Here is a 46,010-nt window from a genome sequence, read left to right as displayed (position 1 = left end):
CCACGACCGCGCCTGCGGCCGCCTTGACGATTGTTGATCAAATGCTCGTCCTTAGCAGTAGTCGCTAGCCCCTTGGTCTCAGTCGGAGGCAGGGCCGAGCCAGCAAAGCTGGCGCCAGCTCCTGACCCTCTCGTTCCGGTCTGCGCCCTAAAAGCGCGAGATGAACGGCCGATTGCGTCGGGGGTAGGGAAGGGATGCGCTCATCATCTTTCGTGGTGGAGCGGGCCCGGCCCTGACCTATGATGTAGTGCGCTCGATACGTTCTGCCAAGCGCTTTTCTATCAAATCCAGGTTAACAATAGGACACGGGCGCGATCGGCGAGGTCTTTTGCGACGTTGGCTTGCAGCCCGTCCCGGGCCAGTAGCGCAGTCACGGCCTTGGCTTGATCATGTCCAATTTCGACTGCTGCGAGGCCTCCCGGATTGAGCAATAACGGAAGCTGCGGCGCGAGCACGCGATAGGCGTCCAGCCCTTCCTTGCCTGCAAACAGCGCCTCGTCCGGCTCGAATTCACGTACCCCCGCGCCGACCTCCGCGTCGTCCGGCACGTAGGGCGGATTGCACAGGACGAGATCGAACTTCTCAACCAACCCCTTGGCCCAATCGCCCTGCATCAGCTTTGCGCGCTGATCGACGCCGATCCGCCGCGCGTTCGCCGAGGCGTAGGACAGAGCCTGGCGCGACACGTCTATCCCGAGCCCGGTCGCTTCGGGGAAAACATCCAGCGCTGCCAGCAACAGCGTGCCCGGCCCCGTGCCCAGGTCGAGGATCCGGCTCGGCCCCTTCGTCCCCTCGAAATGCTCGATGGCCGACGCGATCAGCACCTCCGAATCCGGTCGCGGGACCAGCACGCCGGGGCCTACGTGAAGCTCGATGTTCCAAAAGGCGCGACGTCCAGTGATGTAAGCGACGGGCTCCCCGTCCTTCCTGCGGTCGACCATCTGCCAAAAGCGGTCGGGCACACCCCGGTCCGGTGGCGACAGCAGCAGCCGGTCGCGATCGATGTGGAGCGCCTCGGCCATCAGCAATTCCGAATCGAGCCGGGCGGTGTCGCTCGTGTCCTCCAACTGGCGCGCGGCGTCGGCCAGCGCGCGGAAAATAGGCTTCACGCCTCCTCCAGGCCCGCGAGCCGCTCTGCTTCGTCCTCGGAGACAAGCGCGTTGATAATCTCGTTGAGCCCCGGCCCCTCGAGCACCTCTTCCAGCTTGTGAAGCGTGAGGTTGATGCGGTGATCAGTGACTCGTCCCTGAGGGAAATTGTAGGTGCGAATTCGCTCCGACCGATCGCCGGAGCCGACCATCGACTTTCGCGCACCGGCGCGTTCGCTAGCAAGCCGCTCGCGCTCCATTTCGAACAGGCGCGTGCGCAGCACCTTCAGCGCTTTCGCCTTATTCTTGTGCTGCGACTTTTCGTCCTGCTGGATGACGACGAGGCCGGTCGGAAGGTGGGTGATGCGCACGGCGCTGTCGGTCGTGTTCACCGACTGACCGCCAGGACCGGAAGAGCGATAGACGTCGATCCGCAAGTCCTTGTCGTCAATCTGCACGTCGACGTCTTCGGCCTCCGGAAGCACCGCGACCGTCGCTGCGGAAGTATGTATACGTCCGCCGCTTTCCGTGGCCGGCACACGCTGCACGCGGTGGACGCCGCTTTCGAACTTGAGCTTGGCGAACACGCCCGTCCCGTTGATCGACGCGATCGCCTCCTTGTACCCACCAAGCTCCGACTGCGAGGCGGAGATAAGTTCGAACCGCCAGCCCTGCTCCTCGGCGAAGCGCTGGTACATTCGGAGGAGATCGCCGGCGAATAGCGCCGCCTCGTCGCCGCCCGTACCGGCGCGGACTTCCAGCATCGCAGCACGCTCATCGGCGGCGTCGCGCGGCAAGAGCCTGATCGCGAGAGCGCGCTCGGCAAGCGGAAGCTTGTGCTTGATCTCGTCGGCTTCGGCCGCCGCCATCTCCTTGAGCTCCGGCTCGGCAGCCGGATCGTGGAGCATGCCGGTCAGTACTTCGAGCTCGGCGCGGAGACGGCGAACTTCGCGAGCCGCCGCGGCCACCGGCTCGATCGCCGCATAGTCCTTCGACAGGCGCACGAACTCTTCAGGCACCAAGTCGCCACGCGCCATCGCGTCCGACAGCTCCTGCTTGCGCGCCTCGATCGACGCGATGCGTTCGGAAGAAATCTGGGTCACGAACGAATGGCTTCCGAAATCAGGTCGAGCGATACCGAGCGCTGTTCCCCGGACGCGAGGTCTTTGAGCTGCGCTTCGCCACGGTCCAATTCATCGTCGCCGATGATTAGCGCGTAAGCCGCACCGGCCGAGTTCGCGCGGCTGAGCCGCTTCTTCATATTGCCCCGATAAGCCATGTCTGTGGCGACGCCCTCGCGCCGAAGTCCGGCGACGATCCGCTGCGCCTCCGCCTCGGCTCTCGGCCCGAGCGGGATGACTGTCACGGACGGCTTTTCCGCTTCGGGCTCCCCGATCATCATTGCCAGACGCTCTACGCCTGCGGCCCATCCAACCGCAGGAGTATGCGGGCCGCCCAACGCCTCGATCAAACCGTCGTACCGGCCGCCGGCAAGGACAGTGCCCTGCGCTCCCAGGCGGTCGGTGACGAATTCGAATGCGGTGTGGCGATAATAATCGAGGCCGCGCACGAGCCTCGGCGCACGCTCCCACTGAACGCCTGCCGCCGTCAAACCTTCGCTCACTTGAGCGAAGAAATCGGCCGCTTCCGGCGTCAGGAAGTCGTCAATCGTCGGCGCACTGTCCACGATCGGCCAATCCTCGTGCGCCTTGCTATCGAGAATGCGAAGCGGATTGCGCTCCAGCCGTGCCTTGCTGTCCTCGCTGAGCGCCGCCGCATGGCCCCGGAAGTGCTCGTAGAGCGCATCGCGCCATGCCGACCGCGTCTCGGGGTCGCCCAGCGTATTGAGCTGCAGGATCGCCCCCTCGATTCCAAGTTCCTTGAGCAGCTGGTCGGCAAGGCACAGGATCTCGATGTCCGCCTGCGATTCCCCAGCGCCGATGATCTCTGCGTCTAGTTGATGGAACTCGCGGAAACGGCCCTTTTGCGGCCGCTCGTACCGAAATGCCGAGCCGGACGCCGCCAGCTTCAGCGGCGCGAACTGTTGCCATCCCTCGCTGAGGTAAGCGCGGCAAATCCCCGCCGTAAATTCGGGCCGAAGCGTGATCGACTCCCCGCCGCGATCCTCGAAGGAATACATCTCCTTCGACACGACGTCGGTCGTTTCCCCGATCGTCCGGGCGAAGACGGCGGTTTGTTCGATTGTCGGGACCTCGACGCGCTTGAAGCCGTACAGGCGACGAACGCGATCGAAGGTCGCGACCACCTTCGCCAGGCGGTCGGCCTCATCTCCAAGCAAGCTTTGCGTGCCACGAACGGGCTGAACGGACGTCATTGCGGCGGCGCTAAAGCACAATTTGCGGAAAGGACAAAAACTTCCTCAGCGCGTGGGTGTCGATGATTGCTGCTGTTGCCGATCGCGTTGGAACTGTTGCCGGAACCAGGCCGGCGACGGAAGGAAGAGCTTGCGGAAGCTGATCATCACTGTCCGTCCAATCGGATTAAGCAGATCCGGCTGATAATTTATGGGTACGGCGCCTGAGGCGTCGTGGACCTTGGGCTTGCTGTTCAGGACATTGTTCAATTCCAGCCTGACCTGCGTTCCCCGCAGCCACGGGTGCTTCACCGCAAGCTCCGGAATGTCTCCGGGATTGGCGAACAGCCTGAGGTCGAACGTCGCAAGTGGCGAGAAGCGCAAATCATCTCCCGTCAACGTATTCACGTTCGTCCCACTGCGCCAGTTTGCGCCGATGCGAGCGCCGAGCCCGTTATTGGAATAGCCTGCCTGTGCTTCGACCGTGTGGCGCGGCGTACCGCCGGTCTGGCTGGACGCATCGCCATGCAGATAGTCGAGGTCCAATCCGGGCGCGATCTCGACCTTGTCGACGAATGCGATCGTATCGGTCAGCGAAAAGGTCAGCCTGCCTCGGCTCCCGCCGCCGCGGCCGCCGAAACCGCCTCCGCCGCCCCGGCCTCCCCCGAACCCGCCGAAACCGCCGCCTTCCGTGCCCGAGGGCCGGCCTGATGAAGGGCCGCTATCCGCGGGTGACCGGCCGCCGCCTTCGCCCTGCCCACCGCCGCGAGGACCAAAGCCGAATTGCTGGCGCATCTGGTCGATGACGGCCTGCGACGGACGCCGGGACTTGAGCGACTGCGAGAAATCAAAGCCGAGCCGAAGCGTATCCCGCCGCGAATTCTCAAAATTGATCGGCCTAAAGTCGACCGCGACCAACTGGCCCGACGAGTTCCGGACGAAACGATCGGGGAACGCCGCCTCGATCTGCGGCGTGACACTGATCGCGGAGATTGGGTCCTCAATCCTCTGATGCACGTAATCGGCGCGCAGAGTGAGATCGACCTTGTCCGTCGGCTTCCAGAAGCCACCGAGCTTCAATACGGTTCTGCGGTCGGCTTGCAGGTCTGGGTTGCCGCCGGTGATTGCGGTGACCTGCACGGTTTGCCCGGTGGTGAAATCGAAGATGCGCGTGTTCGGCGTGCTCAGCAGGGGATTGCCAAGCTGGGTAATGGTTGGAGCGCCTTCTTCCCGAGTCCAACTGGTGACGAAGTTCAGGCGGTTCACCGGCGACCAATTCGCGCCGGCGCCGATCTTGGTCAGCGTTCCGAAATCGGAAAGCTGAATCACTTCACCATTGGCGCTGAAGGTCAGATTACCGAGGGCGCTGAAATCGCGCCCGCGGCGGGAGACGGGCAGGTCGAGGTTTGCCGCCGCATTGCCGGTCGTACGCCCTAATGAATTCGCGTTGGAAAGACCGGCGACAACATGTTCGCTGTCGAGATGCGTGGTCGTTCCGCCAACCCGGAACGTCGCCCCCGCATTGCCGGCGGGTAACTTGAACAAGGTTCCGTTCGCTACGGCTGTGACGTCGGCGGAGGTCACCGTCTCGCGAGCGCGGTCGACGGGAAAGTTCGGATTGTCCCGCTCGGTATTGGTGCGGTCATGTTCCCAGTCGGCGTTGCTGGTGACGTTCCAGTGCCACTTGGCCTTGTCCCAGTTGAGCGTCAGGCCGGCATGCGCGGTGTCGGTCGCAGTGTCTCGCGACAGCCTGTCCAAGGTGATGTCGCCGAGGCCGAGCAACGAACGGCCCTCGACATGCTCGACTTCGGTGTTCAGCGTCGCACCCACATTGCCGAGTACCTGGCGGTTAAAAATCGCCGATCCGCGGATGTCCCGCTTCGACCCGACGAGCGATCGCGCCGACGTCCCCGGTGGTGTCAGGTTGCGTTCGTTCTCGGTCAGCAGGGAATTGCCTTCGGCGTGCAGGTTGAACTGCGTCCGCCCGTTCTTCTGGATCATCAGACGGGTGAGGTCCGTGTTCGCCGAACCGTAGCCGCCCTCGGTGGCGAGCGCTCCGCCCAACTGGGCAACCGTGGAGCGGAAGCGCCGGCGGAGGACGATGTTCACAACCTTCTGGTTGGCGCTGTAGCCGTATTTGAGCGCTACCTCCTCCGGCAGGATTTCCACCCGCTGGATGGCCTCGGTCGGAATATCGCGCATCTCGCGAAAGCTTGAGATTCGCTGGCCGTTGAGCAGCAGCACGGGTCGCTCTCCGCCGCGACCCTGCGCGCTGCCGACCTGCGGCGCGATGGCGTCCAGCAATTCATTGATATTGGTCGCGCCCGTCGCGCGGACGTCGCGGGCGTCGAGAGTATCCACGGGCTGGATGTCGCCAACTATCGACCCCCGCGGCTTTGCCCCGACGACCACGATTTCTTCCTCTTCAGCTGTGTCGTCAGCGCCAGCGGGCGCGCTGCCTGATGTGGCCGCCGGCGCATTCGGGTCGGCCGCTGGAACAGGCGTCGCCGTGGCAGCCCCCGAGGGACTTGGCTGGTCCGGTGTGATCGTTTGTTGGGCAGTTGCGGGACTGGCGAACGGCAAAAGCACGGCGGCGCTGGCGAGCAGCGTGATTTTCATAGTCATGTGGAGCGCAGCTAATCCCGGCCAATGAACTTGGACTGACAACGTCGTTATGTTCGACAAAGCGCCCAAACTCATCTGCGAACGCCGCTCGCAGGCTGATTGCACGCTCTATTAAAGGCGCTAGAGCCTTAAGAACACCCGATTTTATGTTACCCGAGGAGTTTGTGTTGTTGCGTAGCGTCCTAGTCGCGTCCCTCCTGCTTTCGTCCGCCAGCTCCGCCCTCGCCCAGATCGTTCCGCCACAGAATAGCCGACCGGCACCGACAGCGAAGACCGACACGATCCCGGCGGCACGCGACATCCCGTACCCAGGCACGATCCAGCTCACGGTGGATGCTTCCGACGTCACTCGCGCGATCTTCCGCATTCATGAGCGCGTGCCCGTCACCGCGGCCGGAGATCTCGTGCTTCTCTACCCCGAGTGGCTCCCCGGTACACACTCGGACGAAGGACAAATCAACAAGGTTGCTGGCTTCCGGGCCACTGCGAACGGGCGGGAGCTCAAATGGGTGCGCGACAATCTGGACGTCTACGCCTTCCACGTCGCCGTGCCGGCAGGCGTCCGCGCAGTCGATGTGGAGTTCCAGTACGTGTCACCCACCGGCGAAAATCAGGGCCGCGTGGTCGCGACGCCCGACATGGCGAGCATCGAGTGGATTGCCAACTCGCTTTACCCGGCCGGCTACTTCGTTCGGAACATACCGATCCAGGCGTCAGTCATCCTGCCGACCGGCTGGAAGGCGGCGACGGCGCTGCGACCGAGCGCACAATCCGGCAACCGCATCGATTATCCGGTAACGACCTACGAGATCCTGATGGATTCGCCGCTCATCGCTGGTGCGCACCACCGGGCTATTCCGCTCAGCCCGGACGTCACGCTGGACGTCATTGGCGACACGGAGGCGGAGCTTGCGGCGACGCCGGCGCAGATTGCGGCACATAGGCGCTTGGTTGACCAGGCGGTGAAGGCGTTCGGTTCGCAGCATTACGATCATTACAACTTCCTGCTCACCATCTCCGACTTGCTCGGCGGGGAAGGCCTCGAGCACCATCGCAGTTCGGAAGACGGAGTCGGCCGCGGCTACTTTACCGACTGGGAAAACAAGCTTCGCGACCGCAACCTGTTGCCTCACGAATTCTCGCACAGCTGGGACGGCAAGTTCCGCCGCGGCGCCGACTTGTGGACGCCCGATTACCGAACCCCGATGCAGGGCACGTACCTGTGGGTCTATGAAGGGCAGACGCAGTTCTGGGGCTATGTGCTCGGCGCCCGCTCGGGAATGCTGTCGAAGCAGGATACGCTCGACGCGATCGCGGCCACGGCGGCGAATTACGGCCCCGGCACGCCCGGGCGAGCCTGGCGCCCGCTGGTCGACACCACCAACGATCCGGTCATTGCGCAGCGCAGGCCGCAGCCGTGGCGGAGCTGGCAGCGAAGCGAGGATTATTACAGCGAAGGCCAGTTGATCTGGATCGACGTCGACCGGATCCTGCGCCAGCAGTCCGGCGGCAAACGCTCGATCGACGACTTCGCCAAGGCATTCTTCGGCGTCCGCGACCGTGACTTTGGTGAGCTGACCTATACCTTCGACGACGTGGTAGCGACGCTTAACAAGGTGCAGCCCTACGATTGGCGGAGCTACCTTCAGCGCAAGGTCTACGACATCGCCCCTCAGGCGCCGCTCGAAGGTATAACTCAGGGCGGCTACCGCCTGATCTTCACCGACACGCCCACCAACTGGTGGAAGAGTGCCGAGAAGAGCCGCAAAAACACAGACCTCACTTATTCGGGAGGCTTTGTGATCGGCGCGGAGGGCAAGGTAACGAGCGTGCTGTGGGACAGCCCGGCGTTCAACGCCGGTATTGCCGTCGGCAGTCAGATCGTTGCGGTCAACAACCGCAGCTACGATCCGGACGCACTGAAGCAGGCGATCAAAGCTGCCGCGGGCAAGGGCCCAGGCGTGCAGCTTCTGGTGAAGGGCGGCGATTTATACCGGACCATCAGTCTCGATTGGCACGACGGCCTGCGCTACCCGCGTCTTGAGAAAATCGGGAAAGGCCAGGGCACACTCGACGCGCTGCTCGCGCCGCGCTGACGCGAAGGAAACCTGATCGGCTAATTGCCTGGGTAATCTGACGACTTGCCTGCGTCATAATAGTCGATCCGGATCCTGACCCAGGAGCCGATCAAGGATTTGCCGCCCTTGCGCGGGGGCCGGACGTGAAATTGCCAGGCAGCCTGACGAAGCGCTGAAGCAAGGCGCGTTCCCGGCGTTTGTCCCAGCTCGACGCAATCTTCCACACGATTTCCCGCGATCGTCTTGCAGGCAACCAGCCCGTAGCCTTCGTTGCTGTTCTTCGGCACGTATCCGGCGAGCTCAGCGTCGGTCGGCTCGCGGGCCCATTCGGCTGCATACATCGCCTCTCCGTTTGGCCCGCGGCCGACGACCTCGCTGTCGCCTCCGCCACCAGATCCGGACTGAGCCAGCTTCGAAATGTCCGACGACGCCATCTCTTCCTTGCTCATTTCGAGCCAGGGCGAGGGTTTATGCGCTTCCTTCGGCGGACTGATCGTCGGCTTCACCGGCAACACGACCGGGGGGGGCTTCGGCACGGGACGGTCGCTCGCCGCTTGTTGCTTTTGTTCTTGCTGCTTCTCGGATTTCTGCTCCGCCGTGCTCTTACTAAGCGGCGCCAGATCGATGATCGTACCGCGCAGACTTTTTTGCGCCTGCGGAAGGGGGATGACGCCAAGGGTCAGAAGAATCGCAAAAAGCCCTGCGTTTACGGCCAGCGCGAGCGCGACACCTGACAGCCGCCGGCGTAGTGGCGGACGCGCATAAGGTGCGGCAAGGCGATAGGCTGGCAAGTCTTCGAATTTTCAGGATCTGGTCGCGTGCGGCCAAGCCTAGCCGACGCACGAGTGAATGGGGAATGAAAAGCTCGCTTCGATCAGGCCGTCAGCCGCAGGGCTGCGATAGCCGTGACGATCGCCAAGATGAGCAAGATCCGAACGGTACTCGACGGCTCATGAAACCACAGGATGCCGACGACTACGGTACCGACGGCGCCGATGCCTCCCCACACCGCATAGGCCGTTCCCATCGGAATTGACCGTGAGGCGACCTCAAGCAAGCCCATGCTGATCGATACCGAAACGAGGAAGGCCAGCGTCCAAGGCACGTTTCTGAACCCGTCGACGAAGCGCAGCGAAGTCGTAAATCCCACTTCGAAAAATCCGCCGACGATGAGCCAGACCCAGGGCATGACAATCCTTTCACTGGACGCGCAGGCTGCGCCTTCGTTACGCTGGTCTAATGGCGACCCGGCGAAGCATCGGCAACATGATCGCGCCTGTGCGCTTCCTGACCTTCCTTGCCGTGCTGGCCGTCGGTTTCCCGGTGGCGCAGGGATATCTTCACCGTTGGGCGTTGTCCGCCATGAGCGCGTTCGACGTCGCTGCCATTATCTTCCTCGTCATTTGCCTGCCGCTACTCGGAACGCGCGAGGCACGGATCATTCGCGAGCACGCGAAAGCGAATGACGCCAATCGCGTCCTGTTGCTGACCATAACGGGGATCGTCATGGCGGTGCTGTTGATCGCCATTCGCGCAGAATCCGTTGTCGACAATCCTCAGCCGATGACCAAAGCAATGATCATTGCGACGCTGGCGCTGGCATGGCTGTTTGCGAACACAGTTTATGCCTTCCACTACGCGCATTTGGTCTACAACCATCCGGATCTTGGCTGCGTCGGCTTAGATTTTCCGCGGACCGCAAACCCGGTTTATTGGGATTTCGTCTATTTCAGCTTCACCTGCGGCATGGCATTTGCGACTTCCGACGTCGTTGTCACCGAAACGCACATGCGAAAGGTCGTGACGATTCACTGTCTCGCAGCCTTCGCGTTCAACATCGGCGTCATTGCCTTCACCATCAACGTGCTCGGCAGCGGCTAGACCGCCACGTCGATCTCCGGAGGCTCGGTCACCTTGCGCCGTGCCGCGACCAGGCAACCCGCGACGATCAGCGTCGCGCCAGCAATCGTGTAGCCCGACACCCGCTCCTGGAAGACGATCCAGCCGAGCGCTGCCGCCCACAAGAAGGCGCTATATTCGGTGACGGAAAGGTAGCCGGCTTCCCCTCGCGCGTAGGCCCACGCGAAGATTAGCGTGCCCGCCGTCGAAAGGACGCAGGCGACCGCGACCCAGATCCATTGCCCGGTCGGCCATACCGGCATTCCCACGATCGGGATGGTGAGCAGCCACAAGGCCATGACCGTTACCGCCTGGAAGAAGGTTATCTCCAGCGGCTTCGCGGACAGCGCCTGATGCCGCATCAGCACGATATTGACTGCGTAGCAGAGTGCAGAGCCGAGGATGGCAATCGACCCGACCAACGCCTCGCGTCCAAGCTGCGCCTTGGCTTGACCCAGCACGATGATGACCACTCCGCCGAACGCCGCAATCGATCCGACAATCGACATCCTTCCGATCTTTTCGTGCAGGAACGCGGAGGCGAGCAGTAGTGCGATCAGTGGTGCGATGAACGTCAGGGCGATCGCTTGCGCCAGTGGGATGCGGCCGATCCCCCAGAAAAAGAGGAAGGCCATTACCGTCACGATAATTCCGCGAAAGACGTGCACCCGCATGACCGCATTGCTCGGCCAGCTTCCGCGCCTCGGCAGGTACAACGCACTCCCAACAATGAGGTTGGCCATGGCGCGCCAGACGCTGACGGCAAAGATACCGATGGCCAGCACAAGGTGCTTCATCACCGCATCCATGATCGACAGCGTACCGACCGCAGCGAGCGCCGCGAGGAAGGCCTGGACTGGATGCTGAGTGACGCGGTTCACGGCCCGCGCTTAGCGGCGCTTAGCGGCCGGCGTCGAGTGAGCTGGGGGCGGGATCGATGAGCAGCGGTGGATCCTCGTGCGTGCGAGCCAGCCCGTTGGCGAGCGCTCCGCTGACAAGCAAGATGATCAATAGCTTGGTCACGGCGCGACTGTGCGCCGGACAGGTTGAAATTTGGCTAAAGGCCTATTCGGCGGCGTCGAGGGCTGGCTGCAACTCGGCCGCGGCAGCCTCGAGCTCGGCGGCTTTCGCTTCGACCAGGCGGACGATGTGCTCGATCATGTCGGCGTCTTGCACATGATGGTCGGTGACGCCCGACAGATAGACCATGTGCTTGCCGTTGCCGCCGCCGGTAATGCCGATGTCGGTCTCGCGCGCTTCGCCGGGTCCGTTCACGACACAGCCCAGCACCGACAAGGACATCGGCGTCTTGATATGTTGAAGACGGCTTTCGAGCGCCTCGACGGTTCGGATCACGTCGAATCCCTGCCGTGCGCAGGACGGGCAAGACACCACCCGTACCCCGCGGCTGCGAATGCCGAGCGCCTTCAGAATCTCATAGCCGACCCGGACTTCTTCCTCTGGCTCCGCCGATAGCGACACGCGGATCGTGTCACCGATGCCTGCCCAAAGAAGGTTGCCCATCCCGATCGACGATTTGACGGTGCCGCCGATCAAGCCGCCCGCCTCGGTGATACCGAGGTGCAGCGGGCAATCGACCTGGCTCGCCAGCTGCTGATAGGCGGCGACGGCGAGGAACACATCGCTGGCTTTCACCGCGACCTTGTACTCGCGGAAGCCGTGGTCTTCGAGAATGCGGATATGGTCGAGCGCGCTTTCGACCAACGCTTCGGGACAAGGCTCGCCGTACTTTTCGAGCAGGTCCTTTTCGAGGCTGCCGGCATTGACGCCGATCCGGATAGCGCAGCCGTTGGCGCGCGCCGCCGAAATGACTTCGCGGACCCGCTCTTCCGAGCCGATATTCCCTGGATTGATGCGCAGGCACGCCGCACCGGCATCGGCCGCTTCCAGTGCGCGCTTGTAGTGAAAATGGATGTCCGCGACGATCGGCACGCGGGCCGCACGCACGATCTCCCGAAGCGAAGCCGTCGCATCCTGCGTCGGGCACGACACGCGAATGATGTCGGCACCCGCCTCTTCGCAGCGCCGAATCTGATCGATGGTCGCCGCCGCATCTTCCGTTGGCGTATTGGTCATCGTCTGCACGCTGATCGGCGCGTCTCCGCCAACAGGGACGGAGCCCACCATGATCTGCCGCGACTGACGCCGCTCGATATCTCGCCAGGGACGAAGGGACATGGGAGCCATATAAGGCCTGCCGGGCGCGGGGGAAACCGCCTGCCGAAATTGGCGCGCCTTATTCCGCTGTGTTAACAGGCTTAACGGGACTCGCTCGGGGGGCCGGCGTTTGACCAAATATGCGCGATTGCAGGCAGACGCGGCGCCCGACCCTGCCAGCGCGCCGGCGAAGCACACACGCACGCATTCCCGCTATTATGCCTTCCTAAGCTACAGCCACCGCGACCGGGAACTCGCCGACTGGCTGTTCCGCGAGCTCGAGAAGTTTCGGGTGCCGAAATCCATCGCCGGACGCCTTACCGAAAACGGCGTTGTCCCCAGACGCCTGACGCCCATTTTTCGCGACGAGCAGGAGCTCGCGGCAGCCCACGATCTCGGTGAGGAGATCCGATCGGCACTGAGCTCGTCGCACTTTCTGATCGTCCTATGCTCTCCCAATTCGGCAAAGTCTCATTGGACCAATGCGGAGATCGAGACATTCAAGCGGACACATTCCGAGGCCAATGTGCTCGCCGCCATCGCTTCGGGCGAGCCATTCGCAAGCGAGATGCCGGAACGGCACGAGGAAGAATGCTTTCCGCCCGCGCTTCGGCAGAAGTTCGACCGGCGAGGCCGCCCGACGGGCAAGCGCGCAGAGCCTCTCGCCGCCGACCTGCGCGGTAACGACGAGGTGCGCCGGCTGGGCTTTCTCAAGCTGGTGGCCGGCATGCTCGGTGTTGGGCTCGACGACCTTGTCCAGCGCGCCACGACACGACGTCATCGCCAGATGGCCTGGCTGGCCGCCGCGTCGCTCGGCGGCATGGCCGTGACGAGCACCCTTGCCGTCACCGCTATCCAAGGCCGTGATGCAGCGCGCGACCAACGACGGGAGGCCGAGGGGCTGGTCGCTTACATGGTCGGAGATCTCAAGGATAAGCTCGAACCGATCGGCAAGCTCGACGCCCTCGACGGCGTCGCTTCGCGGGTGCTGGCTTACTATAGCAAGCAGGACGCGTCGGAGCTGTCCGATGCCGCCCTGATCCAGCGCTCCCGAGCGCTAAGCATTACCGCGCAAGTCGCTTATTTGCGGGGTCGATACGAACAGGCACGGGCGCTGTATCGACAAGCGCTAGCGGGCACCGAGGAAGCCGTGCGCCGGACGCCGGACGATCCACAACCCATCTTCGAGCAGGCGCAAAACGCGTTTTGGCTGGGTGAGATTGCGCGAATGGACGGCCAGGCTGACGCAGCAATCGAATATTACAGGCAGTATAAGCAACTCGCCGACCGCCTGGTTCAACTTGCGCCGGATAACCTCAAGTGGCGGATGGAAGCGCTTTATGGAGCAGAGGACCTCGGGATCTCGCTCTATAACAAGCGCCGATACGATCAAGCGCTGGCGCAGTTTCAAGGCGCGCTCAGCCCAATGCAGAACCTGATGGCGCTCGATCCCGCAAATGGGACTTACCGCGTCGAAATGGCGAAGTTGATGGGATGGTTGGCGGATTCGAATCGCGCGCTTGGCCGTCTTAATGAGGCCATTGCAACCCGAACCCGTGAAATCGCTTTTCTCAACGAGGCGCTGGCGCGATCCCCCTCTGACGTCGGATTGCTGGAGCAGGTGATTTACGCGCACCAAGGCCTAGGGAATCTGCTTGTCCTCCACGGGCAGGCCGCTGAGGGGATCGCGGAGTTTCGTCTGGCGGTGGCGAATGCAGACCACCTCCTTCCGGTCGAGCCGACAAACGCGCTTTGGAAGGGGGCCGCAGCTACTGCTCACCTCGAACTGGCAAAGGCGCTACTCGCAACGCACGATCGTGCCGCCGCCGAGCATGAAACCGGCGCCGCATGCGCGCTGGTCGCTGCTTTGGGAGGCGCTTCCGACCGGCGGCAAAGCGGCTGTCTCGCAATGCAGGCCCGCCTGGCCCTCGACGCGGGGGACGGCGCTGAAGCGGCGGCTTTGGCGCGGCAGGCTCTCTCGGCGGCACGGCACTTTCATGCCGAAGATCCGAATAAGGACAAATTCTACCTCGCGGGGCTTTATCGGCTGACGGGCGACGCGTTGCAGCGTTCCGGCGATCGCGGCGGCGCCATGTCTGCGTGGGCGAGCGCGCTCGCAATTCTTCCAGCCGACGTGCCGGAATTGTCTACCGAGATCGACGAGCATGCCTTGATTCTGGAACGGCTTGGCCGGGCGGAGGAAGCGCGCCCGCTAAAGTCCGCGCTCAAGAATATGGGATACACGCGTCCCGCCTAGCGGGCGAACAAAGGGAGAGATTTGTGGCCAGAGCTAGAGGCGAGATGCATGCCGTGACGCTGCATGTGACGAAGGACAAGGACGGCGGATACCACTTCCAGCCAGAGTCCGACATTTGGGACGAAAGCCGGGACGAGTTCGTCTTCAGCAAGGACCGCCACGACATGGGCAAGCACGACTACCACCTTCTTGAGTTCGTTCTCGACGATCAGACCGGCGACGGGCTGCGGTTTCCGAAGGTGCCGCACGATGCAATGTGGGTTGTCGAAGGCCATGAAGAGCCGGGTCAGCGCACGTGTCCTGACATGCACAGTGTCTGCAATTACGACGTTATGGAACCGATCAGCGTTTCACCGCACCAGCGGCGGCTGTTCGTGCGCAATGACAATGCGAGCCAGGAGCATTGGGCTTTTACGATCAACGTCGTGAAGCGGGGCGAAGACAGCGCTGACAAGAACCGCTTCGTCAGCTGGGATCCGGGCGGCAATAACCAGAACGGCGGGAGCACTCGTAAGTAGGACGAGGAATATTCGACCCAGATCAACCGAAAGGGATTTTGCCATGGCTAGCCCAAAGAAAGTCACTGTCGAGGTTCACATCGTCAAGGACAGCACAAAGCCCCCGCCGGAGAAGCCCTACTCATTCTGGCTCGAACCCAAAGACAAAAAGCTGGGAGGAAAGGGCAACGACCTGATTTTTAACGGCGAAAATCTTTACGACGGCTTCGAAATCGATTTCGACTTGGTCGACGAAACGGGCGAAGGCTTTTACTTCATGGATATTGGGAAGAAGCCTAACGGCGAGCCGGACCCTGACCTCGCACCAATGTGGGTGAAGACCGTCAAGGACCTGAGCGAACCGTGCCCAGATCGCGAATTTTGGGATGGGTTCGTGGCGACGAAGCTGGTCGGAAATAACACGACGTTGAAGGTCCGCAATGCCAACTCGACCGTTCAGAAATTCAAATTCGCGTTCATGTTCTCAACGACCCCGCATCAGGGTCCATACCAGATCATGTACGACCCCGGTGGCCTGAACCAGAACAGCAACGCGACAACGAAGAGCCCGCTGGTTGCGGTCGCGGTCGTCATCGGCGTGGTCGCTCTCGCCGGGTTCGTCGCTTACGAGTTGGGAGTGTTCAACAACTGAACAGCGAACCGCGCCGCGATGAGATGAAGGGATTGGTCGCGGCACCGGATAACGTGTCGCGTCCTCCGCAGCTTCCGTTTGTACTCTCCGTCGGGGTGACCGGGCATCGCGCGGAAGTGCTTCCCGAAGGCAGCATTGATGCGCTTCGGGGCCGCATTCGTGAGGTGCTGTTGCTCGTTGCCGAAGCCGGTCGGAAACTGCTCGCCAAGGAAACCGACTGTTTCTCGCCCGACCCGCCGCGGCTTCGGTTCGTCTCGCCCGTCGCGGATGGCGCCGACCAGATCTCGGCAGAGGTGGCGCTCGAGCTCGGCTGGGAGCTTCAGGTCGTGCTTCCGTTCGAGCGAGCGCGCTATCGCGAAAGCCTTGCCAACCATGGCGCGCGCGAACGGTTCGATGCCTTGCTCGAACGAGCCGTGTGCGTGCTCGAGCTTCCGGGCAACGAGGACCGGCAACTCGATGCATATGTGATGACGGGCCGAGCGACCGTGTCGCACTGCGACATGCTGATCGCGGTTTGGGACGGCCTTCCCCCACGCGGACGAGGCGGAACCGGCGAGGTTGTCCAGCTGGCGATCACCAATGGAACGGCCGTCATCCACCTGCCGCTCGATCCTGCGGCGGAGCCTCGACTGTTGTGGAGCGCGTTCGACCCGACGGTGCTCACCTTCTTCGACGATCCGACGGCCGAGCGCCCGCTCAATCATTCAGGCATGGATCTCCTGCTAAGGGGCCTGCTGATGCCGCCTCCGGACGAGCAGGAACAGGATTTCCTCAAGCGCTTCACGCGCGAGCGGATGCGCAACATCCGTGCCCGGATCGAGTACCCGCTACTGCTCACGGCAGCCGGCGTGCGACGGATCAAGGCCGGTGACCTAAACGCGAAAGCCGGCGAGCAGCAGATCCGCGACGAATGGCGCCAATACCGCGCCGGCTGCGCGGAGGCGCACAATATAAGCGCGCCGATCGACCTCCTTGAGCGGGCATATAGCTGGGCGGACAGGCTCGCGACGCACTTCGCGCAAACCTATCGCAGCGGACATATCTTCAACTTCGTCCTTGGCGCTTTCGCGGTTTGCATCGGCCTCAGCGCATTCATGGCCCCGCACCTCAAGTTCGAGTTCGCAGCGCTCGAATTGGTGATTACCTTCGCGATCATTCTCAATGCGCACGTCGGATCGCGTCAAGAGTGGCATCGCCGCTGGCTCGACTACCGCCAGCTCGCAGAACGGCTGCGGCCGATGCGCAGCCTCAAGTTGCTCGGCATCGCGTCGCCTGACCCGCCGGGCACCGAGACCAATCCCGTGCCGAAACGCTGGATCGATTGGTATGCGAGCGGGATCTGGCGTGCGATCGGTTGTCCATCGGGCTCGATCGATCCGCAATGCGCATCCCGCCTCGCGCGGTCGATCGCGGACTTCGAGGTGGCGCCGCAAGTCGATTATCATGAGCGTCACGCAGCCCAGATCGACGCGCTCGACGAGCGGCTGGCCTCGATCGCGACGACCCTATTCGCGGCAACGCTGATCGTGTCCGTGGCGACGCTGGTCGGTCTGGGTATCGGCGCGAATTTTGTTACTACTTACGGCAATTGGTTCACGCTGGTTTCGGCCGGCTTTCCGGCCCTCGGCACGGCGGTTTTCGGCATCCGCTTCCAGGCCGATTTCGGCGGAGATGCGCTGCGGTCGTTGTCCACCGCGAACACGCTGCGCCAGATTGAAGAGGAACTGCGCAAGGACGTGACGCTGTCACGTGCCGCGGACCTGACTGAGCAAGCCGCCCGCATCATGCTGTCCGACCTCGATGAGTGGCGGCTCGTCAACCAGCAGCGCGACCTCTCGGTCGGCTGATCGTTCTCGCCCCGCGGTTCGGTCAACTGGCGTCGCTGCAACGGCCTCGCTAAGGGCCGGCCATGACGGAACGGAAGTGGCGTTTGGTGGTGCACGGCGGCGCGGGCTCGATGCGCCCGGGCCTCCTCGATCCAGCACAGGAAAAGTGCGCGCGCGAGGGCCTGGACAGAGCGCTCGCGGTCGGTTCGGCGGTACTCGATGGTGGCGGATCGTCGATCGATGCGGTCGAGGCGGCTGTGCGCGTCCTCGAGGAAGATCCGTGCTTCAACGCCGGGCGCGGCAGCGTGCTGACGGCGGATGGCTGCATCGAGCTCGACGCCGCTATCATGGACGGCCGCGACCGCCGGGCGGGAGCGGTTGCGGGCCTTCGTACCACACGCGCGCCAATCAGCCTTGCGCGCCTGCTCCTCAAGGAAGGTCCCCACGTCTTCCTGTCCGGCAAGGGCGCCGACCGGTTCGCCCAGGAGCATGGGCTGGAGCAGGTCGCGAACAGCTGGTTCGAGATTCCGGAGCGCCGCCGGCAGCTCGACGAGTTACTCGCCAGCGACGGCTTCGACGATGAGGTGAAGTATGGCACGGTCGGCGCGGTTGGCGTCGATCTCGACGGTCATGTCGCGGTGGCCACTTCGACCGGCGGACTCACTGCCAAGCGATGGGGCCGGGTAGGCGATTCGCCGCTTATTGGCGCCGGGACCTATGCCGACGACCGCTCCGCGGCGGTGTCGGCCACCGGCTCCGGGGAGTATTTCATCCGCTCGGTCGCAGCGCACCAGCTCTCTGAACGCGTTCGGATCGGCGGCCAGTCACTGCAATCGGCCCTCGACGCCACTCTCGCTGATATTCGGTCGCTCGGTGGGAAGGGCGGCCTGATTGCTGTCGGCCCGAACGGTGAAGCGGCTTGGGGCTTCACCACCCCGGCCATGTATCGCGGCATGGCCGATGCGAGCGGCCGGACCGTGAGGATCTATGCGGAGTACGCCGACCGGTAGGGCAAGTCCTGCCGCAACCATTCGACCTCAGCGGCGACCCCCTCGCGCTCAGCCTCGAGAAAATCTGACACCGCGTCGCGGAAACTTCGGTTCGGGATGAAATGGGCCGAGCGGGTGACGACCGGCTCATAACCACGGGTGATCTTGTGCTCGCCCTGCGCACCAGCTTGCACCGTCGCGAGGCCATGATCGATCGCCCACTCGATCGCCTGGTAATAGGATAATTCGAAGTGGAGGAACGGCACCTCGTCGACGGTGCCCCAGTAGCGTCCGTAGAGCGCCTTCGGCCCGATGAAATTGAGCGCGCCGGCAATAGGTCTTTCGTCACGGTCGGCAAGGAACAGCAGTGCGCGGTCGCCCATCCGCTCACTAACCAGATCAAAGAACTCGCGGGTCAGGTAAGGCCGGCCCCACTTCCGCGAGCCGGTGTCCTGATAGAATGCCCACATCGCGTCCCAGTCTGCGGTTTGGATCTCCTCGCCGCGAAGCGCTCGGAAGGTTAGCCCCTCGCGCGCTGCCGCCCGCTCCTTGCGGATCGTCTTGCGGCGGCGGCTGGTCAGCGCGACGAGAAAATCCTCGAAACTGCCGTAGTCGCGGTTGAACCAATGGTACTGGACGCCGTGCCGCTCAAGCCAGTCGCGCCGGCGGCATTCCTCCAGCCCCGCATCGTTTATGAAGGTGATGTGCGCGGACGAAATTCCGTTCTGCGTCGTCACTGCCTCGATCGCGGCAAGCAATTGCTGCGGCCGCTCGCCAAGAAGGCGCGGACCCGGAACGGGCGTGAACGGCACCGCCACCTGCAGCTTGGGATAATATTCTCCGCCCGCGCGCTGCCACGCGTCGGCCCAGCCGTGGTCGAACACATATTCGCCCTGGCTGTGCGATTTCAGATAGCCGGGCGCCGCAGCAACCAGTCGCGACGCTTCGTCCTCGATGAGGATCGGCGCGGGCGTCCACCCTGTGCCGGCGCCGACACTGCCCGAATCTTCGAGGGCCGACAGGAATGCATGGTTAAGGAAGGGATCGCCATCGCCAAGCCTGTCCCAGGCCGCGGCGTTCAGCCCGGAGACCCCTGACGCGATTTTCGCGAGGACTTCGGTTTCACGGTCGGCCATCGGCTTCCCAGATGAGCGCGTCGGCATGAACCTGCGCTTGCCTTCGCTCCTCGGCGGCGCGGATCGTCCAGCTGTAGACCGGCATCCGCCGCCGCAGCGTCGCGACCCATGGCCTGTCGAGTGCCGCACGATCGACGGCCAAGAATTGCGGCTTGGCCAGCCACAGCGCGATCGTTCGCCGCCAACCCGCGAGGTTTGCGCGCACCACGAGCCCGCGACGAACATGAGGCAGGACTGTCTTCAAAATGCTGGAGATGCGCGGGTCGAAGCTCATCACGCCGATCCGATCCGAGTTGCTTAGAAGCGCCCTTCGGAGTGCAGGACCCCAGCGCCACAGATCGTCTTCGACCTTTACTTCAAGCAACAGCGGAACGCGGCCGCCGACAAGTGAAAGCAAGTCTTCCAAAGTCGGAATTGGCCGCTCGCCCACCCGCAGCCGGGATAATTCGTCCCAAGTCGATTTCCCAATCCGCATCGGGCTCGCGCAGATCCGCATCGCATCGGAATCGTGAAACACAATGATGCGATTGTCCGCCGTCAGCCGGAGGTCGCACTCGATTCCGCAGCCCCGCTCCAGCGCCGCCGCAAAGGCGCCCCAGCTGTTCTCGGGAATTCCGGAGCCCAAGTGCAGGCCCCGGTGCGCAAACCCGGCCGGACCGGGGTCGAGCGGGTCAGGCCCTGACGGCGACGATCGCGTCCACTTCGACGGCGACGCCAAGCGGAAGAACCGCAACGCCGACCGCGCTGCGCGCGTGGCGGCCAGCCTCGCCGAACACGTCCTGCATCAGCTCCGACGCGCCGTTGGCGACCTTGGGCTGGTCGATGAACGAAGGATCGCTGTTCACGAATACGCCGAGCTTTACGATCTTCTCGACCCGATCGAGCGAACCGAGCGCCGCCTTCATCTGGGCGATCAGCATGACCCCGCAGCGCCGCGCGGCGGCAATGCCACCGTCGAGGTCGACGTCCTCGCCCAGGCGTCCTTTAATCAAGCTGCCGTCCTCGGCGAAGCTGATCTGGCCTGAAATGTGCAGGAGGCCGCCGCGCTCCACGGCCGGCACATAGGCCGCGACGGGGGCGGCGGGCTCGGGAAGATTGATGCCGAGTTCAGAAAGGCGCTGGTCGATGCTCATGGCGCAGCCCCAAGCACTGCGCGCCGCGTGAATCAAGCCTCGCGGTTGACCGTGAAGCCCGCCCAGCTCTGCGTCACCGGCATCAGCTCGATGGCGTTGATGTTGAGGTGCGGCGGCAAAGTCGCAAGCCACCAGAACAGATCGGCGAGGTCCTCCGAGGTCATCGGATCCATGCCCGCGTACAGTCTGTCGGACGCTTCCTTGTCGCCGCCGGTGCGGACGATCGTGAACTCGGTCTCCGCCATTCCCGGCTCGACTGACGTGACGCGAACGCCGGTCCCGGCAAGATCGCAACGCAGGTCGAGCGAGAACTGGCGCACGAATGCCTTCGTCCCGGCGTAAACCGCACCGCCCTTGTACGGATAGGTCGCGGCGACGGACGACAGGTTGATGATCTGCCCCCTGCGCTCGATCAGCTTGGGCAGAAGCACGCGGGTCAGCGCGACCAGGCCGGCGATATTGGTCTCCAGCACATCGTCGATGCGCGCCCAATCCGTGTCCGGAAGCGGGTCGGTCGGCGGCGCGAGGCCGGCATTGTTGAGCAGAAGGTCGATGTCGCCCCACGGCGGCGACAGTTTCGCCAGACCTTCCACCTGCTCGCGTTCACGCATGTCGATCTCAAGCGGTAGGAAGGCGTCGCCGAGTTCCTCCTGCAGCGTGCGCAGTCGTTCAGCGCGGCGCCCCGTACCGATGACATTCCAGCCGCCGCCGATGAATCGCCTTGCCGCGGCGCGTCCGAATCCAGCGGTCGCTCCAGTGATCAGCACGGTCTTGGTCATGGCATTCCTCGTTCGAATTCAATCTGTCGCCGGGCGGCAACCAATGCCTCGGCGTTAACGCCGATCATTTCCGAAACGGAGAGCAAATCGGGCTCATGGGATTCAAGAAAGGCAATGACGGCCGTCAGCAAAGCGGGTTCGTTCGCCCTGTGCCGCAGTTCGTCTGTCCCGATTCCGGTCAGGTCGAGGAACCGTTGGGCCCGGCGTTCGTCAGTCAGCATCGCCGCAAGTGCGGCGAGGGCGAGAGCGTAAGGGTCGTTTGGTGTCTGAAGCACCATTGCCTACAGACACATATGAACGGGCAAAGGAAGCAATTTGGCGAAGATCCTGATCGTCGAGGACAATGCGCTGAACATCAAATTGTTCTGCGACCTCCTCGCCGCGCATGGGCATGAGCCCGAGGCCGTCACCGACAGCCGTAATGCGCTTGACGCCGCGCGCAACTTCTCGCCGGACCTGGTGATCACCGATATCCAGCTACCGCACGTGAGCGGACTCGACCTCATCCGACTGATCCGCGGCGACGATAAGCTGTCGGAGATCCCGATCATGGCCGTGACCGCTTATTCCGCGCGCGGCGACGAAGAGCGCATCCGCGCGGCAGGCGCGCAGGCTTATGTGTCGAAGCCGATTTCGGTGGTGCGCTTCGCGGAAACGGTCGAGCAATTGCTGAAGGACGGCTACGAGCCCGCGAAGGATGCGCCTATCGAGGACGCTGACAGCCTGAGAAACGAATCGGAAGACAGCCCTGGCCCAAGCGAGACCGGAGGCGAGGAAGGCTGAGCGCGGCGGCGCCGCGCCCGACTTACTTGATCTTGGCTTCCTTGAAGTCGACGTGCTTGCGTACGACCGGGTCGTACTTCTTGAAGCTCAGCTTCTCGGTCTGCGTGCGCGGGTTCTTCTTCGCCACATAGAAGAAGCCGGTATCGGCGCTGCTGACGAGCTTGATCTTGACGGTTGCCGGCTTGGCCATCGGACAGTCCCAAATTTCTGCAGAAAAAAGAAAAGCGGCATCGAGCCGCTCACTGCCCGCGCCAATGACGCAGCGACCCGGAATTGTCAACTGACACAGGCCTTTCACACGCCCGTAACCGCTCCTTAACGGCTTTGAGCGAACCTCCGTTAACAGGAGGGACGAAGTGATGGCCACCGATCCGCTCGCCAAGGTGAGGAACGAGGTCGGTTTGCGCGTGGCGGAAATCCGCCAGGCCGGCACCCGCCTCTCCCCGCTCGACATGCACGCGAAAATGGACGCGATCCGCAAGCTCGCAGCCGTCAACGGGCTCGCCGCTCTAGAGGGCCTGGCCCGTCATTCGGCGCAATTGGCACTTCTGCCCGGGCACCGAGTAGCGATGCATAGCTGCCTCGAACATATCGACGAAGCTCTCGACAGCGACTCGGCCGGCGACTGCACCAAGATCCTCGCCGCGCTCGCGATCCGCCTTCATTAAGGCACCGTAACACCGTTCGTGCATTTGAAGGCGCGATGCGCGCTTTCTCGCAACTGCTCGACGACCTCGTCTACACGCGCTCGCGGAACACCAAGCTTCAGCTCATCGGCGATTACCTCAAGGAAACTCCCGATCCGGACCGCGGCTACGGCCTCGCGGCGCTCACCGGCACGCTCGATATTCCGCACGTGAAACCTGCCGCCGTTCGCGGCCTGGTGGCCGAGCGGATCGATCCTGTCCTATTCATGATGAGCCGAGACTATGTCGGCGACACCGCCGAGACGGTCTCGCTGCTCTGGCCGAAACGCGACGGGGAGCCGCCCGAGATCGATGACGCCACTATCCGCATCACCGACGCGATCGATCGGCTGCGCAATGCCTCAAAGCTTGAGGCACCGCGCCTGCTCTCCTCGATGCTCGATCATCTAGATGCGTCGGGCCGCTACGCGCTGCTGAAACTGGCGCTCGGCGAACTCCGCGTCGGCATCAATGCGAGGCTAGCGAAACAAGCGTTGGCGCAAGCCTTCGGACTGGAAGTCGAGGCGGTCGAGGAGGTTTGGCACGGCCTCCGCCCGCCGTTCACCGAGATGTTCGACTGGGCGGAGGGACGCGGCGATCAGCCGACGGTGCGCGATGTGCCGGTGTTCCGGCCCTTCATGCTCGCCCACCCGCTCGACGACACCAAGGTCTCGCTCGACGATTATGTGGCCGAATGGAAATGGGATGGCATCCGCGTCCAGCTCGTCCACGCCGGCGGGGACACGCGCCTATACAGCCGCACCGGCGACGACATCTCGGGCAGCTTTCCCGACGTCGCCGAGGCGTTCCGCACGCCCGCAGTGCTCGACGGTGAGCTGCTGGTCCGCGGCGAGGCACAAGGCGCTGGCCTGGAAGTCGAGTCCGCCGCCAGCTTCAATGCGCTGCAGCAACGGCTCGGCCGCAAGAATGTCAGCCAGAACATGCTCGGCTCCTACCCCGCCTTCGTCCGGCTCTACGATATCCTGTTCGACGGCGACGAGGATTTGCGCGAGCTAGGTTGGGAGCGGCGCCGCGAGCGTCTCGAGCGCTTCGTCGGCCAGCTCGATCCTAGCCGCTTCGATATCTCCCAGGTCATCGCCGCCGCGAGCTTCGAAGAGCTGGAAGATCTCCGCACAAGCGCCCGCGATGTCGCCATCGAGGGCATCATGCTGAAACGGCGCGACAGCCCCTACGTCGCCGGCCGCCGCACCGGACTGTGGTACAAATGGAAGCGCGATCCGCTGACCGCCGACTGCGTGCTGATGTACGCGCAACGCGGATCGGGCAAACGCTCAAGCTATTACAGCGACTACACCTTCGGCTGCTGGAACGAGGAGGGCGAGTTGCTCCCGGTCGGCAAAGCCTATTTCGGTTTCACCGACGAGGAGCTCAAATGGCTCGACCGCTGGATTCGCGGCCACACGACGCAGCGCTTCGGCCCGGTGCGTGAGGTCGAGAAGGGACTCGTCCTCGAAGTTGCCTATGATTCGATCCACGCCAGCACCCGCCACAAGTCGGGTCTTGCCATGCGCTTCCCGCGCGTCAGCCGGATCCGCACCGACAAGCCGGCGAACGAGGCCGACACCATTGCAACCCTGCGTGCACAGGTAACTTGAAGCGGCGGCTTTAGCCGTTAATCCTCGCCCCTTCGAAAGGGGAATTTCATGCTCAAGACATTGCTCGCCGGCGCGGCTGCGCTGGCCGTGGCCGGTGCCGCTCATGCCGAGACCTACGCCATCCAGGCCGGGAGGCTGATCGTCGACGCTGCTCAGCCGGCGCGCGGCAACTCGACAGTGCTTGTCGACAACGGGCGCATCGTCCGGATCGATAACGGCTTCACGGCGCCGGAGGGCGCGATCGTCGTCGATGAGCGGAGCCGCACCGTGCTGCCGGGCATGACGGATGTGCACGTCCACCTGACGCAAACGTCCGGCACGCCCTGGTACAGCTATTTCACGCAGAAATATTCAACGCCCTACGGCACCACGCTCGGGCTGACGCACGCGCTGGAGATGGCGCGTGCGGGCTTCACCACGGTGCGTGACCTTGGCGGCGACACTTCTTCCGTCATCGCGGTTCGCGACGCCGTCGCGGAGGGGCGCTTCCCCGGCCCACGCATCAAGGTTTCCGGCGAGCCGTTGTCGATCATCGGCGGCCATGCCGACGCCGCTACCGGCCTGCCGCCCGAGCTCGCCGACGCGATCAACGAAGCGCACCTCAATCCGTCCGTCTGCACGGGCGTCGAGGAATGCCAGAAGGTCGTTCGCAAGCTGGCGGCTGCCGGGGTCGACGTTATCAAGGTGATGGCGACCGGCGGCGTGCTCGACCCTGGCGCGATGGGTCTGGAGCAGCATTTCACCGATGCAGAGCTCAAGGGCATCGTCGACATGGCACACGCCATGCACCTCAAGACGGCTGCCCACGCGCACGGCGCCCGCGGCATCCTCGCGGCGACCAATGCCGGCATCGATTCGATCGAGCATGGCACTTTCCTCGACGAGGCTGGCGCCCGAGCGATGAAAGCGCACGGCACCTACTACTCCGCAACCTTGATGGCGTTCAGCGGCGTCAGCGGCATGCTCGGGACCGGCAAGATGACGCCGGCGATGGAAGCGAAGACGCGCGAGACGCTCGGCGTGTGGGGCAAAGGCCTGAACCTCGCCTATCGCACTGGCGTGAAGATCGCGCTCGGCACCGACAGCGCGGTCGCCGCGCACACGCTCGCCAACAAGGAGGTCGAGCTGATGGTGACCAAGGGCGGCATGACCCCGCGCGATGCATTGATCGCCGCGACCAAGGGCGGACCGGACCTCATGAACTTGTCTAATGAGACCGGCACGCTCGATGTCGGCAAGGCCGCCGACCTGATTGCAGTCGATGGAGACCCGTTGGTCGATCCGACGGCTGTGCAGCGCGTCGGCTATGTCATGGCGCAGGGACGTCCGATCCCGATGAAAGGTCAATGATGCGATCGTCCCTGCTTCTGATTTCCCTGCTGCTGTCCAGTACCGCTGTCGCGCAGCAGGCTTCGACCAACGCCGGCGACGCTCCGCCGCCGGGCGCCCAGGCCGACGCGGCAGCAAAAGAAAAGGACAAGGGCAAGGACGACGATACGGCAAAGGCGACCGCGGAGGAGACGGCTCAGCCTGTCAAGCGCTCGATCAGTTTCCGCGGGCGGACCCTGACCTATACGGCGACGCCGGGCACGCTCACCATCCGCAACGACGACGGCGAAGCGGTCGGGAGCATGTTCTACACGGCTTACACGATGCCGAGCACAAACGGTCGTCCGCGACCGGTGACGTTCCTCTTCAATGGGGGCCCTGGCAGCTCGACGATGTGGCTGCACATGGGCTCGTTCGGCCCGATGAAGGTGGACGCCTCGATCCCCGAAACCATCAGCGGACCGCCGTTCCGTGTGTCGTCCAACCAGGACACGTTGCTGGACAAGTCGGACCTTGTCTTCCTCGACGCCATGACCACGGGCCTGTCGCGACCGGTCGGCAAGGGTAAGCCCGAAGACTTCTTCGGCGTCGACAAGGATCTCGATGCCTTTACGCGAGCCATCCAGCGCTACCTGACGAAGTACGGCCGCTGGAACAGCCCGAAGTTCATCATCGGCGAAAGCTACGGCACGCTGCGCGCGGCGGGTCTCTCGAACACACTCGCTGACAAGGGCGTCCAGCTCAACGGCATCGTGCTTGTGTCGACGGTGCTGAACTTCGCAGACTTCGGCGGTGACCAGGTCTTCATCAACTTCCTGCCGACCTACGCGACCGACGCCTGGTACCATGGCCGGGTGGCGCACAACGGCACGCTCGACAGCTTTGCCGAGCAGGCCCGCGCCTTTGCGACCGGACCCTATGCGGCGGCGTTGCAGAAGGGGCGTGCAATCAGCGATGAAGAGAAGCGCTCGGTTGCCAATCAGATGGCGGCGCTGACGGGCCTGTCGGCGGATTATATTCTGCGCGCGAACCTTCGCGTCGATCCCGAGCGCTTCCGGCGCGAGCTTCTGCGAGACCGCCGCCAGATCATCGGCCGTATCGATTCGCGCTACCTCGGCACCGAGGCGGATCAGGTAGGTTCGGACCCGACCTACGACCCGCAGGCCAGCGCAATCACCGGCGGCTTCACCGGCGCGATCAACGACTATCTGTTCCGCGATCTCGGCTACAAGACGCCGCTCACGTACCGGATCAACAATTACGGCGGGATCGGCGGCAAGTGGGAGTTCACCCACAAGAGCTCACAGGGCAATCAGCCGATCGCCGACACCAGCGTCGATCTGGCTGACGCGATGCGGCAGAACCCGCGGATGAAGCTGTTCATGGTCAACGGCTATTACGACCTCGCGACGCCGTTCATGGGCGCGGATTATGAGGTCGGACACATGGCGATCGAGCCGTCCGTCGCCGCCAACATCACCTACGCTTACTATCCGGCGGGCCATATGATGTACATCGACCCGGCCTCGTCGCGTCAGCTGAAGAGCGATCTGGACCGCTTCTACGACAGCGCGATGTAGGCAAAAGGAAAGAGCCGGCGAGGTTTCCCCCGCCGGCTCCTCGCCCCCTTAGAAAGCTCGTCTCAGCCTAGCTGATCGTCTGCAGGTTCACTGCAGCGGTCTTGCCGCGACGATCGACTTCCAGTTCGAACTCAAGCCGGTCGCCTTCGTTGAGCGTCGGGATGCCCGCGCGCTCGACGGCCGAGATGTGAACGAATGCGTCCGGCTGGCCGTCATCACGCTGGATGAAGCCAAAGCCCTTCATGGAGTTGAAGAACTTGACCGTGCCGCTGGCCTTTTCGCCCGTCAGCTGACGCTGCGGACCACCGGCACCGCCGGCCGCGCCTGCACCGCCACCACTGCGCTCCACCGGCATCGGGTCGCCCTCGATGCGCAGGTTCGTCGCCGAGATACGGCCGCCGCGATCGACGAGCGTGAACTCCAACGGCTGGCCGTCGGCAAGGTCGGTAAGACCCGCCTGCTCGACCGCCGAAATGTGGACGAACACGTCCTCACCGCCGTCATCGCGGACGATGAAGCCGAAGCCCTTTTGCGGATTGAAGAATTTTACGACGCCTTTGCCTTCGCCAACGACCTGGGGAGGCATTCCGCCACCGCCGCCGCCGCCGCCGCGGAAACCGCCGCCGCCACCGCCGCCGCCGCGGAAACCACCGCCGCCGCCGCCGTAGCCACCGCCGCCGTAACCGCCGCCACCGCCGCGATCACCGTAGCCGCCGCCGCCGCCGCCGCCGAATCCACCGCGTCCGCCGCCGTAGCCGCCCCGCTCCTGGAATCCGCCGCCGGCAAAATCGCCGCCACCACCGAAAGAAGAAGAATTCTCTTCACCGAAACTGTCACGCTTGTCGCGGCCGCGACCACCGCGATCCCCCTTGCGCCCTCTATCGAAACCCATGCCGTCCTAAACTTCCGTGTGCCCGCAATGAGATAGAACCAACGCGCTGGGCCCCTGGCGCAACCGGTCACGGCACGTGTCTCACTCACGCACCGTTCACGTCCTTAGCTCAAAATTATCAGCGGCTCTAGTGATTCAATCTGGAACAGAATCAGTAGGGCTGGAATGGAGGGTGTCACGCGGACTAAAGCGGGCCCATCAAGTCGCTTCAGGAGTGCCAATGGCCGTTCATTTCCACGAGGAGGATCTTCCCGCCGACGTTTCGTTCGGCGACGGCCCGATTGCCGTCGACACCGAGGCGATGGGACTGATTCCCGGGCGCGACCGGCTGTGCCTGGTGCAACTGTCGGACGGCAAGGGCGATGAGCATCTCGTCCGCTTCCGGCGGGGGAGCAATTTTGCGGCGCCAAGGCTCAAGGCCCTGTTGGGCGATCCGAATCGGCTTAAGCTCTATCATTTCGCGCGGTTCGACGTCGGGATCATGCAGGCCTATCTTGGGATCATGGCCGCGCCGCTCTATTGCACGCGTACCGCATCCCGGCTCGTTCGCACTTACACCGATCGCCACGGCCTCAAGGACCTGGTCAAGGAAGTGCTGAACGTCGACCTGTCGAAGCAGCAACAGTCGAGCGACTGGGGCGCGCCCGAGCTCTCGGAGGCGCAGCGCGAGTATGCGGCGAGCGACGTCCGCTACCTTCATGCGCTGAAAGAGAAGCTCGACGAGCGGCTCGAGCGCGAAGGGCGCATGCCGCTCGCGCAGGCCTGCTTTGACTTCCTTCCGGCTCGGGCCCTGCTCGACATCGCCGGTTGGGCCGACCAGGACATCCTGGCGCATGATGGCTGATTGCAGCCGTGGCTGACGTGACCATCCGCCAGCGGACCGGCAAGCAGCGCTGGGCGGTGCCCGGAAGCGCGCATGACCGTCTGGTGCGCTGGACCAAGATCCTGCTGCCGAGCGCGGTTGGCGTGCTGATCGCGGTGCTCGCCCTCGCCCCGCTAGATCGCAAGGGCGACGTCAGCTTCATCCTCGACAAGAAAAAAGTGCAAAGTGCGCAAGAACGCATGCGAGTCGAATCCGCTCGCTACGTGGGGAGTGACGACAAGGGGCAGAAGTTTGTTATCAACGCGAATAACGCGATCCAGCGCAGCAGCGACGTGCCTGTCGTCGACATCAACGGAATGCTCGCCCAGCTCGAGCAGCCGCAGGGGCCGGTGACCATCGCGGCGAATACGGGAAAGTATAATCTCGACCGCAAGCAGGTGCTGATCAACGGCCCGGTCCGCGTGACCGGCGGCGACGGCTACCGGCTCGCGACCAGCGACGTCATGGTCGACCTCAACAGTCGGCAGCTCAACAGCGGCGGCCCGGTTTCGGGCCAAATGCGCCTCGGGCAGTTCCAGGCGGCGCGGCTTCATGCCGACCTGGGCAGCCGGAGTGTCGTCTTAGATGGCGGCGCTCGCTTGAAAATCGTGCAAGGGGCGGTCAAGTGAGGGGCATGCGTTCCATTGGCATCATCCTTGCAACCAGCCTTGCCGTCGCGGCGACCGGCGTTGCGGTCGCACAGGTGCGCCAGGAACAGCCGACTTCGGCGCTCAAGGGACACAACAGCAATGCGCCGGTCGATGTCACCGCGGACCGCATCGAAGTGCAGGACCGCGCCGACCGCGCGATCTTCGCCGGTAACGTTCATGTGACGCAGGCCGAACTCAACCTCGACACCGCGCGCCTCACCGTCGCTTATTCCGGCGGCAAGCAGGGCGCCCGTGGCGTCCAGATCCGCCGGCTCGACGCAGCAGGCGGCGTCGTCGTCCGCAGTCCGTCCGAAACGGCCAAGGGCGACTTTGGCATCTACGATCTCGACGCCAAGCTAATCACGCTGATCGGCAACGTGCAGCTCACGCGTGGGCCGAATATCGTCAATGGCCAGCGGCTGGTGATCAACCTCGAGACAGGACGTGCAGTCGTCGATGGCGGCCCACCGGGCGTCAATTCGAGCGGCGGCCGCGTAACGGGCCACTTCACGGTGCCACAGAAGAACGGAAGCTGATGAACGAGGCTGCGGCCTTTGCGAGACCAGCAGCCGACGCGCGGCAAGGGATAGACGGGCTTGAAGTCCGCTCCATTGCCAAGGCCTATGACCGCCGCGCCGTGCTCCACGACGTGTCGCTCGACGTTCGCCGGGGCGAGGTTGTCGGGCTGCTAGGCCCCAACGGCGCCGGCAAGACCACCTGCTTCTATTCGGTCATGGGGCTGGTGAAGCCGGACAGCGGACGCATCTTCCTCGACAACCAGGACATTACCGAACTGCCGATGTACCGGCGTGCGATCCTGGGCCTCGGTTACCTGCCGCAGGAAACGTCGATCTTCCGCGGGCTCACGGTCGAGGGGAATATTCTGGCAGTGCTGGAAGTTGCCGAACCCGACCGCCAGGCGCGGAGCGACCGGCTGGAGCAGTTGCTGAACGAATTCGGCCTCGCCGGCCTTCGCGATTCGGCCGCCATGGCGCTATCGGGCGGTGAGCGGCGACGTTGCGAGATCGCCCGTGCGCTTGCGGCCGATCCGTCGATCATGCTGCTCGACGAGCCGTTCGCCGGCATCGATCCCATTTCCATCGCCGATATCCGCGAGCTGGTCCGCGACCTGAAGCAGCGCGGAATCGGCGTGTTGATCACCGACCATAATGTCCGCGAGACGCTCGACATCGTCGATCGCGCCTGCATCATCTACGACGGTCAGGTGCTGTTCCAGGGTACTCCCGAAGCGTTGGTCGCCGACCAGGAGGTCCGGCGCCTGTACCTCGGCGAGAGCTTCGCGCTCTAGGACGGATCGCCATGGGCTTGGGGCCCTCCTTAAGCATCCGCCAAAGCCAGCAGCTGGTCCTTACGCCGCAGCTGCGCCAGGCGATCCAGCTGCTTCAATTGTCGAACATGGAGCTGGAGACTTTCCTCGCCGAGGAAATTTCGAAGAACCCTCTGCTCGAGGCGCGTGGCGAGGAAGGCGACGAGCAGCAGGCTGCCGAATTCGTCACCGACGATTCCGATGGCGGCGAAGGCGGGGAGGACGGACCGGAAGACCCGGGGGCCGACAATCTGATCATGGGTCATGCGGACGACGACCGCCCGCTCGACAGGGATTGGACATCGGAGGCCCTGGAGACGGACAGCTTTTCCGACGTCGTGACGTCATCCGTCTCCGACGAAGCCTTTGATTTCGAACGGGTTGAATACGCCGCGACATCACTCGCCGAGCATCTGCTCGACCAGCTTCACGGCATCGGCGGGGATGTCGGCAACCTTGCTCGCGTAATCGCAGAAGCGCTCGACGAGACCGGCTATCTGACCGTTCCGCTGGAGCAGATTGCGGAGCTGACGGGCGCGCCGCCGCCACTGGTCGAACAGGCACTGGCGATCGTTCAGGACCTCGATCCCGCGGGCATCGGCGCCCGCTCGCTTGCCGAGTGCCTGGCGCTGCAGGCGAAAGCGGCCGACCGCTACGATCCGGCAATGGCGCGCCTGATCGACAATCTCGACCTGCTGTCGAAGGGCCGCACGAACGATCTCAAGCGCATTTGCGGTGTCGACGATGAAGACTTGGCGGACATGATCCGCGAGCTTCGCGCCTACGACCCCAAGCCGGGCTGCCAATTTTCCGTGTCGGCCGCAGAGGATGTCGCGCCCGACGTGTTCATCCGCCGGACTCGGGGCGGCTACGCCGTTGAGCTTAATCAGTCGACTCTGCCGCGGCTGCTGGTCAATCGACGTTACTATCAGGAATTGAAGTCCGGCCCCCAGGACAAGACGTCGCGCGCTTGGCTTAGCGAGTGCCTGCAGAGCGCATCCTGGCTGGTGAAGGCGCTAGACCAACGCGCCCGGACGATCGTGAAAGTCGTTTCGGAAATCGTGAAGCGGCAGCAGGGCTTTTTCGATCGCGGTGTCTCGGCGCTGAAGCCCATGACCCTGCGCGAGATCGCGGACGCGATCGGCATGCATGAATCGACAGTCAGTCGCGTGACCTCGAACAAATATCTTCTGTGCGATCGCGGGCTATTCGAGCTCAAATATTTCTTCGGCTCCGGCGTCCAGTCCTCGGAAGGCGACGGCGCGGCGGCAGAGGCCGTGAAAGCGGCCATCAAGCAATTGATAGACCAAGAGACCGAGATCCTCAGCGACGACGCCATCGCGGCATTGCTCAAGCAGAAGGGCTTCGACTGCGCTCGGCGGACCGTCGTCAAATATCGGGAGTCGATGGGGATCGGCTCGTCGATCCAGCGGCGGCGGATGAGGAAGATCGCCGGCTAGGCCGACAGCCGCGCCCAGATTGGAAGGTGGTCGGAAGCTTTCCGCGCCGCCGGGCTCATGTGCACGCCGGCCGCGTGGATGCTGAGATCCTTGTGGACGATGATCCTATCGAGCGCTGCAACCGGATGGCGCGCATGGAAGCTCGGGCCGGTCGGCGCGATGCGGAATTCGCCGTTGAGGTCGCGGAGGCAGCCTCCTGCCGTACGCCACTCGTTCGTGTCGCCCATCAAGACTGTCGGCATCTTGTGCGGACGCCGCTCGATCGCTTCCAGAATCGCCTGCATCTGACGACGGCGCCACAGGCCGGACAGGTCGAGATGCATGCCGACGACCCGGATCGGCTTATCGCCGATCAACAGCTCGGCAATCACTGCGCCACGCGGTTCGAGGGTCGGCAGTTCGAGCGCCGCGCAGTCGAGCACGCCGACATGATGCTTCACCAGGATCGCGTTCCCGTGCCAGCCGATATTGCGCGTATCGAGCTTGAACAGCCGGTCGGCGTGCTTGCGCACCCGCTCCAACGTTCGCTTGTGCCGGACGCCGAGGTGGACCGGCTTGTACATGCCGTGGCTGTCGATCAGCGCGTGGGGGACGGTCGAGGCGCGGCCGCCGACCCTTTTGTCGGCTTCCTGCAGGGCGACGATGTCGGCATCGATTTCCTGCAGCACCTTCAAGACGCGATGCGGATCGCGCCGACCGTCCAGGCCGACGGCCTTGTGCATATTGTAGGACGCGATGGTGATCGTCGCGGGACTAGTCACGTCAGCGCCAATGGCCGTTGCGCGCTTATGGTTCCTAGACGTCGAGATTGGCGACGCTGAGCGCGTTGTCCTGGATGAACTCGCGGCGCGGCTCGACGACGTCGCCCATCAGGCGCGTGAAGATCTCGTCCGCGACGTCCGCCTGCGCAACTTCGACGCGCAGCAGCGAGCGGTTGGCGGGGTCGAGCGTGGTTTCCCACAGCTGCTCGGCATTCATTTCGCCAAGACCCTTGTAGCGCTGGATGCTGAGGCCCTTGCGGCCCGCCGCAAGCACGGCGTCGAGCAGTTCGGACGGACGCGTGACCGGCACCGGCTTGCCCTTGGTGTCGGAAGCAGCAGTCTGCTCGGCCGCATCCTCCCCTTCGCCAGCTTCGACAGCCGCCTCGGCCTCCACGGCGCCCTTCTTGAGAGTACGCAAGGTGAGCGGCGTCGCGTACACAGCGGCCTGTTCCTTGGACAGCGTATCGAGCTTTCGCGCTTCGGCGGAGATGAGGAAGCTGGGCTCGATGATGTAGGCGTCGGTGACGCCCCGCCACACCCGCTTCAATAGATAACCGCCCTCGGTCGAGAGTTCGCCTGACCAGGTCGCTTCGGCATCGCCTGCCTTGAGCCACTCGGCGACCTTGCCAATTGCCTTCACGCGGGCGTCCTTGTCGAGATCCGCACCGAGCGCGCCGTTGATTGCCAGCGCCTCGATAAGTGCGCCGTCATATTTGCGGGGCGCGTAGCGCATCAGCGTCCGCATGCGGCGGGCGTGGTCCACGAGCGTCTTCAGGTCCTTGCCCGAACGCTGGCCTTCCCGGGTGTCGAGAACCAGCCCTTCTAGACCCGCTTCTTCCAGATAATCGTCGAGCGCGGCGTCGTCCTTCAAATAGACTTCGGAGCGGCCGCGACTGACTTTGTAGAGCGGCGGCTGGGCGATGTAGAGGTGGCCGTTCTCCAGCAGCTTCGGCATCTGACGGTAGAAGAAGGTCAGCAGCAGCGTGCGGATGTGGGCGCCGTCGACGTCGGCGTCCGTCATGATCACGATCTTGTGATAGCGCAGCTTCTCGATGTTGAACTCTTCGGCGCCGATCGACGTGCCGAGCGCCTGGATCAGCGTCCCGATTTCCTTCGATCCAAGCATTCGGTCGAACCGCGCACGCTCGACGTTGAGGATCTTGCCTTTGAGCGGAAGGATCGCCTGGTTCTGGCGGTTGCGGCCCTGCTTCGCAGAGCCGCCTGCCGAGTCACCCTCGACCAGGAACAGTTCGCTGAGCGCGGGATCGCGTTCCTGGCAGTCGGCGAGCTTGCCGGGAAGCGAGGCGATGCCCATGACCGACTTGCGGCTGGCCTCGCGCGCCTTGCGTGCCGCTTCGCGCGCGGCGGCGGCGTCGATGACTTTTTGAATGATCGACCGGGCGTTGGCCGGGTTTTCCTCCAGCCATTCGCTCATCTTGTCGCTCATGAGGCTTTCGAGCGGCTGGCGCACTTCCGAGCTGACCAATTTGTCCTTGGTCTGCGAACTGAACTTCGGGTCAGGCAGCTTGACCGACACGATAGCGGTAAGGCCTTCGCGCATGTCGTCGCCGGTCAGCGTCACCTTCTCCTTCTTCAGCATGCCTGACTTTTCGGCATAGCCGTTGATGGTGCGCGTCAGCGCTGCGCGGAACGCGGCCATGTGCGTGCCGCCGTCGCGCTGCGGGATGTTGTTCGTGAACGGAAGGACGTTCTCGTAATAGCTGTCGTTCCACTCCAGCGCGACGTCGATGCCGATGCCGTCGCGGACAGCCGAAATGGCGATCGGCTCGGGGAACAAAGGTGTCTTGGCACGATCGAGATACTTCACGAACGCCGCGATGCCGCCCTCGTAGTAAAGCTCGTGCTCGACACGCTCCTCATGCCGCGCATCGGCGAGAAGGATACGCACGCCGGAGTTCAGGAACGCAAGCTCGCGGTAGCGATGCTCAAGGCTTTCGAAGTCGAACTCGGTGATCTTGAAGGTTGCGGGCGACGGCAGGAACGTGACTCGCGTGCCCTTCTTTCCCTCGGGCGCGGGCCCGACCACTTTCAGCGGCGCTTCGGCGTCGCCATGGCGGAAGCGCATGAAATGCTCTTCGCCGTCGCGCCAGATGGTAAGGTCGAGCCATTCGGAAAGCGCGTTGACGACCGAGACACCGACGCCGTGGAGACCGCCCGATACCTTGTAGGCATTGTCGTCCGACGTGTTCTCGAACTTACCGCCGGCGTGCAGCTGGGTCATGATGACCTCGGCCGCCGATACGCCTTCTTCCGCATGGATGCCGGTGGGAATGCCGCGACCATTGTCTTCGACCGTGACCGATCCGTCGGGGTTCAGCTGGATGAGGATGAGGTCGCAGTGTCCGGCAAGCGCCTCGTCGATCGCGTTGTCCGAAACCTCGAACACCATGTGGTGGAGGCCCGACCCGTCGTCGGTATCGCCGATGTACATGCCGGGGCGCTTGCGCACCGCATCGAGGCCCTTGAGGACCTTGATGCTGTCGGCGCCATATTCATTCTGGTTGGGGTCAGTTGCCATGGACCCGATATAGGGATTCTGGCCGAGAAGTCACGCGCACGCGCGCGAGCGCGCACGCGTGGATCAAGCTAGCCGCGAGCCTGTCGCGAGCCGCCGCCGAAGCGACGGCGCCCGCCAAACTTGCGCGTGGGCTGGCCACCCTCGGGGCGCTGTCCCTGATGACCGTCAGGACGGTGTCCGGCATTGCCTTCCGTGCGCTGCGGATGACGCTGCTGACCGCTGTTGCGGTTCTGGCGGCGCTGGCCTTCGTGGCGACGGTCGGACTTGGTGTGCGGCCGTTCCGTGCGCTGCGGCGTCGCGGCGCGCGGCGCCGGCTTCAGCCGCTTGAAGGCTTCCATCGTCGTCACGAAGTCCGCGGGAAGCGGCGTGACGGCGATGCGCTGACGCGTCGTGCGCTCGATATCACGCAGGTTGCCGCGCTCTTCCGGGCTGCAGAACGCAAGCGCAATGCCGTCCGCGCCGGCGCGCGCCGTGCGGCCGATGCGGTGGACATATTGTTCCGGAACATCGGGCAGGTCGAAGTTGACGACATGGCTGACACCCGGGATGTCGATCCCGCGCGCGGCGATGTCGGTGGCGATCAGGATCGGCATCTCGCCGATCTTGAATGCCGCGATCGCCCGCTCGCGCTGCGCCTGGCTCTTGTTGCCGTGAATGGCGCCGGCGGAAAGGCCTGCGGCTTCGAGCTGGCGCACGATCTTGTCGGCACCGTGCTTGGTCCGGCTGAAGACCAGGGCACGCTCAACCGACTCACCGCGCAGCACCATCGCGAGGAGCGCGGCTTTCTCCGCCTGGTTCACCATGGTGACGCTCTGCTCGATCCGCTCGACGGTGGTCGCGGTGGGAGTCACCGATACTTCGGCGGGGTTGGTCAGATATTTGTCGGCGAGTTCCTTGATCGCCTTCGGCATGGTGGCCGAGAAGAACAGCGTCTGGCGCTTGGCCGGAACGAGGCTGACGATCCGCTTCAGCGCGTGGATGAAGCCAAGGTCGAGCATCTGGTCGGCCTCGTCGAGGACGAGGATCTCGAGCTCACGCAGGCTGAGGGCGCGCTGGTCGATGAGGTCGAGCAGGCGGCCAGGCGTCGCAACGAGGACGTCGAGGCCACGGGCGACGGTGCGCACGCTCTTGCTGTTGGGAACGCCGCCGAAGATGACGCCGACCGACAGGCGCATGAAGCGGCCATAGGTCTCGGCGCTGGCGGCAATCTGCGATGCGAGCTCACGCGTCGGCGCGAGCACGAGCATACGGATCTGGCCGGGCTTCGGAATGTGGCGCTCCGCCGCCAGCCGGTCGAGCGACGGCAGCATGAACGCCGCGGTCTTGCCGGTGCCAGTTTGGGCAATGCCGAGAAGATCGCGGCCGGTCAGGACGGTCGGAATGGCCTGAAGCTGGATAGGCGTCGCCTTCGAATAGTTCTTCGCGGCAAGCGCATCGAGCAGGGGCTTCGAGAGCCCGAGGGAATGAAAGGACATGGAAATTCCATATATAAAAACGGCCGCGCAAAGCGCGGTCCGAGGGGGTCAAAAAAGCGCCCCGCGTGAATTGGAGAGCAAGTCGATCGAAGCGCGGGCCGGGTCCTCAACCATGTCGAGACCGTTCACGCCGCTTGTAAGACGCGCTTCGTGCTGCGGTGCAATATAGAGATAGGGAGCAAAAAGTCTAGGGCCGCCAAGGCAGCCAATCCGTAGGCTGGAAAGGAGCCTGCTGCTCGTTTTAATACCGTCCAACCCTAAAGAGGGATGTTCTAGCGATCTAGAAGCACCGCAATCTTAAGCGCAGAAGTATCAAATCCCAAAATGGGACAACCCCTGATTCCGTTGAATTTACGTTAAATGTTAAATTATGTATAACCATTGACGACTCGCCGTTCGGTTGGTGGGCACCAGATTCGAGAAGGGGCATTTCTATGCGAATCAAGGCTCTCATGGCTGCCGCCGCGTTTGCGACGATCGGCTTTGCAACTCCTGCAAGTGCATCAATCAGTGTATCTGCCACTCCAGGGTGCGCCGTTTATTGCGGCCCGACGCCTATCACTTACGATTTCGACTCGACCGTTCCGATCTTCCTCGGTGGGGCTATCGTGGGACCGGGAACTAGCTCTGGCCTATTCGCGCAGCCTCTGGGCAGCGTAGGGAAGTATTTCTCGGTTGGTCCGTCGACCAGCTCGCCCGCCAACATTACCATTGGCAACGATATCGCCAGCTTCAGCTTCATCTGGGGCTCAGTCGACGAGTATAACTCCTTGACGGTCAACACCATGGCAGGCTCTATGACCTTCACGGGCGCCGATATTGCTGCCCTGATCCCTGGCTTCGCGGATGGGAACCAGTCCTCCCCGACCAGCAACCCGATCGTCACGTTTACCCTCACGGGCGACGATCGCCAGGCTGTCAACTTCAACATGACCTCAACCCAGAATGCGTTCGAAATCGACAGCATTTCGGTTGCTGCGGTTCCTGAGCCGGCGACCTGGGGCATGATGCTGCTCGGTTTCGGTGCGATGGGCTTTGTCTTCCGCAATCGCAAGACGCGGCCGATTTCGCAGCTCGTATAAGCCAGCAAACGAGGCCTTGAGATTCCGGCCCTGTCGCCGCCTTCGGGCTGCGGCGGGGCCGTTTCTTTTTGGCGGCTAGGAGGCCGAGATTGCGCCCGGCGTAACGCGATAGCGCGAGGCGGGGCCAATCCCATCGAACAGTGATTCTTCCGTCGCCGTCATCCACACCTGCCCGCGGCCATCGAGCCGGCCGAACAAGGCAGCGCGCCGCACCGGATCCAAATGGGCGGCAACCTCATCGAGCAACAGGATCGGTGGATCTCCCCGACGATCGGTCACAAGATCGGCGTGGGCCAGGACGAGGCCCAACAACAACGCCTTCTGTTCCCCGGTCGACGATTGCGCGGCCGGCATCTGCTTGGCCCGATGCGCGACCGCGAGATCCTGGCGATGCGGACCCTCGGTCGCGCGCCCAGCCGCGGCATCGCGCGGGCGATTAGCGCGCAACGAGGCGGCCAAATCCCCGCCATTCCAACCCGTCAACTCTATCGAGGCCCGAGCGAATTCGTCGTCCGGAGCATTGGCGAGCCGCTCTTCAAGGAAAGCCACCGTGCTCTGCCGGGCCCTGCCGATCTCGACCCCATGCTCCGCCATTGCCGCCTCCAGCGACGACAACCACGATTCATCCGGGCGCTCGTCGGCGAGCAGCTTGTTCCGCGCCCGCATGGCGGCATCGTAACGCGTCGAATGGTGCGCATGCCCCGGCTCCAGCGCGAGCACGAGCCGGTCAAGGAAGCGCCGCCGATCGCCCGCGCTTCCGGTGAACAAACGATCCATTGCCGGCGTCAGCCAGAGAACCGAGAGCCACTCGCTTAACGAGTTCACCGACGCCGGTGCGCCGTTGACCCGAACCTGTCGCCGTTCCGGCGCGGCCGCCTGCGTTCCCGTACCCAAGTCAATGTCACCAAGCCTTACCGCCACCGCAAAGCCGACACCGCCACTCGCTCGCGCCATTTCCGCGAGCGGCGCACCGCGGAGGCCACGCCCCGGCGCCAGAAGCGAGACCGCTTCAAGCAGGTTCGTCTTCCCGGCGCCGTTTTCACCGAACAGCAGGATGAAGCCAGGTCCCGGCTCGACGGTTGCCGAAGCATAGGAACGGAAATTGGTGAGAGCGATGCGGCTGACGGGCACCGTTTCGGTCTAGCCCTTATTGTTCGCGGCGGTCGATGACTTCGTAATGCGCTGCGCGTGCGTCGAAGCGCTTCAGCACCGCCCGCGCCGCGTCCGGCACGTGGCTACGCGAATAGTCCGCACCCATGAAGGCGATGATCGCGTCGAGGCTATCGAACCACATCAGGGTCTGGAACTCGACCTCATCGCCGCAGTCGCGCCGCATCAGATCGATGTGTCGGAATCCAGCGATGTTGCGCGCTTCGATTGCCGGGATGACCTCGCCACGCACGATGCGCTCATAAGCGTCGGCATTTTCGCGCGTCGTCCAGCCGCGCCACAAGCGGCAGATCATCGATTCATTCCCGGTAAGCGAGCTTCGGCGCCGTGCACTAGTTCACCGGTTCCGGCGTCGGATCGCGGGTGTTTGCGATCCAGCAGTGTCGAGCCAGCGGTGGCCGAGCGGACGATGATGGACGTGAGGCTGTTCGATCTCGACGTCCATGCAGCCGCTCACACCCGCATTGGCATCAGTACATAGAGCGCATTCGACTTGTCGTTTTCGCGGAGCAGCGTCGGGGCGGCGGCGTCAGCCAGGTGGACCTCCACCGTGTCGCCCTCGATCTCGCTGAGAATGTCCATCAGGTAGCGGGCGTTGAAGCCAATCTCGATACCGTCCGATCCATAGTCCGCCGCCAGTTCCTCGGTGGCGAGACCGTTCTCCGGCGACGTCACCGACAGCGTGACCTTGTCCCGGTCGACGCTCATTTTCACGGCGCGCGTCTTTTCGCTGGCGATGGTCGAGACGCGGTCGACGCCGGCCGAGAAACTCTTCGGATCGAGCTTCAGAAGCTTGTCGTTGCCGGTCGGGATCACGCGATTGTAGTCGGGGAAGGTGCCGTCGATCAGCTTGCTCGTCAGCACCGCGCTGCCGAGTCCGAAGCGGACCTTGGTCGCGGACAGCGATATCTCGACCGTCCCCTCGAGTTCCTCGAGCAAGCGGTACAGCTCGGCAACCGCTTTGCGCGGAATGATGACGTCGGGCATGCCGTCGGCGCCTTCGGGGCGGGGCACGGTCACGCGTGCAAGGCGGTGCCCGTCGGTTGCGGCGGCGCGAAGCTGGTCGTCGACCACATGCAGGAAGATACCCATCAGATAATAGCGGGTTTCTTCGGTCGAGATGGCGAAGCGCGTTTTTTCGATAATTTCGCGCAGTGTCGCGGCGGGCAGCTCGAACCGGGTGGGCAGCTCACCTTCGGCGATTACTGGGAAGTCATCGCGCGGAAGTGTCGACAGGTTGAAGCGCGAACGTCCGGCAACGACCTGCATCTTTCCTTCGGCGGCGGTCAGTTCGACCTGGCTTCCATCGGGGAGCTTGCGGACGATGTCGAAAAGCGTGTGCGCCGAAACCGTCGTCGCGCCCGGCTGCGCGACGGTCGCCGGGACACTTTCGTCTACCTGCAAGTCGAGGTCGGTCGCCATCAGGCGGATCGACCCGTCCTCGCGCGCGTCCAGCAGGACGTTGGAGAGGATCGGAATGGTGTTCCGGCGCTCCACGACCGACTGGACGTGACCAAGGCTCTTCAACAGGACCGCCCGCTCAATCGTCGCTTTCATCGCCGCAAAACCCCATCATCCGCATGGCTTTGGCCCGGTTATAGCGAGCCGTTTGCCACGCGGAAGTAGAATGATGCGCAAAGCTTCATCTTGGGGATGAAGCGGCGACGATCGCAATATCTAGCGGCTGATCAGCCCGCTTTCTGGCCGACCGAAGGCGCTTTCGTCGTCTTGCTGGGCATCAGCACGCCATCGACGTGATGGACGACGCCGTTGGTGAACTGCTCATCCCCCTGCGTAATCGTCGCCTTGTGGCCGGCCGCGTCGGTCAGCACAGTCTTGCCGCCGTCCTTCGTGGCCGTGATCGTGCCGCCGCCCATCGTTGCGAGCGGGGCCTTGCCTTTGCCGTTGTCGATCGCCTTATCGATATCGGCGACGAGCACAGTGCCCGGCAGAATGAGATTCGTCAGCACGCCCGTCAGCTGCGGACGATTCTGTGGGCTGACGTCGAACGTGCCGGCTGGCGCCGTCCCGAACGCCGCATCGTCGGGAACGATGACCGTATAGGGACCGGGTCCGGCGAGCGTCTGATCTATACCGGCGGCCTTGGCGATCTGCATGAAGCGGCCGCCTGGTGCCAGACCCGCCGAGATCGTCTTGGTCCCCGCCGCCTTCTGGGCCTTGGGCGTCTGGGCGGTTTTCGCGCTGTTGCCGTCGTCGTTCTTGTTGGTGCAGGCACCGGCGGTCATCACGACCGCCGCGAGCCCAAGCGCGAGCGCATGGTTCTTCACGCGGTTTCTCCTTGTTCGTTCTAGGTACGAAATGGCCCGACAGCCGGATGGGTTCCAACTGCCGGGCAAATCCTTAATGTTCGGCTTGGCTCAGCCCTTTAGGTCAGGAGCGAAGCCACGATCGAGGTCACCAGGCGGGTGACCGGGTCGACCTGGTAAATGTAGCCGTTGTTGTAACGGTACCAGGCAGTCGGCGTGTCGTAATACGTGTCCCGATAGGCATAAGGCACGTTGTACGCGTCATAGCCGTAGGGAAGCGACTGACCGACCGCGAAGCCCGGCGACATCAGCGCAGCCACCGACGTGATCATGCTGTTGCCGCGATCGTACTGGTAGATTGCGCCGGGCGCATACCAATAGCCGTGGTCGGGCGTGTCGTAGTACATATCGCGATACTGGTACGGAACGTTGTAGTAGCTGTACGAGGCTGGCAGGATCTGCCCGACGCCATAGCCGCCGGCGTAGAGCGGGATCACGTCCTCGACCATGCCGCTGGCGCAGTCGACTTCATAGATCACGCCGTTGCCGTAACGGTTACACGTGTCGCCATAGTCCGGGTAGAACGAGTTGAGCCCGTAATAGTCCGGGACATAGCTCGCCATGTACGGCTGCGGCAGGTACGTGCCGGGCATGTAGCCGCCCGCAAGAAGTGGCAGCAGGTTGTCGATCAGGTTGGTATTGCGGTCGACCTGATAGAGGTAGCCGTCGCCATACCGGTAATAATAGTCCTGCGTCTCTGGATAGAGATAGTTCCAGCCTGACGGCAGCGCACTAAGCGCCGAGTATCCGGCAACCGCCGATAGCGGAGCACCAAGGAACTTCGCCGCCTGCCCCGGGGGCAGACATCCGTTGTTCTTGGCGGCCAGGCCAGGGGGGCAGCCGTCGTACAGGCCGCGCGCGTTGGCGACGCCGTAATAACGGTTGGCGTAGTCCTCGTTCACGCGGAAACGATTGCGGTCGAAGTTCTGCGCTTGCCGCATACGGTCACCGCGGAGCTGTTCGCGAGCGAATGACTGCTGGCGATCGAGCTGGCGCTGGTCGAAGCCGTTCCGTGCCTGCTCAACGCGATTTGCGCGCATCTGCTGACGTTCGAACGAGCGGTTCTGCGCCTGCTGCATGCGGTTCGCACGGAGCTGACGTTCGTTACGAACCTGCTGTGTGCGCTCGGCGCGCATTTGCTGGCGCTCGATGCCGCGGTTGCGCACTTCCATGCGTTGGGCGCGCATCTGCTGATGCTCGAAGCCATGGTTGCGCGCCTGCGCGACGCGCTGGGCGCGGAACTGCTGACGCTCCTGCCGCGGCTGGGCGAAGCGCTGCATCTGCGGGCGCTCCTGACGCGGCTGGGCAAAATGCTGCCCGCCGCCGCCACCGCCACCGTGCATCTGGAACGGCGCACCGCCGCGTCCGCCGCGTGAGAACTGAGGCCCACCGCCGCCACCACCGTGGCCGTGACCGCCGCCTCCGCCGCCGCCTTGTTGAGCCTGCGGGGCACCGCCGCCGCCGCCACCGTGGCCGCCGCCGTTGCCGCCTCCCGGCTTCGCTGAAGCCGCGCTTGCAATCGCCAGGGCGGCGACGCCCGCAGCCAGGAATAGCCTGGTCATAAAATGTCTCCTTCCGGACGATAGTAACGGCTCGTCCGGTAGACCGTTCCAACACCTAAACGGATGGAACTGGCGCTTTAGCGCACTAGGCTGAACCTCAAATTTCTTTATCGTTCAGCTAGTTGGCTTCTCAATGTCGCGTGGCAGACGCAGTGCCGCGAGGCCCATTAGAAGTGAAGACAAAACGTACAGCAAGGTGGTCGTCATGGCCGAATAGCGCAGCGCCTCATCGCCAAACTGCCCCTTCAGCGCATCAGAAATCGTACCGATGACGAAGGTCCCGAGGCCGAGCCCGATGAGGTTGTTGATGAACAGGAACATCGCAGACGCCGTCGCCCGCATGTGCGCCGGTACTAGGCTGTTGATCGCGCCGATGACGGGGCCGAGCCAGGCGAGGCTGAGCGCGGTCGGAATGATGAACAGCAGCGCCGTGGCAGCGATCGAATTGCTCGAGAAAGCCAGCAGGAAGGCCGGCAGACAGAGCGCGTAGGTAACGGTCGGAACGAGGGCATAGGCCGCCGGGCGCGCCTGCTTCAGTCGGTCGCCAACGACACCGCCGAGCCAGACACCGGCGACTCCGCCGACGAGCACGATGGTGCCGTAGATGAGCGAGCGGTCGACCAGCTCGAGCTGGAAGCTGCGCGCCATGAACGACGGGATCCAGAACGCAAGGCCATAGGAAATGAGCGAGCCGATTCCTGCCGCAAAGCTCATCAGCCAGAAGGTCGGCTTGCGCGAGATCAGGGCGAACACTTCCCCAACAGACGCCGCGGTTTCGCGATGCCGATGGCCAGGGTCGCGCACGCCCCACTTGTACAGCGGCGCGAATAACAGCCCCGCGATGCCAAGCACGATGAACGCCATCCGCCAGTCGACCTTGGCCGCGATCAGTCCGCCGAAAATGACGCCGAGCGCGCTCCCGAGCGGGATTCCGAGCGAGAACAGCGCCATCGCGCGCGCCCGCCGTTCGATCGGGTATTGGTCGGTAAGCAGCGAGTAGGCCGGAGCGACACCTGCTGCCTCGCCAACCCCCACCGCCATGCGCGCCACGAACAGCTGCACGAAACCCTGAGCGAAGCCGCACACCGCCGTGGCCACGCTCCACAAGGCAAGGCCGATGGTCAGCACGACGCTCCGGTCGCTGCGGTCGGCAATGCGTGCGATCGGAATGGCGAGGACGGTGTAGAATAGCGCGAACGCGGTTCCGCCCAGAAGGCCGAGCTGCTTATCCGTCAGGTGTAGGTCGTTCTTGATCGGCTCGGCGAGGATGCCCGCGATCTGCCGGTCGATGAAGTTGAGCGTGTAAGCGATGATGAGGAAGGTCATCAGCAACCCGCGGCTGCGGTTCGGCGTCGCGGCAGTTTCCGGCATTCTACAGCGCTCCCAGAACCCCGGCGAGGCGGTCCACATCTGCCTCGTCCTGATAAATGCCGAACCCGATCCGGAGGACTTCCCCGCGGACATCGGTGATGACGTTGCGGGCCTTCAACTGCTCGTGCCAGCGCTGCGCATTCGGGCTGCGGAAAGCGAGGAAACGCGCGTGTGGACCGCCGTCGAGCGGATTCAGCAGTTCGGCGCCGGACAGCGGCGAGTTCCCGATCGAGCCGAGCAGCTGCTGCTGCAAAGCTGCGACGAAAGCGCTGATGCGGTCGGTCGTCAGTCCATTTTCGCGGAGCATGCGGCGGACGGCGGTGAACCGGTACAGGGCGCTGGGGTCGAAGGTCGCGCCCATGAAGCGCATCGCATCCTTGGCGTAGCCAACGGCACCGGGCGGAAGGGTCAAATCCTCGAACTCCGCATACCAACCGGTAATGCGCGGGCGCTCGCCGAAGCCGGGGGGCGCGTGCAGGAAGGCACAGCCTTCGCCCGACATCGCATATTTATATCCGCCGCCAACGTAGAATGCGGTTTGCGCCGCGCGTTCGCCGAAGGGCCGGTCGCTCGCCATGAAGGCGTGATAGCCGTCGATCACGACCCACGGTCCATCCGGCTTACCGAGCGCGGCAAGTTCCTCGACCCGATCAAACATGCGGCCGCTGTTGAAAAGCACCTGGCTGACGAAGATGAAGCCGTGGTCGCCTGACTTCGCAGCCTTTAGGAAGCGGTCCGAGAAAGTGTCGAACGGCTCGACCGGGACGCGGTCGATCTGCGCCGCGCCGGCCTCTTCCCAGCGGGCGAATTGGCGGCGCGCGCTGTGGAACTCCCCGTCGCTGGTCAGCACGCGGATCGGCCAACTTCCGGACGCCGCGGCGAAAAGTCGCACCAGGAGTTCGTGTGTGTTCGGCGCGAAGACGACGGCGTCCGGCATGCCCGTACCGAGTTCCGAAGTGACCTCGCCCTGCGCCTCGGGCCAAACCTCGCCCATGACCTTGTCCCACTTGCGGTCTGCAAGGCGCGCGGCGTCATTCCACGCCTGCATCTGTCCTTCGAAACTGGCGTCGGGCCAAAGGTGATGGCT

Annotated in this window: 44 protein-coding genes and 1 pseudogene (2 of these 45 running past the window's edge); 18 read left to right on the top strand and 27 right to left on the bottom strand. The window is 63.7% G+C overall.

All coding sequences use genetic code 11. From position 1 onward, the window contains the following. The 5 genes from ABD704_RS09495 to ABD704_RS09475 form a co-directional block, all read right to left on the bottom strand. On the bottom strand, nt 1-41 hold the 5' portion of the coding sequence (locus ABD704_RS09495) for a DUF4167 domain-containing protein (protein ID WP_344699446.1). Its footprint begins 592 nt before the window's first position; only the first 41 of its 633 coding nucleotides appear in the window; the start codon lies at nt 39-41; its stop codon lies beyond the left edge, outside the window. Nucleotides 42-281: 240 nt separating this feature from the next. Beyond that, on the bottom strand, nt 282-1,109 hold the full coding sequence (gene prmC / locus ABD704_RS09490; RefSeq protein WP_344699445.1) for a peptide chain release factor N(5)-glutamine methyltransferase: 828 nt from the start codon (nt 1,107-1,109) through the stop codon (nt 282-284). Then, nucleotides 1,106-2,191, bottom strand: coding sequence for a peptide chain release factor 1 (gene prfA, locus ABD704_RS09485; RefSeq protein WP_344699444.1), 1,086 nt, complete (start codon nt 2,189-2,191; stop codon nt 1,106-1,108). The genes prmC and prfA overlap by 4 nt, the downstream gene beginning before the upstream one ends. Beyond that, nucleotides 2,188-3,423 (bottom strand): histidine--tRNA ligase, encoded by a 1,236-nt coding sequence (hisS, locus tag ABD704_RS09480; protein WP_344699443.1) that lies wholly within the window; start codon nt 3,421-3,423, stop codon nt 2,188-2,190. The genes prfA and hisS overlap by 4 nt, the downstream gene beginning before the upstream one ends. A 45-nt stretch (nt 3,424-3,468) precedes the next feature. Beyond that, a complete protein-coding gene (locus tag ABD704_RS09475; RefSeq protein ID WP_344699442.1) occupies nt 3,469-6,027 on the bottom strand; it encodes a TonB-dependent receptor plug domain-containing protein in 2,559 nt (852 codons plus the stop codon). 167 nt (nt 6,028-6,194) lie between these two features. Between ABD704_RS09475 and ABD704_RS09470 the strand changes: the two genes are divergently transcribed. Continuing rightward, a complete protein-coding gene (locus ABD704_RS09470; protein ID WP_344699441.1) occupies nt 6,195-8,123 on the top strand; it encodes a M61 family metallopeptidase in 1,929 nt (642 codons plus the stop codon). Nucleotides 8,124-8,143: 20 nt separating this feature from the next. On the opposite strand, the gene ABD704_RS09465 is transcribed toward ABD704_RS09470, so the two are convergent. Beyond that, on the bottom strand, nt 8,144-8,896 hold the full coding sequence (locus ABD704_RS09465) for a hypothetical protein (RefSeq protein ID WP_344699440.1): 753 nt from the start codon (nt 8,894-8,896) through the stop codon (nt 8,144-8,146). A gap of 83 nt (nt 8,897-8,979) precedes the next feature. After that, nucleotides 8,980-9,294, bottom strand: coding sequence for a DMT family transporter (locus ABD704_RS09460; protein ID WP_344699439.1), 315 nt, complete (start codon nt 9,292-9,294; stop codon nt 8,980-8,982). A gap of 50 nt (nt 9,295-9,344) precedes the next feature. Between ABD704_RS09460 and ABD704_RS09455 the strand changes: the two genes are divergently transcribed. After that, nucleotides 9,345-9,986, top strand: coding sequence for a DUF1345 domain-containing protein (locus tag ABD704_RS09455; RefSeq protein WP_344699438.1), 642 nt, complete (start codon nt 9,345-9,347; stop codon nt 9,984-9,986). On the opposite strand, the gene ABD704_RS09450 is transcribed toward ABD704_RS09455, so the two are convergent. The 3 genes from ABD704_RS09450 to ispG are packed head-to-tail and all read right to left on the bottom strand — an operon-like array spanning nt 9,983 to nt 12,203. After that, nucleotides 9,983-10,885 carry a DMT family transporter gene (locus ABD704_RS09450; RefSeq protein WP_344699437.1) on the bottom strand — a complete coding sequence of 301 codons (903 nt, stop codon included), beginning with the start codon at nt 10,883-10,885 and terminating at the stop codon, nt 9,983-9,985. The two genes, ABD704_RS09455 and ABD704_RS09450, sit on opposite strands and share 4 nt — an antisense overlap. A 19-nt stretch (nt 10,886-10,904) precedes the next feature. Continuing rightward, complete coding sequence (locus ABD704_RS09445) at nt 10,905-11,027, bottom strand: hypothetical protein (protein WP_344699436.1); 123 nt, start codon at nt 11,025-11,027, stop codon at nt 10,905-10,907. A 42-nt stretch (nt 11,028-11,069) separates the two neighbouring features. Next, the gene (gene ispG, locus ABD704_RS09440) at nt 11,070-12,203 is read right to left on the bottom strand and encodes a flavodoxin-dependent (E)-4-hydroxy-3-methylbut-2-enyl-diphosphate synthase (protein WP_344699435.1); all 1,134 of its coding nucleotides are present in this window, start codon (nt 12,201-12,203) and stop codon (nt 11,070-11,072) included. A 109-nt stretch (nt 12,204-12,312) separates the two neighbouring features. Here ispG and ABD704_RS09435 point away from each other — a divergent pair, with 109 nt between their 5' ends. The 5 genes from ABD704_RS09435 (at nt 12,313) to ABD704_RS09415 (ending at nt 18,424) form a co-directional block, all read left to right on the top strand. Further along, nucleotides 12,313-14,439 carry a TIR domain-containing protein gene (locus ABD704_RS09435; protein ID WP_344699434.1) on the top strand — a complete coding sequence of 709 codons (2,127 nt, stop codon included), beginning with the start codon at nt 12,313-12,315 and terminating at the stop codon, nt 14,437-14,439. Between the two features lie 23 nt (nt 14,440-14,462). Beyond that, entirely contained in the window at nt 14,463-14,957 is a 495-nt protein-coding gene (locus tag ABD704_RS09430; RefSeq protein WP_344699433.1) for a hypothetical protein, read from the top strand. Nucleotides 14,958-15,000: 43 nt separating this feature from the next. Then, nucleotides 15,001-15,588 (top strand): hypothetical protein, encoded by a 588-nt coding sequence (locus tag ABD704_RS09425; protein ID WP_344699432.1) that lies wholly within the window; start codon nt 15,001-15,003, stop codon nt 15,586-15,588. Nucleotides 15,589-15,611: 23 nt separating this feature from the next. After that, on the top strand, nt 15,612-17,435 hold the full coding sequence (locus tag ABD704_RS09420; RefSeq protein ID WP_344699431.1) for a DUF4231 domain-containing protein: 1,824 nt from the start codon (nt 15,612-15,614) through the stop codon (nt 17,433-17,435). Nucleotides 17,436-17,497: 62 nt separating this feature from the next. Further along, nucleotides 17,498-18,424 (top strand): isoaspartyl peptidase/L-asparaginase family protein, encoded by a 927-nt coding sequence (locus ABD704_RS09415; protein WP_344699430.1) that lies wholly within the window; start codon nt 17,498-17,500, stop codon nt 18,422-18,424. Here ABD704_RS09415 and ABD704_RS09410 read toward each other — a convergent pair. From ABD704_RS09410 to ABD704_RS09390, 5 genes are read right to left on the bottom strand one after another with little or no spacing between them, the layout of a single operon-like run. Then, the gene (locus tag ABD704_RS09410) at nt 18,400-19,539 is read right to left on the bottom strand and encodes a GNAT family N-acetyltransferase (RefSeq protein ID WP_344699429.1); all 1,140 of its coding nucleotides are present in this window, start codon (nt 19,537-19,539) and stop codon (nt 18,400-18,402) included. The two genes, ABD704_RS09415 and ABD704_RS09410, sit on opposite strands and share 25 nt — an antisense overlap. Then, nucleotides 19,526-20,164, bottom strand: a complete 639-nt coding sequence (locus ABD704_RS09405) for a glycerophosphodiester phosphodiesterase family protein (RefSeq protein ID WP_425565423.1) — start codon at nt 20,162-20,164, stop codon at nt 19,526-19,528. The genes ABD704_RS09410 and ABD704_RS09405 overlap by 14 nt, the downstream gene beginning before the upstream one ends. A gap of 46 nt (nt 20,165-20,210) precedes the next feature. After that, nucleotides 20,211-20,672, bottom strand: coding sequence for a RidA family protein (locus tag ABD704_RS09400; protein ID WP_344699427.1), 462 nt, complete (start codon nt 20,670-20,672; stop codon nt 20,211-20,213). A gap of 32 nt (nt 20,673-20,704) precedes the next feature. Further along, on the bottom strand, nt 20,705-21,451 hold the full coding sequence (locus tag ABD704_RS09395) for an SDR family NAD(P)-dependent oxidoreductase (protein ID WP_344699425.1): 747 nt from the start codon (nt 21,449-21,451) through the stop codon (nt 20,705-20,707). Next, a complete protein-coding gene (locus ABD704_RS09390) occupies nt 21,448-21,729 on the bottom strand; it encodes a DUF3572 family protein (protein ID WP_344699424.1) in 282 nt (93 codons plus the stop codon). Before ABD704_RS09390 ends, ABD704_RS09395 begins: the two co-directional genes overlap by 4 nt. A gap of 46 nt (nt 21,730-21,775) precedes the next feature. On the opposite strand from ABD704_RS09390, the pseudogene ABD704_RS09385 reads away from it, so the two are divergent. Next, nucleotides 21,776-22,123, top strand: a pseudogene (locus tag ABD704_RS09385) (response regulator); the annotation flags it as partial. 133 nt (nt 22,124-22,256) lie between these two features. Here the strand turns inward: ABD704_RS09385 and rpmG are convergent. Then, nucleotides 22,257-22,424, bottom strand: a complete 168-nt coding sequence (gene rpmG / locus ABD704_RS09380; protein WP_344699423.1) for a 50S ribosomal protein L33 — start codon at nt 22,422-22,424, stop codon at nt 22,257-22,259. 169 nt (nt 22,425-22,593) lie between these two features. Here rpmG and ABD704_RS09375 point away from each other — a divergent pair, with 169 nt between their 5' ends. From ABD704_RS09375 to ABD704_RS09360, 4 genes are read left to right on the top strand one after another with little or no spacing between them, the layout of a single operon-like run. Then, nucleotides 22,594-22,902 (top strand): hypothetical protein, encoded by a 309-nt coding sequence (locus ABD704_RS09375; protein WP_344699422.1) that lies wholly within the window; start codon nt 22,594-22,596, stop codon nt 22,900-22,902. 35 nt (nt 22,903-22,937) lie between these two features. After that, nucleotides 22,938-24,536 (top strand): cisplatin damage response ATP-dependent DNA ligase, encoded by a 1,599-nt coding sequence (locus ABD704_RS09370; RefSeq protein WP_344699421.1) that lies wholly within the window; start codon nt 22,938-22,940, stop codon nt 24,534-24,536. Nucleotides 24,537-24,584: 48 nt separating this feature from the next. After that, nucleotides 24,585-25,886: a metal-dependent hydrolase family protein gene (locus ABD704_RS09365; protein ID WP_344699420.1), complete on the top strand. Its 1,302-nt coding sequence runs from the start codon at nt 24,585-24,587 to the stop codon at nt 25,884-25,886. Continuing rightward, nucleotides 25,883-27,445 carry a S10 family peptidase gene (locus ABD704_RS09360; RefSeq protein ID WP_344699419.1) on the top strand — a complete coding sequence of 521 codons (1,563 nt, stop codon included), beginning with the start codon at nt 25,883-25,885 and terminating at the stop codon, nt 27,443-27,445. The genes ABD704_RS09365 and ABD704_RS09360 overlap by 4 nt, the downstream gene beginning before the upstream one ends. A 67-nt stretch (nt 27,446-27,512) precedes the next feature. Here the strand turns inward: ABD704_RS09360 and ABD704_RS09355 are convergent, their stop codons facing one another. Continuing rightward, nucleotides 27,513-28,337: a cold-shock protein gene (locus tag ABD704_RS09355; RefSeq protein WP_344699417.1), complete on the bottom strand. Its 825-nt coding sequence runs from the start codon at nt 28,335-28,337 to the stop codon at nt 27,513-27,515. Nucleotides 28,338-28,557: 220 nt separating this feature from the next. On the opposite strand from ABD704_RS09355, the gene ABD704_RS09350 reads away from it, so the two are divergent. Genes ABD704_RS09350 through rpoN form a run of 5 tightly spaced genes read left to right on the top strand, consistent with a single transcriptional unit; the run spans nt 28,558 to nt 32,636 of the window. After that, the gene (locus tag ABD704_RS09350; protein WP_344699416.1) at nt 28,558-29,181 is read left to right on the top strand and encodes a ribonuclease D; all 624 of its coding nucleotides are present in this window, start codon (nt 28,558-28,560) and stop codon (nt 29,179-29,181) included. A gap of 8 nt (nt 29,182-29,189) precedes the next feature. Continuing rightward, entirely contained in the window at nt 29,190-29,828 is a 639-nt protein-coding gene (lptC, locus tag ABD704_RS09345; protein WP_344699415.1) for an LPS export ABC transporter periplasmic protein LptC, read from the top strand. A 5-nt stretch (nt 29,829-29,833) separates the two neighbouring features. Continuing rightward, a complete protein-coding gene (locus ABD704_RS09340; RefSeq protein ID WP_344699414.1) occupies nt 29,834-30,385 on the top strand; it encodes an LptA/OstA family protein in 552 nt (183 codons plus the stop codon). Next, nucleotides 30,385-31,158 carry an LPS export ABC transporter ATP-binding protein gene (gene lptB / locus ABD704_RS09335; protein ID WP_344699413.1) on the top strand — a complete coding sequence of 258 codons (774 nt, stop codon included), beginning with the start codon at nt 30,385-30,387 and terminating at the stop codon, nt 31,156-31,158. Before ABD704_RS09340 ends, lptB begins: the two co-directional genes overlap by 1 nt. A gap of 11 nt (nt 31,159-31,169) precedes the next feature. After that, nucleotides 31,170-32,636, top strand: coding sequence for an RNA polymerase factor sigma-54 (rpoN, locus tag ABD704_RS09330; RefSeq protein WP_344699412.1), 1,467 nt, complete (start codon nt 31,170-31,172; stop codon nt 32,634-32,636). Here the strand turns inward: rpoN and ABD704_RS09325 are convergent. The 3 genes from ABD704_RS09325 to ABD704_RS09315 all read right to left on the bottom strand — a co-directional run bounded on the left by ABD704_RS09325 (nt 32,633) and on the right by ABD704_RS09315 (nt 37,411). Continuing rightward, entirely contained in the window at nt 32,633-33,397 is a 765-nt protein-coding gene (locus tag ABD704_RS09325; protein WP_344699411.1) for an endonuclease/exonuclease/phosphatase family protein, read from the bottom strand. The genes rpoN and ABD704_RS09325 overlap by 4 nt on opposite strands. A 34-nt stretch (nt 33,398-33,431) precedes the next feature. Further along, nucleotides 33,432-35,936: a DNA topoisomerase (ATP-hydrolyzing) subunit B gene (gyrB, locus tag ABD704_RS09320; protein ID WP_344699410.1), complete on the bottom strand. Its 2,505-nt coding sequence runs from the start codon at nt 35,934-35,936 to the stop codon at nt 33,432-33,434. 68 nt (nt 35,937-36,004) lie between these two features. Next, on the bottom strand, nt 36,005-37,411 hold the full coding sequence (locus tag ABD704_RS09315; RefSeq protein ID WP_344699409.1) for a DEAD/DEAH box helicase: 1,407 nt from the start codon (nt 37,409-37,411) through the stop codon (nt 36,005-36,007). Between the two features lie 452 nt (nt 37,412-37,863). On the opposite strand from ABD704_RS09315, the gene ABD704_RS09310 reads away from it, so the two are divergent. Beyond that, nucleotides 37,864-38,493 carry an Npun_F0296 family exosortase-dependent surface protein gene (locus ABD704_RS09310; protein WP_344699408.1) on the top strand — a complete coding sequence of 210 codons (630 nt, stop codon included), beginning with the start codon at nt 37,864-37,866 and terminating at the stop codon, nt 38,491-38,493. A gap of 75 nt (nt 38,494-38,568) precedes the next feature. Here the strand turns inward: ABD704_RS09310 and recF are convergent, their stop codons facing one another. From recF to ABD704_RS09275, 7 genes are all read right to left on the bottom strand, one after another. Then, a complete protein-coding gene (recF, locus tag ABD704_RS09305; protein WP_344699407.1) occupies nt 38,569-39,624 on the bottom strand; it encodes a DNA replication/repair protein RecF in 1,056 nt (351 codons plus the stop codon). A 16-nt stretch (nt 39,625-39,640) separates the two neighbouring features. Next, nucleotides 39,641-39,958, bottom strand: coding sequence for a hypothetical protein (locus ABD704_RS09300; protein ID WP_344699406.1), 318 nt, complete (start codon nt 39,956-39,958; stop codon nt 39,641-39,643). A 158-nt stretch (nt 39,959-40,116) separates the two neighbouring features. Further along, nucleotides 40,117-41,220: a DNA polymerase III subunit beta gene (gene dnaN, locus ABD704_RS09295; RefSeq protein WP_344699405.1), complete on the bottom strand. Its 1,104-nt coding sequence runs from the start codon at nt 41,218-41,220 to the stop codon at nt 40,117-40,119. Nucleotides 41,221-41,351: 131 nt separating this feature from the next. Beyond that, complete coding sequence (locus ABD704_RS09290) at nt 41,352-41,951, bottom strand: fasciclin domain-containing protein (RefSeq protein ID WP_344699404.1); 600 nt, start codon at nt 41,949-41,951, stop codon at nt 41,352-41,354. Nucleotides 41,952-42,049: 98 nt separating this feature from the next. After that, nucleotides 42,050-43,552 (bottom strand): hypothetical protein, encoded by a 1,503-nt coding sequence (locus ABD704_RS09285; protein ID WP_344699403.1) that lies wholly within the window; start codon nt 43,550-43,552, stop codon nt 42,050-42,052. A 114-nt stretch (nt 43,553-43,666) separates the two neighbouring features. Continuing rightward, the gene (locus ABD704_RS09280; protein WP_344699402.1) at nt 43,667-44,923 is read right to left on the bottom strand and encodes a spinster family MFS transporter; all 1,257 of its coding nucleotides are present in this window, start codon (nt 44,921-44,923) and stop codon (nt 43,667-43,669) included. A gap of 1 nt (nt 44,924) precedes the next feature. Further along, nucleotides 44,925-46,010: the 3' portion of a kynureninase/PvdN C-terminal domain-containing protein gene (locus ABD704_RS09275; protein WP_344699401.1), read on the bottom strand. The gene runs 69 nt beyond the window's last position; 1,086 of the gene's 1,155 nt are visible here — the last part of the coding sequence; its start codon lies beyond the right edge, outside the window; its stop codon occupies nt 44,925-44,927.

It is taken from the genome of Sphingomonas limnosediminicola (assembly GCF_039537965.1).
In the GTDB taxonomy this organism is placed as follows: Bacteria; Pseudomonadota; Alphaproteobacteria; order Sphingomonadales; family Sphingomonadaceae; genus Sphingomicrobium; species Sphingomicrobium limnosediminicola.
This window is presented reverse-complemented; position numbering and strand designations above follow the sequence as displayed.

What these genes read in the sequence shown, in the direction of transcription:
- hisS (WP_344699443.1), bottom strand. Translation starts at nt 3,423, where the DNA reads ATGACGTCCGTTCAGCCCGTTCGTGGCACGCAAAGCTTGCTTGGAGAT.
- ABD704_RS09475 (WP_344699442.1), bottom strand. Translation starts at nt 6,027, where the DNA reads ATGACTATGAAAATCACGCTGCTCGCCAGCGCCGCCGTGCTTTTGCCG.
- ABD704_RS09460 (WP_344699439.1), bottom strand. Translation starts at nt 9,294, where the DNA reads ATGCCCTGGGTCTGGCTCATCGTCGGCGGATTTTTCGAAGTGGGATTT.
- ABD704_RS09455 (WP_344699438.1), top strand. Translation starts at nt 9,345, where the DNA reads ATGGCGACCCGGCGAAGCATCGGCAACATGATCGCGCCTGTGCGCTTC.
- ispG (WP_344699435.1), bottom strand. Translation starts at nt 12,203, where the DNA reads ATGTCCCTTCGTCCCTGGCGAGATATCGAGCGGCGTCAGTCGCGGCAG.
- ABD704_RS09425 (WP_344699432.1), top strand. Translation starts at nt 15,001, where the DNA reads ATGGCTAGCCCAAAGAAAGTCACTGTCGAGGTTCACATCGTCAAGGAC.
- ABD704_RS09420 (WP_344699431.1), top strand. Translation starts at nt 15,612, where the DNA reads ATGAAGGGATTGGTCGCGGCACCGGATAACGTGTCGCGTCCTCCGCAG.
- ABD704_RS09415 (WP_344699430.1), top strand. Translation starts at nt 17,498, where the DNA reads ATGACGGAACGGAAGTGGCGTTTGGTGGTGCACGGCGGCGCGGGCTCG.
- ABD704_RS09410 (WP_344699429.1), bottom strand. Translation starts at nt 19,539, where the DNA reads ATGGCCGACCGTGAAACCGAAGTCCTCGCGAAAATCGCGTCAGGGGTC.
- ABD704_RS09400 (WP_344699427.1), bottom strand. Translation starts at nt 20,672, where the DNA reads ATGAGCATCGACCAGCGCCTTTCTGAACTCGGCATCAATCTTCCCGAG.
- ABD704_RS09395 (WP_344699425.1), bottom strand. Translation starts at nt 21,451, where the DNA reads ATGACCAAGACCGTGCTGATCACTGGAGCGACCGCTGGATTCGGACGC.
- ABD704_RS09390 (WP_344699424.1), bottom strand. Translation starts at nt 21,729, where the DNA reads ATGGTGCTTCAGACACCAAACGACCCTTACGCTCTCGCCCTCGCCGCA.
- rpmG (WP_344699423.1), bottom strand. Translation starts at nt 22,424, where the DNA reads ATGGCCAAGCCGGCAACCGTCAAGATCAAGCTCGTCAGCAGCGCCGAT.
- ABD704_RS09375 (WP_344699422.1), top strand. Translation starts at nt 22,594, where the DNA reads ATGGCCACCGATCCGCTCGCCAAGGTGAGGAACGAGGTCGGTTTGCGC.
- ABD704_RS09370 (WP_344699421.1), top strand. Translation starts at nt 22,938, where the DNA reads ATGCGCGCTTTCTCGCAACTGCTCGACGACCTCGTCTACACGCGCTCG.
- ABD704_RS09365 (WP_344699420.1), top strand. Translation starts at nt 24,585, where the DNA reads ATGCTCAAGACATTGCTCGCCGGCGCGGCTGCGCTGGCCGTGGCCGGT.
- ABD704_RS09360 (WP_344699419.1), top strand. Translation starts at nt 25,883, where the DNA reads ATGATGCGATCGTCCCTGCTTCTGATTTCCCTGCTGCTGTCCAGTACC.
- ABD704_RS09355 (WP_344699417.1), bottom strand. Translation starts at nt 28,337, where the DNA reads ATGGGTTTCGATAGAGGGCGCAAGGGGGATCGCGGTGGTCGCGGCCGC.
- ABD704_RS09350 (WP_344699416.1), top strand. Translation starts at nt 28,558, where the DNA reads ATGGCCGTTCATTTCCACGAGGAGGATCTTCCCGCCGACGTTTCGTTC.
- ABD704_RS09340 (WP_344699414.1), top strand. Translation starts at nt 29,834, where the DNA reads ATGCGTTCCATTGGCATCATCCTTGCAACCAGCCTTGCCGTCGCGGCG.
- lptB (WP_344699413.1), top strand. Translation starts at nt 30,385, where the DNA reads ATGAACGAGGCTGCGGCCTTTGCGAGACCAGCAGCCGACGCGCGGCAA.
- rpoN (WP_344699412.1), top strand. Translation starts at nt 31,170, where the DNA reads ATGGGCTTGGGGCCCTCCTTAAGCATCCGCCAAAGCCAGCAGCTGGTC.
- gyrB (WP_344699410.1), bottom strand. Translation starts at nt 35,936, where the DNA reads ATGGCAACTGACCCCAACCAGAATGAATATGGCGCCGACAGCATCAAG.
- ABD704_RS09315 (WP_344699409.1), bottom strand. Translation starts at nt 37,411, where the DNA reads ATGTCCTTTCATTCCCTCGGGCTCTCGAAGCCCCTGCTCGATGCGCTT.
- ABD704_RS09310 (WP_344699408.1), top strand. Translation starts at nt 37,864, where the DNA reads ATGGCTGCCGCCGCGTTTGCGACGATCGGCTTTGCAACTCCTGCAAGT.
- ABD704_RS09300 (WP_344699406.1), bottom strand. Translation starts at nt 39,958, where the DNA reads ATGATCTGCCGCTTGTGGCGCGGCTGGACGACGCGCGAAAATGCCGAC.
- dnaN (WP_344699405.1), bottom strand. Translation starts at nt 41,220, where the DNA reads ATGAAAGCGACGATTGAGCGGGCGGTCCTGTTGAAGAGCCTTGGTCAC.
- ABD704_RS09285 (WP_344699403.1), bottom strand. Translation starts at nt 43,552, where the DNA reads ATGACCAGGCTATTCCTGGCTGCGGGCGTCGCCGCCCTGGCGATTGCA.
- ABD704_RS09280 (WP_344699402.1), bottom strand. Translation starts at nt 44,923, where the DNA reads ATGCCGGAAACTGCCGCGACGCCGAACCGCAGCCGCGGGTTGCTGATG.